The organism is Microbacterium sp. Soil_C_42 (genome assembly GCF_057656735.1).
On record NZ_JBDGJU010000027.1, the window covers coordinates 1 to 55584 of the forward strand.

General features: G+C 69.4%; 56 protein-coding genes, 1 tRNA gene, 1 other RNA gene and 2 pseudogenes (1 of these 60 only partly in view). 33 read left to right on the forward strand and 27 right to left on the reverse strand.

What is annotated here, in order from left to right; translation table 11 throughout:
• The first annotated feature begins 55 nt into the window (after positions 1 to 55).
• The 4 genes and pseudogenes from AC3A46_RS14420 (at position 56) to AC3A46_RS14435 (ending at position 2002) form a co-directional block, all read left to right on the forward strand.
• Positions 56 to 631: a hypothetical protein gene (locus AC3A46_RS14420; RefSeq protein ID WP_487665811.1), complete on the forward strand. Its 576-nt coding sequence runs from the start codon at positions 56 to 58 to the stop codon at positions 629 to 631.
• Between the two features lie 73 nt (positions 632 to 704).
• A pseudogene (locus AC3A46_RS14425) lies at positions 705 to 860 on the forward strand (nucleotidyltransferase domain-containing protein); the annotation flags it as partial.
• Positions 861 to 881: 21 nt separating this feature from the next.
• Positions 882 to 1454: a hypothetical protein gene (locus tag AC3A46_RS14430; RefSeq protein WP_487665862.1), complete on the forward strand. Its 573-nt coding sequence runs from the start codon at positions 882 to 884 to the stop codon at positions 1452 to 1454.
• A 62-nt stretch (positions 1455 to 1516) separates the two neighbouring features.
• On the forward strand, positions 1517 to 2002 hold the full coding sequence (locus AC3A46_RS14435; RefSeq protein ID WP_487665812.1) for an NUDIX domain-containing protein: 486 nt from the start codon (positions 1517 to 1519) through the stop codon (positions 2000 to 2002).
• A 72-nt stretch (positions 2003 to 2074) separates the two neighbouring features.
• On the opposite strand, the gene AC3A46_RS14440 is transcribed toward AC3A46_RS14435, so the two are convergent.
• A complete protein-coding gene (locus tag AC3A46_RS14440) occupies positions 2075 to 2737 on the reverse strand; it encodes a hypothetical protein (protein WP_487665813.1) in 663 nt (220 codons plus the stop codon).
• A gap of 258 nt (positions 2738 to 2995) precedes the next feature.
• On the opposite strand from AC3A46_RS14440, the gene AC3A46_RS14445 reads away from it, so the two are divergent.
• The 3 genes and pseudogenes from AC3A46_RS14445 (at position 2996) to AC3A46_RS14455 (ending at position 6126) form a co-directional block, all read left to right on the forward strand.
• Positions 2996 to 3919: a restriction endonuclease gene (locus AC3A46_RS14445; protein ID WP_487665814.1), complete on the forward strand. Its 924-nt coding sequence runs from the start codon at positions 2996 to 2998 to the stop codon at positions 3917 to 3919.
• Positions 3920 to 4112: 193 nt separating this feature from the next.
• A pseudogene (locus AC3A46_RS14450) lies at positions 4113 to 4778 on the forward strand (recombinase family protein); the annotation flags it as partial.
• A 394-nt stretch (positions 4779 to 5172) separates the two neighbouring features.
• Positions 5173 to 6126, forward strand: coding sequence for a tyrosine-type recombinase/integrase (locus AC3A46_RS14455; RefSeq protein WP_487665815.1), 954 nt, complete (start codon positions 5173 to 5175; stop codon positions 6124 to 6126).
• Positions 6127 to 6269: 143 nt separating this feature from the next.
• Here AC3A46_RS14455 and ssrA read toward each other — a convergent pair.
• Positions 6270 to 6639, reverse strand: a transfer-messenger RNA (tmRNA) gene (gene ssrA, locus AC3A46_RS14460).
• A gap of 168 nt (positions 6640 to 6807) precedes the next feature.
• Between ssrA and AC3A46_RS14465 the strand changes: the two genes are divergently transcribed.
• The 4 genes from AC3A46_RS14465 to AC3A46_RS14480 all read left to right on the forward strand — a co-directional run bounded on the left by AC3A46_RS14465 (position 6808) and on the right by AC3A46_RS14480 (position 11211).
• Complete coding sequence (locus tag AC3A46_RS14465) at positions 6808 to 7620, forward strand: siderophore-interacting protein (RefSeq protein WP_487665816.1); 813 nt, start codon at positions 6808 to 6810, stop codon at positions 7618 to 7620.
• Between the two features lie 28 nt (positions 7621 to 7648).
• On the forward strand, positions 7649 to 8326 hold the full coding sequence (locus AC3A46_RS14470; RefSeq protein WP_487665817.1) for an SIMPL domain-containing protein: 678 nt from the start codon (positions 7649 to 7651) through the stop codon (positions 8324 to 8326).
• Positions 8323 to 9663 (forward strand): M20/M25/M40 family metallo-hydrolase, encoded by a 1341-nt coding sequence (locus AC3A46_RS14475; protein WP_487665818.1) that lies wholly within the window; start codon positions 8323 to 8325, stop codon positions 9661 to 9663. Before AC3A46_RS14470 ends, AC3A46_RS14475 begins: the two co-directional genes overlap by 4 nt.
• Before the next feature lie 75 nt (positions 9664 to 9738).
• Positions 9739 to 11211 carry an MFS transporter gene (locus AC3A46_RS14480; protein WP_487665819.1) on the forward strand — a complete coding sequence of 491 codons (1473 nt, stop codon included), beginning with the start codon at positions 9739 to 9741 and terminating at the stop codon, positions 11209 to 11211.
• Positions 11212 to 11215: 4 nt separating this feature from the next.
• Here AC3A46_RS14480 and smpB read toward each other — a convergent pair whose 3' ends face one another.
• From smpB to prfB, 4 genes are all read right to left on the reverse strand, one after another.
• Entirely contained in the window at positions 11216 to 11692 is a 477-nt protein-coding gene (smpB, locus tag AC3A46_RS14485) for an SsrA-binding protein SmpB (RefSeq protein WP_045296901.1), read from the reverse strand.
• Between the two features lie 70 nt (positions 11693 to 11762).
• Complete coding sequence (gene ftsX / locus AC3A46_RS14490) at positions 11763 to 12677, reverse strand: permease-like cell division protein FtsX (RefSeq protein WP_487665820.1); 915 nt, start codon at positions 12675 to 12677, stop codon at positions 11763 to 11765.
• Positions 12674 to 13810: a cell division ATP-binding protein FtsE gene (ftsE, locus tag AC3A46_RS14495; protein WP_487665821.1), complete on the reverse strand. Its 1137-nt coding sequence runs from the start codon at positions 13808 to 13810 to the stop codon at positions 12674 to 12676. The genes ftsX and ftsE overlap by 4 nt, the downstream gene beginning before the upstream one ends.
• A gap of 85 nt (positions 13811 to 13895) precedes the next feature.
• Positions 13896 to 15008 (reverse strand): peptide chain release factor 2, encoded by a 1113-nt coding sequence (gene prfB, locus AC3A46_RS14500; RefSeq protein WP_487665822.1) that lies wholly within the window; start codon positions 15006 to 15008, stop codon positions 13896 to 13898.
• 25 nt (positions 15009 to 15033) lie between these two features.
• Between prfB and AC3A46_RS14505 the strand changes: the two genes are divergently transcribed.
• Positions 15034 to 16347 carry an MFS transporter gene (locus AC3A46_RS14505; protein WP_487665823.1) on the forward strand — a complete coding sequence of 438 codons (1314 nt, stop codon included), beginning with the start codon at positions 15034 to 15036 and terminating at the stop codon, positions 16345 to 16347.
• On the forward strand, positions 16344 to 16676 hold the full coding sequence (locus AC3A46_RS14510; protein WP_487665824.1) for a hypothetical protein: 333 nt from the start codon (positions 16344 to 16346) through the stop codon (positions 16674 to 16676). The genes AC3A46_RS14505 and AC3A46_RS14510 overlap by 4 nt, the downstream gene beginning before the upstream one ends.
• Before the next feature lie 234 nt (positions 16677 to 16910).
• Here AC3A46_RS14510 and AC3A46_RS14515 read toward each other — a convergent pair whose 3' ends face one another.
• Positions 16911 to 18851 (reverse strand): hemagglutinin, encoded by a 1941-nt coding sequence (locus AC3A46_RS14515; RefSeq protein ID WP_487665825.1) that lies wholly within the window; start codon positions 18849 to 18851, stop codon positions 16911 to 16913.
• A gap of 145 nt (positions 18852 to 18996) precedes the next feature.
• Here AC3A46_RS14515 and AC3A46_RS14520 point away from each other — a divergent pair, with 145 nt between their 5' ends.
• Positions 18997 to 19602 carry a response regulator transcription factor gene (locus tag AC3A46_RS14520; protein ID WP_487665826.1) on the forward strand — a complete coding sequence of 202 codons (606 nt, stop codon included), beginning with the start codon at positions 18997 to 18999 and terminating at the stop codon, positions 19600 to 19602.
• An 18-nt stretch (positions 19603 to 19620) separates the two neighbouring features.
• Here the strand turns inward: AC3A46_RS14520 and AC3A46_RS14525 are convergent, their stop codons facing one another.
• The 4 genes from AC3A46_RS14525 to AC3A46_RS14540 form a co-directional block, all read right to left on the reverse strand.
• Positions 19621 to 20073 carry a pilus assembly protein TadG-related protein gene (locus AC3A46_RS14525; protein WP_487665827.1) on the reverse strand — a complete coding sequence of 151 codons (453 nt, stop codon included), beginning with the start codon at positions 20071 to 20073 and terminating at the stop codon, positions 19621 to 19623.
• A complete protein-coding gene (locus tag AC3A46_RS14530; RefSeq protein WP_487665828.1) occupies positions 20070 to 20543 on the reverse strand; it encodes a TadE family protein in 474 nt (157 codons plus the stop codon). Before AC3A46_RS14530 ends, AC3A46_RS14525 begins: the two co-directional genes overlap by 4 nt.
• A complete protein-coding gene (locus AC3A46_RS14535; protein ID WP_487665861.1) occupies positions 20518 to 20895 on the reverse strand; it encodes a TadE/TadG family type IV pilus assembly protein in 378 nt (125 codons plus the stop codon). Before AC3A46_RS14535 ends, AC3A46_RS14530 begins: the two co-directional genes overlap by 26 nt.
• A 61-nt stretch (positions 20896 to 20956) precedes the next feature.
• Positions 20957 to 21157, reverse strand: a complete 201-nt coding sequence (locus AC3A46_RS14540) for a hypothetical protein (RefSeq protein ID WP_056368355.1) — start codon at positions 21155 to 21157, stop codon at positions 20957 to 20959.
• A 129-nt stretch (positions 21158 to 21286) separates the two neighbouring features.
• Here AC3A46_RS14540 and AC3A46_RS14545 point away from each other — a divergent pair, with 129 nt between their 5' ends.
• The 6 genes from AC3A46_RS14545 (at position 21287) to AC3A46_RS14570 (ending at position 27586) form a co-directional block, all read left to right on the forward strand.
• A complete protein-coding gene (locus tag AC3A46_RS14545; RefSeq protein ID WP_487665829.1) occupies positions 21287 to 22702 on the forward strand; it encodes a recombinase family protein in 1416 nt (471 codons plus the stop codon).
• Between the two features lie 81 nt (positions 22703 to 22783).
• Entirely contained in the window at positions 22784 to 23062 is a 279-nt protein-coding gene (locus AC3A46_RS14550; RefSeq protein ID WP_487665830.1) for a hypothetical protein, read from the forward strand.
• A gap of 781 nt (positions 23063 to 23843) precedes the next feature.
• Positions 23844 to 24086 carry a hypothetical protein gene (locus AC3A46_RS14555; protein ID WP_487665831.1) on the forward strand — a complete coding sequence of 81 codons (243 nt, stop codon included), beginning with the start codon at positions 23844 to 23846 and terminating at the stop codon, positions 24084 to 24086.
• A 1395-nt stretch (positions 24087 to 25481) separates the two neighbouring features.
• Positions 25482 to 25928 carry a hypothetical protein gene (locus AC3A46_RS14560; protein WP_487665832.1) on the forward strand — a complete coding sequence of 149 codons (447 nt, stop codon included), beginning with the start codon at positions 25482 to 25484 and terminating at the stop codon, positions 25926 to 25928.
• Between the two features lie 14 nt (positions 25929 to 25942).
• Positions 25943 to 26233 (forward strand): hypothetical protein, encoded by a 291-nt coding sequence (locus AC3A46_RS14565; RefSeq protein ID WP_487665833.1) that lies wholly within the window; start codon positions 25943 to 25945, stop codon positions 26231 to 26233.
• 198 nt (positions 26234 to 26431) lie between these two features.
• Positions 26432 to 27586, forward strand: coding sequence for a hypothetical protein (locus AC3A46_RS14570; RefSeq protein WP_487665834.1), 1155 nt, complete (start codon positions 26432 to 26434; stop codon positions 27584 to 27586).
• 197 nt (positions 27587 to 27783) lie between these two features.
• Here the strand turns inward: AC3A46_RS14570 and AC3A46_RS14575 are convergent, their stop codons facing one another.
• Positions 27784 to 28737 carry a hypothetical protein gene (locus AC3A46_RS14575; protein ID WP_487665835.1) on the reverse strand — a complete coding sequence of 318 codons (954 nt, stop codon included), beginning with the start codon at positions 28735 to 28737 and terminating at the stop codon, positions 27784 to 27786.
• Positions 28738 to 28921: 184 nt separating this feature from the next.
• Here AC3A46_RS14575 and AC3A46_RS14580 point away from each other — a divergent pair, with 184 nt between their 5' ends.
• The 3 genes from AC3A46_RS14580 to AC3A46_RS14590 all read left to right on the forward strand — a co-directional run bounded on the left by AC3A46_RS14580 (position 28922) and on the right by AC3A46_RS14590 (position 30074).
• Positions 28922 to 29146, forward strand: coding sequence for a hypothetical protein (locus AC3A46_RS14580; protein WP_487665836.1), 225 nt, complete (start codon positions 28922 to 28924; stop codon positions 29144 to 29146).
• Positions 29147 to 29340: 194 nt separating this feature from the next.
• On the forward strand, positions 29341 to 29874 hold the full coding sequence (locus AC3A46_RS14585) for a hypothetical protein (RefSeq protein WP_487665837.1): 534 nt from the start codon (positions 29341 to 29343) through the stop codon (positions 29872 to 29874).
• On the forward strand, positions 29871 to 30074 hold the full coding sequence (locus AC3A46_RS14590) for a helix-turn-helix transcriptional regulator (RefSeq protein ID WP_487665838.1): 204 nt from the start codon (positions 29871 to 29873) through the stop codon (positions 30072 to 30074). The genes AC3A46_RS14585 and AC3A46_RS14590 overlap by 4 nt, the downstream gene beginning before the upstream one ends.
• 10 nt (positions 30075 to 30084) lie before the next feature.
• Here the strand turns inward: AC3A46_RS14590 and AC3A46_RS14595 are convergent, their stop codons facing one another.
• Genes AC3A46_RS14595 through AC3A46_RS14605 form a run of 3 tightly spaced genes read right to left on the reverse strand, consistent with a single transcriptional unit; the run spans position 30085 to position 32947 of the window.
• Positions 30085 to 30948: a type II secretion system F family protein gene (locus tag AC3A46_RS14595; RefSeq protein ID WP_487665839.1), complete on the reverse strand. Its 864-nt coding sequence runs from the start codon at positions 30946 to 30948 to the stop codon at positions 30085 to 30087.
• The gene (locus AC3A46_RS14600) at positions 30945 to 31802 is read right to left on the reverse strand and encodes a type II secretion system F family protein (RefSeq protein ID WP_487665840.1); all 858 of its coding nucleotides are present in this window, start codon (positions 31800 to 31802) and stop codon (positions 30945 to 30947) included. Before AC3A46_RS14600 ends, AC3A46_RS14595 begins: the two co-directional genes overlap by 4 nt.
• Positions 31799 to 32947 carry a TadA family conjugal transfer-associated ATPase gene (locus tag AC3A46_RS14605; protein WP_487665841.1) on the reverse strand — a complete coding sequence of 383 codons (1149 nt, stop codon included), beginning with the start codon at positions 32945 to 32947 and terminating at the stop codon, positions 31799 to 31801. Before AC3A46_RS14605 ends, AC3A46_RS14600 begins: the two co-directional genes overlap by 4 nt.
• Positions 32948 to 33049: 102 nt before the next feature.
• Here AC3A46_RS14605 and AC3A46_RS14610 point away from each other — a divergent pair, with 102 nt between their 5' ends.
• The 3 genes from AC3A46_RS14610 to AC3A46_RS14620 all read left to right on the forward strand — a co-directional run bounded on the left by AC3A46_RS14610 (position 33050) and on the right by AC3A46_RS14620 (position 34239).
• Positions 33050 to 33256 (forward strand): PLDc N-terminal domain-containing protein, encoded by a 207-nt coding sequence (locus tag AC3A46_RS14610; protein WP_487665842.1) that lies wholly within the window; start codon positions 33050 to 33052, stop codon positions 33254 to 33256.
• A gap of 70 nt (positions 33257 to 33326) precedes the next feature.
• Positions 33327 to 33408: transfer RNA gene (locus AC3A46_RS14615), tRNA-Leu, on the forward strand.
• A 45-nt stretch (positions 33409 to 33453) separates the two neighbouring features.
• Positions 33454 to 34239, forward strand: a complete 786-nt coding sequence (locus AC3A46_RS14620) for a DedA family protein (protein WP_311293796.1) — start codon at positions 33454 to 33456, stop codon at positions 34237 to 34239.
• Positions 34240 to 34266: 27 nt separating this feature from the next.
• Here AC3A46_RS14620 and ku read toward each other — a convergent pair whose 3' ends face one another.
• On the reverse strand, positions 34267 to 35193 hold the full coding sequence (ku, locus tag AC3A46_RS14625) for a non-homologous end joining protein Ku (protein WP_487665843.1): 927 nt from the start codon (positions 35191 to 35193) through the stop codon (positions 34267 to 34269).
• A gap of 71 nt (positions 35194 to 35264) precedes the next feature.
• Here ku and AC3A46_RS14630 point away from each other — a divergent pair, with 71 nt between their 5' ends.
• Complete coding sequence (locus tag AC3A46_RS14630) at positions 35265 to 37865, forward strand: ATP-dependent DNA ligase (protein ID WP_487665844.1); 2601 nt, start codon at positions 35265 to 35267, stop codon at positions 37863 to 37865.
• A 9-nt stretch (positions 37866 to 37874) separates the two neighbouring features.
• Here AC3A46_RS14630 and AC3A46_RS14635 read toward each other — a convergent pair whose 3' ends face one another.
• The 5 genes from AC3A46_RS14635 to murI all read right to left on the reverse strand — a co-directional run bounded on the left by AC3A46_RS14635 (position 37875) and on the right by murI (position 42033).
• The gene (locus AC3A46_RS14635) at positions 37875 to 38786 is read right to left on the reverse strand and encodes a cation diffusion facilitator family transporter (protein ID WP_487665845.1); all 912 of its coding nucleotides are present in this window, start codon (positions 38784 to 38786) and stop codon (positions 37875 to 37877) included.
• A gap of 89 nt (positions 38787 to 38875) precedes the next feature.
• A complete protein-coding gene (locus AC3A46_RS14640) occupies positions 38876 to 39469 on the reverse strand; it encodes a hypothetical protein (protein ID WP_487665846.1) in 594 nt (197 codons plus the stop codon).
• A gap of 328 nt (positions 39470 to 39797) precedes the next feature.
• Positions 39798 to 40409, reverse strand: coding sequence for an RdgB/HAM1 family non-canonical purine NTP pyrophosphatase (gene rdgB, locus AC3A46_RS14645; protein ID WP_487665847.1), 612 nt, complete (start codon positions 40407 to 40409; stop codon positions 39798 to 39800).
• A gap of 3 nt (positions 40410 to 40412) precedes the next feature.
• On the reverse strand, positions 40413 to 41159 hold the full coding sequence (rph, locus tag AC3A46_RS14650) for a ribonuclease PH (protein ID WP_487665848.1): 747 nt from the start codon (positions 41157 to 41159) through the stop codon (positions 40413 to 40415).
• Between the two features lie 28 nt (positions 41160 to 41187).
• Positions 41188 to 42033: a glutamate racemase gene (gene murI / locus AC3A46_RS14655; protein WP_487665849.1), complete on the reverse strand. Its 846-nt coding sequence runs from the start codon at positions 42031 to 42033 to the stop codon at positions 41188 to 41190.
• 109 nt (positions 42034 to 42142) lie between these two features.
• On the opposite strand from murI, the gene AC3A46_RS14660 reads away from it, so the two are divergent.
• Entirely contained in the window at positions 42143 to 43468 is a 1326-nt protein-coding gene (locus AC3A46_RS14660) for a nicotinate phosphoribosyltransferase (protein ID WP_487665850.1), read from the forward strand.
• Here the strand turns inward: AC3A46_RS14660 and AC3A46_RS14665 are convergent, their stop codons facing one another.
• The 3 genes from AC3A46_RS14665 to AC3A46_RS14675 are packed head-to-tail and all read right to left on the reverse strand — an operon-like array spanning position 43469 to position 46856.
• The gene (locus AC3A46_RS14665; RefSeq protein ID WP_056367819.1) at positions 43469 to 43735 is read right to left on the reverse strand and encodes a DUF3039 domain-containing protein; all 267 of its coding nucleotides are present in this window, start codon (positions 43733 to 43735) and stop codon (positions 43469 to 43471) included.
• A gap of 50 nt (positions 43736 to 43785) precedes the next feature.
• Positions 43786 to 45351 (reverse strand): hypothetical protein, encoded by a 1566-nt coding sequence (locus AC3A46_RS14670; protein WP_487665851.1) that lies wholly within the window; start codon positions 45349 to 45351, stop codon positions 43786 to 43788.
• On the reverse strand, positions 45327 to 46856 hold the full coding sequence (locus AC3A46_RS14675) for an ABC transporter ATP-binding protein (protein ID WP_487665852.1): 1530 nt from the start codon (positions 46854 to 46856) through the stop codon (positions 45327 to 45329). Before AC3A46_RS14675 ends, AC3A46_RS14670 begins: the two co-directional genes overlap by 25 nt.
• Positions 46857 to 47051: 195 nt before the next feature.
• Here AC3A46_RS14675 and AC3A46_RS14680 point away from each other — a divergent pair, with 195 nt between their 5' ends.
• The 4 genes from AC3A46_RS14680 (at position 47052) to AC3A46_RS14695 (ending at position 50473) form a co-directional block, all read left to right on the forward strand.
• Positions 47052 to 47744: a phosphocholine cytidylyltransferase family protein gene (locus AC3A46_RS14680; protein WP_056367826.1), complete on the forward strand. Its 693-nt coding sequence runs from the start codon at positions 47052 to 47054 to the stop codon at positions 47742 to 47744.
• Between the two features lie 64 nt (positions 47745 to 47808).
• Positions 47809 to 48759 carry a hypothetical protein gene (locus tag AC3A46_RS14685; protein WP_487665853.1) on the forward strand — a complete coding sequence of 317 codons (951 nt, stop codon included), beginning with the start codon at positions 47809 to 47811 and terminating at the stop codon, positions 48757 to 48759.
• 10 nt (positions 48760 to 48769) lie between these two features.
• Positions 48770 to 49006 (forward strand): hypothetical protein, encoded by a 237-nt coding sequence (locus AC3A46_RS14690; RefSeq protein ID WP_487665854.1) that lies wholly within the window; start codon positions 48770 to 48772, stop codon positions 49004 to 49006.
• 78 nt (positions 49007 to 49084) lie between these two features.
• Complete coding sequence (locus tag AC3A46_RS14695; RefSeq protein ID WP_487665855.1) at positions 49085 to 50473, forward strand: maltokinase N-terminal cap-like domain-containing protein; 1389 nt, start codon at positions 49085 to 49087, stop codon at positions 50471 to 50473.
• 24 nt (positions 50474 to 50497) lie between these two features.
• Here AC3A46_RS14695 and AC3A46_RS14700 read toward each other — a convergent pair whose 3' ends face one another.
• Positions 50498 to 51778, reverse strand: a complete 1281-nt coding sequence (locus AC3A46_RS14700; protein WP_487665856.1) for a CDP-glycerol glycerophosphotransferase family protein — start codon at positions 51776 to 51778, stop codon at positions 50498 to 50500.
• Positions 51779 to 51875: 97 nt separating this feature from the next.
• On the opposite strand from AC3A46_RS14700, the gene AC3A46_RS14705 reads away from it, so the two are divergent.
• Positions 51876 to 52913, forward strand: a complete 1038-nt coding sequence (locus AC3A46_RS14705; RefSeq protein ID WP_487665857.1) for a glycosyltransferase family 2 protein — start codon at positions 51876 to 51878, stop codon at positions 52911 to 52913.
• Between the two features lie 21 nt (positions 52914 to 52934).
• Here AC3A46_RS14705 and AC3A46_RS14710 read toward each other — a convergent pair whose 3' ends face one another.
• Together AC3A46_RS14710 and AC3A46_RS14715 are read right to left on the reverse strand one after the other, a co-directional pair.
• Positions 52935 to 54386 carry a CDP-glycerol glycerophosphotransferase family protein gene (locus tag AC3A46_RS14710; protein WP_487665858.1) on the reverse strand — a complete coding sequence of 484 codons (1452 nt, stop codon included), beginning with the start codon at positions 54384 to 54386 and terminating at the stop codon, positions 52935 to 52937.
• On the reverse strand, positions 54383 to 55584 hold the 3' portion of the coding sequence (locus AC3A46_RS14715) for a CDP-glycerol glycerophosphotransferase family protein (protein ID WP_487665859.1). Its footprint extends 73 nt past the window's final position; the window shows 1202 of its 1275 coding nt (coding positions 74–1275); its start codon lies beyond the right edge, outside the window; the stop codon is at positions 54383 to 54385. Before AC3A46_RS14715 ends, AC3A46_RS14710 begins: the two co-directional genes overlap by 4 nt.

Here is a 55584-nt window from a genome sequence, read left to right on the forward strand (position 1 = left end):
GTGCGTTGTGTCCTTCTGTGAGTAGCTTTAGCCGGTTCTCACTGACCATCGCACGATGGCTCACCAACGTCTACGACACTGGCGACCCCGCCGGAAACCCCACCACCACAGGGGACGTCACCGCATCGACCAACTCGAGATTGTCATCGGGGGCCTGTCGCGAGCCGCGCTGAGAAGCACCCTCACCGCCCGAGACGTCCTTCTCAACTCTCATGCCGAGACTCTGCTCGACTCTGACGTCTTCGATGGCGAGAACACGCGCGCCATCGTGGTCACGGAGCGAACAGTCGCCGGCCTCGGGCGGCCGCGCGGCGCGGCGTTCTCCGAGATTCTTGAGCTCGGAGACCAGCAGGGGCTGATGCTGTGTCCTCCCGACACCGCCCCGTACCTGCGGTTGGCTCTGCTCGACCAAGCGACATCGACCGACTCCGTCATGTCCGCGGGCAGGGCTCCCAGCGGCTCGCTCACAGTGGCGTCCAAACCGCTGAGCGACGACGACACATATCCCAAAGGCTTCTATCTTCGCGTCGTTGACGGACAGGCGTGGTTGCGCGGCTATCGATGCGACGACGAGCACATCTGGTCACCGGACGACAGATTCGTGTTCCGAACGAGCCCACCGTCATCCTGACCCCATACCCCGGACGCTCAGCGACCGATGAGCGCGCGCACACCCAGCCTCGTGGTTGTGCGAAGTTGGTCTCATGTTCTCCGCCACAGAACGAACGACGATCCGGGCAGAGTTGATCGCGATCGCAGAACGCGACCCCCGGATCATTGGCGCGGCTCTCGCGGGCTCAGCCGCTCGCGGCACCGAGGACGCATGGTCCGACGTCGACCTCCTCCTCCAGCTGGATCCCGCGGCGAATGAGCCGGAAGTCGTGGACGACTGGACAGACGCGATCGGCATCCGCTTCGGGATCGCCGACACGCTGGACGTTTTCGCCGTCGGTGTTCGGTATCGCGTGTTCCTCCTTCGCAGCTCACTGCAGATCGATCTGTCGTTCTGGCCGCACGATCAGTTCCGCGCCACCGAGCCGGCATTCCACCTGCTCTTCGGCGCTCCGAACCCACCGACGACTCCCTCCCCGCTGAACACCGACACCGCGATCGGGATGGCGTGGCTGTATGCCCTACACGCCCGGTCAGCGACCGCCCGCGACAAGCTTTGGCAGGCCAGCATGATGCTCGACGAGCTGAGGAACCGAGTCATCGACCTGAAGTGCTCCCGCGACGGCCTGAACTCCTGGCACGGTCGCGAAGTGGACCAACTCGCTGCGACCGAACTCGAGCAGCTCGCCGCGACCCGCGCCGTGAACCTCACGCCGGAGGACCTCGAAGCCTCACGACTGCTGATGGTCGAACTGCTGCTGAACGAAGTCGCGATCATCGATCCCAGCCGCGCCACTCGTCTCGAACCCGCACTCGCAGAACTCCGCCGACCCGCACGCTGACTGACCGGCCCACGTACGGTAGTGAAGTCGACTTCGTGTCGTCCTGATGGCACGGTGGGGCGATGGACGCACCGCTCGCGATCGACGCACATGGTCAGCGCCTCACTGATCTACGCAGCGCTGTAGAGCCGATGGCTGATCACGTAGAGGGTGTGCCATGTCCCCTTTCGCTGGTCGTGGCCTCCTACTCCTCGAATGTCCTCTTCGACCTCAACCGTTGGCGCGATGAGTGGGAGCTCCCCGGCGGGATGATCGACCCCGGCGAGACACCTCGGGCAGCCGCTGCCCGAGAACTTCACGAGGAAACAGGTGTGGTGATTCACCCGGATGAGCTGGAATGGGTAGGGCTGGCCACATTCGAACTGCTCAACCCCATGCGCCGAGAGTTGGCGGCCGTGTACCGCGTGAGCTTCGTCGACGACCCGTCCGCTCACGCATCTGATGAGCTCGTTGAGGTGGCATGGTGGGATCTGAGCGACCCACCTTCGAAGCGCTCGGTGCTGGATCTAGCGATCGCGGTGCACACACAGGGCGGCGTCGCTCGCTGAACCACCCTCTGCTGCGCATCGAACCTAAGTGTCCTGCCTCGGCGGGTGAACACCCTTCTGGTCAAGGTCGATCTACGTCGCACGTGCGGCGGCACGTGCCGAAGAGGCTTGCCACAGCGCCGTGATCCCGAGGACGAGTGGGCCGATGAACCAGCCACCGAACGTCGCGATGAGCAGCACCCCCGCGGTGAAGACCCAGCTCGGGGTCGCGCCCCACCCGTCCACCTCGTTCTGCACGAGCAGGTAGAGGATCTGTACCGCCGCCTCGAGCAGGAACAGCAGCATGGGGAGCCATCGACCGACGCCGTGGACAGCGCCGACGCGTGCAATCTCGACCACGCCCACGAAACCGGCGAGCAGGGCCGGCCACCAGATATCGCCTTGCCAACCCGGCAGCCCGGCATCCTCGATCCATTCCAGGATGAACGGCGCGATGCGCGCAACGGCGTACGCGACGAGGGCTACCATCCCGACCCACTGACCCGCCACCACGCTGCCGCGACCGCCCCATCCGACCGCGAACAGAATGACTGCGGCCGAGAACGTCACCTGCGACAGGAAGAGACCGGCGAAGGCCAACGTCGATTGGCCGCCCTGAAGGAGAAGCGCGTAGGCGAGCGGCGCCAATAGTCCGGCGGTGACCATCAGGATCCCGCCGACGGTGTGCACCCGCCGTCCCGCCATCGTGCTGACCGCAGGGATCTGGGGGCCGCCAGCCGCGTGCCGGAGCTTCATGGCCCCGAAGATAGCGCCGACACGGCCGGCGTGCGAGACACTCGGGAAGTCGGACCTGTGGGCGTGCCACTGGCCGCTCGAGCAGTCACGCACCCGAGCGCAGGTAGACGGGACTTGGAGCCCCGGACTCCGCCCGCTCAAGTACCCGTTCACGCGCGTCCTCGGCACGCACGGCGAAGTTTCAAGACCGGAGTCGCGCTGTCGGGTGCGCCAGAATTGATTCAGCTAGGTGAGCAAGCCAAGAAGGGGCGAGAAGCGATGCCGGTTCCAGACTTCCAGACGCTTATGAGGCCCGTCCTAGCGGAGGTGGAAGACGGAGATTCTTACTCCAACCGCAGAGTCATCGATCTCCTCGCTGACCGGTTCGAGCTTGACTCCGCCGATCGAGCAGAGATGATTGCGAGCGGCCAGAAGCGACGCTTCGATAGCAATGCGACGTGGGCGATCACATACCTTTTCCAGGCGGGATTGCTGGAGCGTCCTGCGCGCGCCCACATTCGCATCACCCCGGAGGGGCGAGCGGCACTGCGCGAGCACCCGGATCGCATCGACATGAAAGTCTTGAACGCGTATCCGAAGTATCGCGAGTTCATCACCCGGACCGGAACCCGCAAGAAGATCAGCACCGAGCTGCCTATCACGGCAGCGGCCTCGAGCGAACAAGAATCCACACCTCAGGAGCTCCTTGATGCGGCCGAGGCGGAGAACCGGGGGGCGCTAGTGGGTGAGCTGCTAGAGCGTGCGCGCGCGATCCAGCCGCGGGAGTTTGAGCTTCTCGTGATCCGACTCCTGGACAGAATGGGGTACGGAAGGCGCGGGCAGATCGAGCACTCCGGGCAGCCAGGTGACCACGGCATTGACGGCATCATCAGCCAGGACCCGTTAGGGCTTGACCGCATCTATATACAAGCGAAGCGGTACACCGAAGTAGCGGTACAACGGCCCGAGATTCAAAAGTTCGTGGGCGCCCTCATGGGCGCTCAGGGAGATCGCGGCGTCTTCATCACGACAAGTTCCTTCTCATCCGGCGCAAAGGTCGAGGCAGAACGAGTCAACGCGCGTATCGAGCTGATTGACGGCAAACGTCTCGCCGAGCTGATGCTGGAGCACGGCGTGGGCACGCAGCCGGACGTTTCGGTCACCCTGTACCGCATCGACGAGGATTTCTTCGAGACGCTCTGATCAGGGTCGCCGCTTCGCAAGACTTGATCGATGCTCAAGCCCACCCCGCCGCATGCAGTCTGGCCGGCACGCTTCCCGCCTCAAGCGCGCACCGCCCTCGCGCCGACCGGTCATCGCACACGCTCCGATCCGTGCACGACAGGCCCCAACCGCGCATCGCTACCAAGCGGACCGGCAAGAACGAGATACAGATGGCTACGCCAGAGTCTCCACCGCGGATCAAGACCTCACCTCGCAACCGGATGCGCTGCTGCGACTCGGAGTCCTCGATTCGAACATCTACGTCGATCACGGCCTGACCGGCACCAACCGGGCCAGACCCGGATTGCGCGAAGCGCTCGCCGCCGTGCGAGAAGGCGACACCCTCGTCGTGACCAAGCTTGACCGGCTTGCCCGGTCGGTGCGGGACGCGCGTGACATCGCCGACGAACTGACAATGAAGGGCGTCGCGCTCAGTCTCGGCGGCAACAGGTATGACCCAACCGACCCGGTACGCCGGCTCCTGTTCAACGTGCTCGCCATGGTCGCCGAATTCGAGCGAGACCTGATCAGCATGCGCACAAAGGAAGGGATGGCCGTCGCACGCGCGAAGGGCCATTTGAAGGGCAAACAACCGAAGCTTTCTCTCACCCAGCGGAAGCGTCTGTTCGACGTGCAGGATCGTGGCGAGTACACCCAGACGGAGATCGCCGAGTTGTTCAACGTCTCCCGCGCCACCGTCTACCGCGAACTCCGGCGACGCCGCGTCGCATTCCTCGCCACCTGCGAGTCACACATCTTCCGAAAGCACGTTTCCGCGGCCGCCTTCGCCGCGCTAAGCGTCGGCCTGCGGCCGCGGACCAATACAAGCTGCCGATGAAGGCGCGACCACAGATGATCGGGCTCCTGCCCTGAAATCCCGGCGACTGCAACGTCCCACCGGTCGCCGGTGGGACGCCACAATCCCTCCATCGGCAGTGCCCGCTGAGGGATCGTCATGAGCGACAAAGCCACGCCCCGTGTGTCCGCGCCCTGAGCTAGCCTGACAGCGAGGTCAGCATGGGAAGCATCGCGAGCTATCAGGCAGCGGCCGGACGACACTATCAAGTTCGTTGGCGCGACGACAGCACTCATCGTCAGGTCGAAAAGCGCGGGTTCCGCACGAAGCGCGACGCCGAGATCTTCCTCGCCCGTACGGAAGTTGCCCGCACCGTCGGTTCTTACACCGATCCGGCCGCGGCACGAGCGACGGTCGGCGATCTCGGCACGAGTGGATGCGCAACAAGCGGCACTCGCTCAAGGCGTCGTCGTACAGCTCGCTTGAGACGTCCTGGCGCGTGTATGTGCGACCGCGGTGGGAAGACACGCGCATCGGCGACATCCGCGCATCCCAGGTCGAGCAGTGGATCCGCGAGCTCTCCGAAGGTAGTGCGGCGACCAATCGGACGGAGAACAGCGGAGTTACAGGACGGCCTTGCTCGGCGACTGTCGTCTACCGCGCGCTCGGCGTGCTCGCCGGCATCCTCGACACCGCGGTCCGCGACGGACGCATCGCGCGCAACGTCGCCCGCGGCGCGCAGAACCTGCCAGCGAAGCGATCCGAGAAGCCGCGGCGGTATCTGACGCACGCCGAGGTGGTCCAGCTCGCCGAGACTGCGAGCACGTCGACCTACCGAACGCTCATCCTCGTTCTCTCGTATTGCGGGCTCCGCTGGAGCGAGGCGATCGGCATGCACGTGCGCGACATCAACTTCGACCGCCATCGTATCCAGGTCAATCGTGCCGCCGTCGAGGTCGAAGGCCGCATCGTCGTCGGGGCGCCGAAGAACTGGGAGCGACGGATCGTCCCGTTCCCCGAGTTCCTCGAGGCACCGCTCCGGGAGATGTGCGCCGGCAAGGGCCCGGACGACCTCGTGTTCACCGATGCCGACGGCAACCACCTGCGGCGGGCGAAGACGAGTGTCGGCACGACCTCCTGGTTCGCCGCGGCGCTCGAGCGGTCCGGCGTCGAGCGACTCACACCTCACGACCTGCGACACACGGCGGCGAGCCTCGCGATCTCGTCGGGCGCGAACGTCAAGGCGGTGCAGCGGATGCTTGGCCACAAGTCCGCCGCGATGACGCTCGACACCTACGCCGATCTCTTCGAGGACGATCTCGCCGACGTCGCCGCGCGACTCAATCAGGGTGCGCTCGCGGCTGATGTCAGCCGGATCATTCAGGTATGAGTTGTGGGCAGATCCGAGGTCGAGCCCCGAAAGTGTGGGCAAATTGTGGGCAAATCGCGACTCAGCGCCGGAGCCAACGAAACGAAAAAGGCCAGAAATCCGCGTGATTCCGCGGGTTTCTGACCCTCTTCTGTGACAGCGGTTCGTGGAGATGGGGGGAATCGAACCCCCGTCCATCGCTGGGTAACTGCGGTTTCTCCGGGCGCAGTCTGTGAAATCGTTCTACTCGGCTCCGACCTTTGTCACAGACACCTAAGTCGACGAGCCCATCCTGAAAGAGTCCCGCGTGACGCTCAGGCGACGTCACGCAGCAAGATCCCTAGATGACGCCAATACCCGTGACGGGATCAGTCACGGATTGACGGCGTCGGGCTCGCTGCTCAGGCAGCGAGGGCGAACGCGGACTGCTTCTTTTCGGCAGTTATTGGTTTGCAAGGAGCGTTTACGAGATAACCCTGCATCCTCGGCCCGCTTCACGCAGATTCACAGGCGATGTCGAAACCGATCATCCCCGTTTCCTCTTTCGAGGTGTCCTTCTCGCGAAGGGCCGCTGTCACACTGTGGAGTTGCCAACAATCGGGCGCCGAAGCATCCGAGCACATCAGAATACAACGGATGCTGCGTCCCCGCCATTCCCGGACGCGAAGCCGGCTCGCAGCATCCGTTCTCTAGCATGTAAGGGTGACCTCACCTCGTGCCGCGCGCCCGCAGACCACCCTCTTCGTGACCGGGAGCACCTGGCTCTCGCCCGACCTCGTGCGGGTGACGCTGGCGGGCGACGAGTTCGCCGACTTCGCCGACCGGCCCGAGACCGACAAGTACGCGAAGCTGTACTTCCCGCCCGTGGGCAGCGCCCTCGAGCCGCCGTACGATCTCGCCACGCTGCGCGAGAAGGTGCCGTTCGAGGAGCTTCCGACGATCCGCACCTACACGATCCGGCGTGTGGACGCGACGGCCCGCACCATCGAGATCGACTTCGTCGTGCACGGAGACACCGGCATCGCCGGGCCGTGGGCGGCGAAGGCGAAGCCCGGTGATCGGCTGACGATGTCGTCCCCCGGAGCGGGGTACTCCCCCGACCTCACCGCGGATCACCACGTGCTGATCGGCGACGAGTCGGCGATCCCTGCGATCTGGTCCGCGCTCGAGGCACTGCCCGCCGAAGCCGCGGTGACGACGATCATCGAGACGCGTTCGGCTGCGCACCGGATCGAGGTGCCGTCAGGCGCCGTCGCCCAGTGGATCGACGAGGAGCACGGCGCTCCCGGCGCCCGGCTCGTCGCGGCAGTGGATGCTGCGGCCTGGCCGGCCGGCCGCGTGCAGGTCTTCGCACATGGTGAGCGCGGTGCGATGAAGTCGCTGCGGCCGCTCCTGCTCGACCGCGGCGTCGCGCGGGCCGATCTGTCACTGTCGGCGTACTGGGCGCACGGACGCACCGAGGATGCGTTCCAGGCCGAGAAGCGCCTCCCGGTCGGGCAGATCTTCCCCGATTGACCCACCGGTCGCGGGTTAGGGTCTGAGGATGAGCGACGTCGTCATCACGGTTCGCGGGGAGCACGAGACCCGCATCGCCCCCGAGCGCGCGATCGCGCACCTGACCATCCGCGCCGAAGGACCCGAGCGCGGCGCCGTCGTGGAGCGCATGGCCGCGCTCACCGAGCCGGTGCGCGGCGACCTCACCTTGCGGAAGTCCGCGGGCACCGTCACCGAGTGGACGAGCCAACGCGTGTCGGTGTGGTCCGAGCGCCCCTGGAACAACGAGGGCAAGCGCCTGGCACCGGTGCACTATGCGACCGTGGACTTCTCCGTCACGTTCAGCGACTTCGCGGTGCTGTCGTGGTGGGCCGGCGAGGTCGCCGAGCGCGAGGGCGTGCAGCTGGGCTGGATCGAGTGGAAGCTCACCCCCGAGACGAAGGCATCCGTGGAACGGGAAGTCGCCACGCAGGCCGTGGGAGTGGCCGTCGGGCGAGCGAGCGCGTACGCCGGGGCGCTCGGCCTCGCCGACGTCACCGCCGTCGAGCTCGCTGACGTGGGACTGCTGACGCAGCAGAGCCGCCCCGAGACGGCACCGGCGCCCCGCATGCTCATGGCGAAGGCGTCGTTCGCCTCGGACGCTGCGGGCGGGGGGCCTGCTGTGCAGCTCCAGCCCGAGGACATCGTGATCTCGGCAGCCGTCGAGGCCCGGTTCGCCGCCCGATGAGCTCTGCCGACGTCGTGCCCCGCGCGGGCATCGCCGAACGCCTGTCGCGCATGATCCAGCTGCCCACCGTCTCGGCGGAGCGCGCTGAACGCGGGCAGGGGCCGTTCGATGCGTTCGCCGACGTGCTCGTCGAGCTCTACCCGCTCATCCACGAGCACCTGGAGCGCGAGCGCATCGGCGAGCTGGGGATCCTGTACCGGTGGCGCGGGCGCGCCGAAGAGCAGCCGACGGTGTTGATGGCGCACTTCGACGTCGTCCCGGTCGACGAGAGCGACGCCTGGACCCACCCGCCGTTCGAGGGGCGCATCGATCGTGGCTGGGTGTACGGCCGCGGCGCGCTCGACGACAAGGGACCGCTCGTCGTCGTGATGGATGCCGTCGAGAACCTCCTCTCGTCGGGGTTCACGCCGGCGCGCGACGTGTACCTGTCGTTCGGGGGCGACGAGGAGACTTTCGGTGGCGCGGCTCGCATCATCGCCGAGACGCTCCGGGATCGCGGCGTCGAGCCATGGCTCGTGCTCGACGAAGGAGGCGCCGTCGTGGACGCGCCGCTGCCCTTCGTCCGCGGCACGGCCGCCATGGTGGGCGTGGGCGAGAAGGGCGTGCTGACGCTCCGTCTGAGCGCCCGCGGCGAGGGCGGGCACGCGTCCGCTCCTCCCGCCCGCACCGCCGTCCGGCGCATCGCGCGCGCCGTCGAGCGACTGTCCCCCGAGACGTTCCCTGCACGCACGCCGGCGGCGGTCACGCGCATGCTCGAGCTCTTCGCGACCCGGACGGGCGGCATCCCTCGCGCACTGTATCGGCTGCTGTCGAGGGCACCGTGGCTCACCGCGCGCGCCTTCACCGCGATGGGCGGCGAGCCCGCGGCGCTCGTGCGCACGACCGTCGCCGCCACCATGCAGTCCGGCGGAACGGCCGCGAACGTCCTCCCCTCGCAGGCGACGGCGACGCTCAACCTGCGCATCGCACTGGGCGAGTCGGTCGCGAGCACCGTGAAGCGGGTCCGCAAGCGGATCGCCGACCGGCATGTGAAGGTCGAGGTGCTCGAGGGCGACGGACCGTCCCCGGAGTCGTCGACGGAGAACGCGCAGTTCGCGCTCATCACGGACGCGGTGAAGGTGTCGCACCCGGGCGCAGCGACCGTGCCGTACGTGATGATGGCGGCCACAGACTCGCGGCATTTCCACCGCTTCTCGCCGGCGGTCTACCGCTTCGCCCCACTCGAGATGAGCAAGGCGCAGCGCGCGTCGATCCACGGCGTCGACGAGCGTGTCGCGATCGCGGCGCTCGAACGGGGCGAGCTGTTCCATCGCACCCTCCTCCAACGCCTAGAGTGATTCGCGCCCGCCTTCGGCATGCCTGCGGCGGTGCGCAACAGTGACCGGGTCTGGGGCCCGAGCGAAGGAGCACCGATGACGCGCAGCGCCGTGTCCTCACGCGTCACCATCGGCGCGCTCGCGGGAGTCGTCGGCTTCCTCGCGTTCGTCGAGTTCACGAGCGGTGTGATCCAGGGCTTCTACACGCCCATGCTCACCGACATCGCCCGTCACCTCGGAGTGCACGACGCCGACGTCAATTGGCTCGAGGGCACGCAGCTCATGCTCTCGGCGCTCGTCGTCCCCGCATTCGCGAAGCTCGGCGACATGATCGGGCACAAGCGGATGCTGGTGATCTCGACGGCGATCACGGCCGCAGCATCCCTCGTCCTGCCGTTCACCGACTCGTTCGGCGTCTTCCTCGCGGCGTGGGCCATCCAGGGGTTCTACGTCGTGTGGCTGCCTCTGGAGATCGCGCTGATCTGGTCGCGCTCTCGGCGCATGGAGGGCCGGGCGACCATCACGGCGCGAGCCGCCGGATTCCTCGTGGCGGCGCTCGAGACCGGCGCCATCACCGGCGCCCTCGTGGGCGGCATGCTCATCGACAGCCTGCCGCTGTGGATCGTGCTGCTCGTGCCCGCTCTGCTCGTCGTCGTGTGCTTCTTCGTGATCCTGTTCGGAGTCAAGGAGTCGCCCGAGCCCACCGGCGGCCGCCTCGACAACGTCGGCCTGGTGCTCATCTCGCTCGCACTCGTCGCCTTCACCGGAGGCCTCAGCCTGCTCCGCCTCAACGGCCCGGCTGATCCGATCGCCTGGCTCGTCACGGTTCTCGGCGTGCTCCTCGTGGTGCCCTTCGTGCTGTGGGAGCTGCGGCACGACGATCCGCTCATCGATGTGCGGATGTTCCGCTCCCCCGCCCTCGGGCCCGTCTTCCTCACGGCCGGACTGTTCGGGGTGAGCGTGCTCGGCGCGCAGGCTCCGCTGTCGACCTTCGCCCGCACCGACCCGGCCGTGTACGGATACGGCCTGGGCACGACCGGCTTCCAGACCTCGCTCATCATCGGCGTCTACCTCATCGCGATGATCACGGGAGCGCTGCTGTTCCCGCTCATCGCCCGGCTCACCGCGCCCCGTCTGGCTCTCATCGGGGCGGCGACGCTCGTCGGCATCGGGTTCCTCATGTTCCTGCCGTTCCACGACACCTACTCGCAGGTCATCGTGAACATGGTGATCGTGGGCCTCGGATCGGGAGCCCTCGTCGCGGCGCTGCCGGCGGCGGCGGCATCCGCCGCGCCGCCCACTCAGACCGGTGTCGCGACGGGTCTCACGAACTCGGTGAAGACCGTCGGCGGTGCGATCGCCTCGTGCGTGTTCGGCATCGCGCTGCTGCACGGCGCGACCGGTGCGACGACCGAGGGCACTGCGGGATCGTTCTCGGGCTACGTCACGGTGTGGGTGGTGTGCGGCATGACCGCGCTCGCCGCCGCGGTGCTGCTGTGCTTCGTCCCGAAGACGGCGTTCAGCGACAGCGCCGCGCACGGCGCGGATGCTGCGGAAGCCGTGAGCTGAGGCGCTACTCGCCGAGGCGGTTGCGGGAGCGCATCGCGCGCTCCGCCTCGCGCTTGTCTTCGCGCTCGCGGATCGTCTGACGCTTCTCGAACTCACGCTTGCCCTTGGCCACCGCGATCTCGACCTTGGCACGGCCGTCCGAGAAGTACAGCTTCAAAGGGATGAGCGTGTAGCCGCCTGCCGAGATCGCGTGCGAGAGCTTGACGATCTCCTCCTTGTGCAGGAGCAGCTTGCGCGTGCGCTTCGACGAGTGATTCGTCCAGTGACCCTGCGAGTACTCGGGGATGTGCACCGCGTCCAGGTACGCCTCGCCGTTGTCGATGTACGCGTAGCCGTCCGAGAGGTTCGCACGGCCTTCGCGCAGCGACTTCACCTCGGTGCCGGTCAGCACGAGGCCCGCCTCGTACGTCTTCTCGATCGCGTACTCGTGGCGCGCGCGACGATTGGTCGCCACGACCTTCTCCCCGCGTTCCCTGGGCATGATGTCTCCTCGCTGATGCCGAAACGTCGGACGGCAGCCTGTCAGTCTACCCCCGCGACGGGGTGGACGATCACGCGCGCAGCCACCTGCGGATCGCGAAGCTCGCCGACAGCGCAGCGAGCACCACACCGACCAGGATCAGCACGGGCACCACGAGCCACGCGTCCGCCATTCCGACCCAGGTCGTGACGAAGTCGACGCGGTTGCGCAGGTAGTTGTTGACGCCGAAATGCACGCCGGCGATCACGGCGGCGCTGGCCAGGACGGATCCGAGCAGCGCCGCGATCACGCCCTCGAGGATGAACGGCGTCTGGATGAAGCGATTGGATGCCCCGACCAGGCGCATGATCCCCAGCTCCCGCCTTCGCGCGAAGGCGGAGAGGCGGATGGTCGTCGCGATCAGCAGCACTGCGGCGATCAGCATGAGCACGGCGATGCCGACCGCGATGTAGGTGGCTATGGTCAGGGCGGAGAACAACGGATCGAGGTACTGCATCTGGTCTTTGACCAGTTCGACCCCCTGCATGCCGCTGAAGGCCTCGATGATGACGTCCGACTGCTCGGGGTCGACCAGCGTGATGCGGAACGTCTCGTTGACCTGATCGGGCGTGATCACGCTCGCGTTCTCTTCGCCGGCGATCTGCAGCAGCTCGTCGTACGCCTGCTGGTGGTCGAGGAACGTCAGGTCGCGAATGAGAGGCGCCAGCGCGCTGCCCTCGAGCTTCGCGCGCACCTCTTCGACCTGCTCGGGCGACGCCTCGCCGTTCGAGCAGGTCGCGGGCGTCGAGATGCTGGTGCACATGTAGACCGCGACCTGCGCGCGCTCGACCCAGAAGTCGCGCATCGTGCCGATCTGCATCTGCATGAGGATCGCCGCGCCGACGAACGTGAGCGACACGAAGGTGACCAGCACCACCGAGACGACCATCGAGACGTTGCGCCGGAGGCCCGTGAAAGCCTCCGACATGATGAGTCCGAACCTCATGAGGTGGGCCCCACTTCGTCGTCGGGATCGGTGGCGCCGAGGCCGAGCCGGTCGGCAAGCCCGAGCTCCTCGACCTGCAGCTCGACGGCGTCGACGAGCGGGATCGGCTGGGTGTGCGTGGGCTTCGCGGGGGCGGATGCCTCGGCCGCGGGCGCGTGTTCGACGACCGGCTCCTCGAGGGCCTGTGCAAGACCCTCCGCCTGCTGGGCCTCTGCGGCCGTGACGGCGACCGCCGCGGCTGCGGCGGCCGCAGCGGCCGCGACGCCGGCGGCCGGCGACACGGCATCCGGTTCCACGCCGACGAGCTCCTCGTCATCCTGCACAGCCGTCGGATCGAGGCCTGCAGCGGCCGCGATCGCGGCCTCGCGCTGCACCTCGAGCACCGCGGTGAGGGCGGCGACCGCGGCGGCGCCGCGCTCCGGCTCCGGGGCGAGGCTCGGCAGGCTCGACCGGTCGCCGTAGCCACCGTGGCGCTCGTCGCGGATGATCTCGCCGTGGCGCAACTCGATGACACGGCGCTGCATCTGGTCGACGAAGCCCGCCTCATGCGTGGCCATCACGACAGTGGTGCCGCCCGCGTTGATGCGCGCGAGCAGCTGCATGATGTCGATGGATGTCGCCGGGTCGAGGTTTCCGGTCGGCTCGTCGGCGAGCAGGATCTGGGGCCGATTCACCAGCGCACGGGCGATCGCGACGCGCTGCTGCTCACCGCCCGACAGCTCGTGCGGGAACCTCTTCTCCTTGCCGGCGAGTCCGACGAGCGCGAGCACCTCGGGGACCGCCTGCTGGATGAAGCCCCGCGATGATCCGATGACCTGCAGCGTGAACGCGACGTTCTGGAACACGGTCTTGGTCGGCAGCAGCCGGAAGTCCTGGAAGACCGCCCCCACATGGCGCCGGAAGTACGGAACCTTGCGGTTCGACAGCGTACGCAGGTCACGACCGAGGACGACCACACGCCCTTCGGACGGCGTCTCCTCTCGGAGGATCAGACGGAGGCAGGACGACTTGCCGGAGCCCGACGCGCCGACGAGGAAGACGAACTCCCCGCGCAGCACCTCGAAATCGACATCGCTCAGAGCGGGCTTGGAAGTGCCGCGAAAGCGCTTCGTGACGTTTTCGAACCGGATCATGGCCTAACGAGCCTATGCGGACGCCACCGGCCCCGCTCCAGCGACACTCATCGTTTGCGCATCGGTTCGCCGAGTGCGGGCTGGATCAGTCGTCGTCGTCCTTGCGCTTGCGCCAGCGGATGCCGGCGGAGATGAAGCCGTCCAGGTCGCCGTCGAAGACGATGGCCGGGTTGCCCACCTCGTGGCCGGTGCGGAGATCCTTGACGAGCTGCTGGCCGTACAGGAAGTACGAGCGCATCTGGTCGCCCCAGCTCGCCGTGATCGTGCCCGCGAGCTCCTTCTTCTTCGCCGCCTCTTCCTCGCGCTTGAGCAGGAGCAGTCGGGTCTGGAGCACGCGCATCGCCGCGGCGCGGTTCTGGATCTGCGACTTCTCGTTCTGCATCGACACGACGATGCCGGTCGGGATGTGCGTGAGGCGCACCGCCGAGTCCGTCGTGTTGACGGACTGTCCGCCGGGGCCCGAGGAGCGGAAGACGTCGACGCGCAGATCGTTCTCGGGGATGTCGACCTCGACCGCTTCCTCCATCACCGGGATGACCTCGACCGCGGCGAACGAGGTCTGCCGTTTGTCGGCGGAGCCGAAGGGGCTGATGCGTGCGAGGCGGTGCGTGCCGGCCTCGACCGACAGCGTGCCGTAGGCGTACGGGGCGTCGATCTCGAACGTCGCCGACTTGATGCCGGCTCCCTCCGCGTAGGAGGTGTCCATGACCTTGACGGAGTATTTGTGACGCTCGGCCCAGCGCAGGTACATGCGCAGCAGCATCTCGGCGAAGTCGGTCGCGTCGTCGCCGCCCGCGCCCGAGCGGATCGTCACGACCGCGGAGCGCTCGTCGTACTCGCCGTCGAGGAGCGTCTGCACCTCGAGCTGGCTGACGATGTCCTCGAGTTCCGCGATCTCGTGGCGCGCCTCTTCGGCGGAGTCCTCGTCGTCCATCTCGTTGGCGAGCTCGACGAGCACATCGAGATCGTCGAGGCGCTGCTCGACGTCTGTGATGCGCTTGAGCTCTGCCTGGCGGTGGCTGAGGGCGCTGGTGACCTTCTGCGCCTTCTCGACGTCATCCCACAGGTTGGGGGCGCCGGCCTCCTCGCTGAGTCGGGCGATGTCGGCGTTGAGCGCCTCGACGTCGACCACGGCCTTGATGTCGGCGAACGTGGAACGCAGGGCCTGGATGTCGGCGGAGGGATCGAAGTCGAGCATGACACTCCAGACTAACGTGGAAGCGATGACCGATCACACAGGCTCCCCCACCGCCCGTGACGTGCTGTGGCGGTTCGGGCCGATGGTCTACGGCCCCACTGTGCTGTTCGCACTCGGCGAGGGGGCCGTCATCCCGCTGATCCCCGTCATCGCGGCACAGCTCGGAGCGGATGTCGCCACCGCCGCCCTCGTCGCCTCCGCGCTGGTCGTGGGGCAGCTCTGCGGCAACATCCCCGCCGGCTGGGCGGTCGCCCGCGTCGGCGAGCGACTGACGATGGTGATCGCCGGAGTCGTGTCCCTCGGCGGTGTGGTGGGCATGGCGCTTGCGCCGTCGCTCGGCATCTTCGCCCTCGCGGTCTTCCTCATCGGCTTCTGCGCCGCGGCCTTCGGCTTGGCCCGCCATTCGTTCATGACCACACGTGTGCCGCTGTCGTTCCGCGCTCGCGCGCTGTCGCTGCTGGGCGGCACGTTCCGCCTCGGCATGTTCGTCGGACCGTTCGTCGCGGCCGGCCTTCTCGCGCTGTTCGGCGACGAGCACGCCACGATCTGGTTCTTCGGCGGATGCCTCGTGGCCACGGTGCTCCTCGTGCTCCTCGGCCCCGACCCCGAGAAGCAATTCCTCACGCCGCAGGAGCAGGCGGCGCGCGACGCTTCCGTCGACACCGAAGACACGGGTGAGCCGGTCACCGGTTCCATCCGCCTTCCGCGGAGGGAGTCCTCCGGCATCGGTCCCGGAACCGGCGTGATCCGCACGATGTGGCGGCACCGCCGTGTGCTGTCGACGCTCGGCCTGGCCGCGGCATCCCTGTCCGCCATTCGTTCGGCTCGCCAGGTCGTGCTTCCGCTGTGGGGTGTGTCGATCGGCCTCGACGCGCAGACGATCGCCCTCGTGGTCGGCATCTCGGGTGCGATCGACTTCGCGCTCTTCTACGCGAGCGGCCAGGTCATGGACCGCTTCGGCCGGCTGTGGGCCGCCCTGCCGGCCATGATCCTGATGGGGGCGGGCTTCGTCGCACTCGCGTTCACGCACGACCTCCCCCAGGCCGCCATGTGGTTCGCCATGTTCGCGGCGGTGCTGGGCGTCGGCAACGGCCTGTCGAGCGGCATCCTGCTGACCCTCGGCGCCGACGTCGCGCCGAAGGCCGACCCTGCGTCCTTCCTCGGCTCGTGGCGAACCCTCACCGACGCGGGCGGCGCGGTCGCACCGCTGCTCGTATCGGGCATCGCCGCGGTCGCCTCCCTTTCCGTCGCGACGGGGATCATGGGCGCGATCGGCCTCGTCGGCGCGCTCGCCTTCGTGCGGTGGGTGCCACGCTACGTACCCCGGACCCGCGCGTGAGCGAGGTCGTGACGTTCTGCCGCAGCCGCAACGACGGGCGGCGCTGCACGCGCCCCCTCAGGCACGCGGGACTGCACCGCCACCGCACGATCATGTGGTCCGATGCCGGGGCGGATCCCACGCATTGCTCCGGCTCCGGCGAGCCGGGCGTCCCCGCCGCACCCCTCGCCGACGGCTTCCCCGGCGGCCGCGCGGTGTGCTCGGTGTGTCTCCGGTTCATCGCGCTCGACGACGCGAGCAGGCTCGTGACACACGACACCGCCGACGCCGCAGAGACGGATGCCGAGACCCGGCGCCGCGCAGAGTGGTTCAACACGCACGGCTGGTAGCGCTCCTGCCGACGTTGACGAAGGCGGCGATCATTCTCCTCCTTTCCGGTCGAGGCGCCTGGGCACCGATCCGGCGCGACCGCAACGGACGCCGGGATGCGGGATACACCCGTCCGTCTCGGCGGGCGCGGCGAAGCGGCGACGGGCACCGGTGCCGTCGCCGCTTCGTCCACCGCCGGTCGGTCCCGCCTCCGGCGGACGGACCAGTCCTTATGAGCGGGCTTCACCTCCCAGTCATGGCAGCGGTGGGACCGTTCCTCCGTTCGTGATGACCAGCGACGACGTCTCGTGGCAGCTCGGGAGGATGTCATCCTGCGCCGGGTTGGTGCTGTCGTAACTCACCTTCCAGGAGAACGGCCCGCCGGTGGTGACGGCGACGGTGGTGTTGTTGGTCCCCACCGTCTGCGGCGACGCGCCCGAGACCCCCTGGTTCACTGCCGGGAACACCGGCGTGCCCGAGCAGTCGGTCGAGGGATACAGCGTGAACGTCACCGTCCCGGCAAGAGGCCCACCGGCCGAGGCCGAGATCGTCGCCGAATCGTTCGGATACCACCGCTGCGCGGTCGACATCCTCGCCTGCACCGTGCTGACCACGACATCTTCGTTGCCGTCGGTGCACGTGGCGTTGTGGGTCTTGCCGAGGGTGTTCGGTGAGCTCCCGCTGTATACGGCAACCCAGTGGTACGTGCCCGCGGCGGTCGGTGTCACCGTCGGCGACTCGTAGTCGCCGTTGCCGCTCACATTCACCGCGGTCGTCGTCTGCACGAGCGGGCCGCAGCCGGTGGTGCTCGGTCCGTACAGCGAGAAGGTGATCGTTCCCCCCGCGGGTGCACCCGGGGCCGGCTGGACTCCTGTGCGGATGACGGGGTCGAGCGGCTGGGCGGTGGTCCCGCCGAGTGTCGCCGTGTCCTTGACTGTGCCGCCGAGCACGACGCCCGCGCTCGCCTGGGTGGTGAGCGTCGATGCCACCGGATTCACGGTGAAGCACTCCGTCGCCCGCGCATCACTCGAACCCGTGACCCCACTGCCTGGGACCGGCGTGTACTCCGCCCTCCAGCAGTAGCGACCGGCGGCCGTCACCCACGCGGTGGGCGACTCGACCGTCACCGGATAGGTCGCGCCGGTGAGGTTGGCCGACCCGACGTCGGTTCCACCCTCCACGCACAGTCCTGGTGCGTCCACCTTGCAGAGATGGAACTGCACCGAACCGCCCACGGCGGTCGTCCCTCCGGTGATGTTCACGACGGCGGAGTCCTTGACGCCGACGACCCCAGTGCCGATCGAGATCCCCGAGCCGGGGATGGTTGCGCCGGCGGCGGTCTGAGGTGTGGTCTCCGTCGTCGATTCGCAGCTGCCGAACTCGGGCGCGGGTGCCAGGATCGTGTCCTTGTAGTCGGCCGTGTCGGAGTTGCCCGTCACTGTGCTCGGGATGACGTTCGCGATCGTGAGGCATTGCTGCACCCCGCCGAACACGGTGTCCGTCAGGTTGATGGCCGCCTCGCCCTTGAATCTGTCCGGACTGTACGCGGCCTGCGATACCGTCGCGTTGAGTGGGATCGCAGCTCCGAGCGTCAGATTCGGCGCTGTTCCGCTCCAGATGCGCAGCGACAGGGCGGTGCTCCCGCCTTGCTGGTCCCAGAGGATCATGAAGTCGCCGGGCACGACCGGCGGTCCCGCGGATCCGCCTTGACGATTCGCCCACGGATTGCAGTTCGCGATCAGCTGATCGTCGGTCGCCGTCTCGTAGGCGCATCCGGCCGGCACGTCGTTCTGCATGAACTCGAAGGCGATGAAGCCGCTGCCGTTGGCCGAGTCGCGCTCCCACGCGAAGTAGAGCCAGTCGTCGCCCACCGCATCCTTCTCCGCGTCGACCCACGCACGCCGCAGGTCGACCTGGGCGTTCGGGTTGGTGAGGTCGAGCGTCGGCAAGCCGTCGTTGTGGATGACCGCGATCTTCGTCGTGTTGGAGTTGACGGGTCCAAGCTCCTTCACGTTGCCGAATTCGTCCTCGATAGATTCCATCGCGGGATCCGTGACATCGGGCACGACGACCCCGTCGATCACCCACGGGCCGTCCGCCGCGGTGGCTGCGGAGGCTCCCCCCAGAACGAAGGCCGCCACCAGACAGCCCGTGACTGCCGCGGCGATCGAGCGCCGCCGCTTCTGCTGAGACATGGTCCTCCCCTTTCCCCAGGCCATTGCTGGCCCTAGGCTATGAACCGCGTGGGGACGCGACCATCGGGAGAAGTGCGGATGGGGTTCCGGGGAACTCCCTAGGTCGTCAGTCTCAGGCGGGAGGCGCGCGATTCGGGGAGGAATCGTGAGCACGGAAGAGTCATTCGCACTCGTGGTCGCTGGTGACCACGTCAGGGCCGAATACGTCACGCTGCTGGGCCGGCTGGGGCTGTCCGCGGTGGCATTCGCGACGGTGACGCAGGCCGCCGCACAGCTGAACGGCGTGGCGCCCGAGGTGGCGATCCTCGAGGTCGAGGACGGCGGCTGCGGGTTCTTGCGGGAGCTTCGAGATCGCTACGGACCGGAGCTGCCTGCGGTGCTCGTGTCGGCGGACCGGACGACGCCGGCCGACGTCGTCGCCGGGCTCCTCGTGGGCGCCGACGACTACGCTGCCGAGTCCATGGACGCCGAGGAGTTCCTCGCACGGGTGAGACGGCTGATCGAGCGAACCAGGCCGGCGCGCGGCGCGACCGCGGACCTCCGGCGGCTCTCGTCGCTGACCCCGCGTGAGAGACAGGTGCTCGCGCTCACCACCGACGGGATGTCGCAGAAGCAGGTCGCCACCGAGATGGGCATCAGCATCAAGACGGTCGGCGCGCACATGCAGAACCTGCTCGGCAAGCTCGGCGTGCACTCGCGCATGGAGGCGGTGGCGCTCGCCGCCCGCGCGACGGCGACCTCCGAGGGGTAGCACCCGCGCTACCCCTCGTCAGCGCAGCGCCGTGCGGCTCGTGGCGGTGGACTCGAGGGCGACGCCGTCGGGCACGAACACGGTGACGATGGGCGGATGCCACTGCCCAGCGACCGTCACCCGTGCGGAGACTCCGTCCGGGGTCGAAGCCGAGATGAGTCGCGCATCGGGGTCGAGGGCTCCCATCATCGCCTCGGCTCCCCGACGCACGCCGGCGTCGGTGAGCGTGGCGACGGGCTCGCCGTCGACCACCGAGAGGTCGAAGCCGTCCGCCGCAGCCAGAGCCGCCGCATCCGCCACGGCGTCGAGCTGCTTCTGCGCGAGATACAGGCTCGTCGCGGCCGTGCAGACGAGGATCACCGCGATCGCGAGCACGGCGTAGCCGAGGGTGAGGATGAGAACGCTGCCCTCGTCGTCGGGGTCGGACGCCGTGGTTCTCCGCGCGAACGCGCGCGTCACCTGAGCGATCACCGCTCGCTCCAGAAGCGCGAGACCTTGTGCGCGGACGACGCCTCGATCGGGACGGCGGCGATACGGTCGAGGTCGAGCACCGGAGGTACGAGCGGCAGCGTGACTGTCGTGTGGACGCGCACGTGCAGAGTCGCACCCGCCCGCGGACAGGCGGCGCCCGATGGCGTGCAGTCGATGGAGAGGCCGACGTCATCGAGGCCGTACTCCTCCGACACCGCAGCGAGCACCGCGTCAGCCCGGGCGCGCGCGTCGTCCACGTCGCTCGCGGTCGAGACAGCACGCGCGATGTGACGTGCGGCGGCCTCGGCACCGAGGCTCTGCCCCTGGATGAGGCCGAGCGCCACGACCACGTAGACGAGGGGCACCAGGAGGAGGAGCCCGACGAGGATGAACTCGAGCGCCGCGGAGCCGCGGTCGTCTGCGAGCGGATCCGCCGCGACGCTGTCAGTCGAACGTTTCGACCGGCGCATGCGCCGTCACCTCCAATCCGCGCGGCGCACCGAGCAGGCCCACGAGGGGCAGGGTCGCCTGGACTCGCACCTCGACGGTCCGCTGGCCGAGCGCCGCCGTCTCCTGGACTCTGACGTCCGTCGCATATTCGGCACCGATCGTGCGACCCACGATGTCGCGCGTGCGCTGCGCGCCGTCGGCGAGCGTCATGTCGGCGAGGGACGCGTGATAGGCCCCCTCGACGGCCGCGTCGTGCACGACGTTGCGGACATACACGGCGAGGCCGAACTGCAGCACACCGAGGGTGAGCACCGTGAGCAACGTGCCGACGAGGACGAACTCGACGGGGCTCGCTCCGGCGTCGTCGCGCAGGTCAGCGCCGAGTCGGGCGCGCAGGCCCGCCAGCGCGCGGACCAGGCCGGCACGCAAGGCGTCAGAGCCCGGAGACGCGGCTGATCGCCTGCTCGAACAGGTCGGCCAAGGCGGGCCCGGCCATCGCCCAGATCACGACGACGAGCCCCGCGGTCATCAGCGTGATGAGGACCCACCCGGGGACGTCGCCCCTCTCGTCGTCTGCGAGGTCGCGCGCGGTGGTGCGAAGACGAGCCGTGAGGCGCAGCATCCGTGCTTTCATCATTTCCCCTTCCGGCCGTCAGCCGAGTCCGAGTCGAAGCATGAAGATCCCCGGGAACACCGCGAACAGCACGCTGAGCGGGAGGATCAGGAAGACGAGCGGCCAGAGCATCGGATATACACTCTCCACATGGCAGCCGTGATCTACTCCCGAATCAGCGACGACCCGACCGGGCGCGCCGCCGGCGTGCAACGGCAGACCGACGAATGCCAGGAGCTCGCCGACGCGCGTGCCGTCGACGTCGTCGAGGTCGTCGTCGACAACGACCTGAGCGCAACGAATGGCAAGCGCCGACCCGGCTTCGAGCGCGTGCTCGAGCTGGTGCGCACTGGAACCATCGACACCGTCGTTATCTGGCACACCGACCGGCTGTATAGGCTGCCGCGCGACCTTGAGCCTCTGATCGAACTCGCCGACGCGCGGCCGCTACGATTCCTGACCGTCACCGCTTCCGAGATCGACCTCAACACGTCGTCAGGTCGCATGGTCGCGCGCATCCTGGCCGCGGCATCTGCTGCCGAGGTTGAGCACAAGGTCGAGCGCCAACGATCGGCCTCAGACCAGCGCGCCGCACGCGGAGGGCTCACAGTGCGCCCCGGCTACGGTTACCGACGCGTCGGCGGGCGCGACGTCGTCGACGAGGAAGAGGCCGCCGTGATCAGCGAGGCCGCACGCCGGCTCCTCGACGCAGAGTCGCTCCGGTCGATCGCCGCGGACTTCAAGCGCCGAGAGATTCCAACCCCGGCCGGCGCTCCGTGGCAGGCAGTCACGTTGCGGCAGCTCATCCGCCGCCCGTCACTCGCCGGGCGGCGCACACACCGCGGCCGCGTCGTCGGCAACTTCGACCCCGAGCTGCACCCCGCCATCCTCAACGCAGATACCCACGACAGGATCGTGGCGCTGCTCGATGACCCGACCCGTTCGCACTCCGGAGTCGGTAAGCCTGCGCAGCATCTGCTGTCCGGGATAGCCCTGTGTGGCCGCTGTGGTGGCCGCATGAAACGCCTCCCGCCTTGGGCGCCGAAGCCGGGCGCGGCTGGCAAGCAGATGAAGGCCGCGTACGCGTGCGGCTACTGTCACAAAGTGCGGCGACTGCAGGCGCCCGTCGACGAGCTCGTGACCGAGATCTTGCTGCGCCGGCTCGAGCGCGAGGACGCCGCCGAGCTGTTCACGACCGGCGATCCCGACGCTGCACGAGCAGCACGAGATGCGATCGCGGGAGTCAGCGCTCGTCTCGCATCCGCAGCTGACCTCTTCGCAGCCGGATCCATCGACGCCGAGCAACTCGCGCGCATCACAGCCAAGGGCCGCGCCGACCGCGATGCCCTGGAAACGGCCCTGAGCGCCGCTCTGCCGCCCGTTCTGCCACAAGATGCCATCGGCGCCCACGCGCGCGACGCCTGGGCGCGCTACGACGTCGAGCGGCGGCGCGCAATCCTGTCGGCGCTCATGATCGTCACGATCCTGCCTGCAGGCCCGGGCACGGCGTTCAACCCCGAGCTGATCCAGATCAGATGGCGAACCCTCGCCGACACCGAGACTTGACGGCGAGCGCCGGCAAGAGGAAGCCCTCGCCGGGCTGGAACCCCGACGAGGGCGATGACCCCACCCACTGAAGGAGAGACCATGTCAACCGTCACCGTACACCCCAGCCTCCCCGACCGCATCGAACGCTGCGACGTCGAAGAGCCCAACCTCGATCCCGAACTCGGTTTCATGCTTGCGTCGCTCGTTCCGGACGTGGGCACACACTTCATCGATGACGAGAAGGGCACGTGGTCCGTCTTGCCGGGCCAGGTGCACACCCATCTGACGCCGGAGGACCTGCGCACCTACATGGACGAGCTCGCGATTGCCGCGACAGCCGCACATGCACTCAACGCAACTCCCGGAGCGACCTCGTGACGACGCGGCATGATGCTCTACGCGCCGCTGCCGAGATCTATGTCGAGGCGAAGCTCCGCATCGAGACCGAGAAGATGACCACGAACATCGAGGCCCAGGCCCGCGACGAGGCCTGAGTACACCTTGCGAAGGGGTGTGGCGAATCGCCACACCCCTTCGATGAGAGACACGCCGATGCGCAACCAAGGGTGTTAGCACCCCGGACGCCTAGAGTGACACCAGGCGCTCGAGATCCTGATCCGTACGACCGGGGTCCGCTGGCAGGCACTCCACCACCGGCAGGCGCAACACGGACAGTGGATTACGCGCATCGCGGGGCAGCAGAACGGCACCCCGCCTCAGAGGCTCCCAGAGTGAGAGCGCGAGAGCTTCCGTCAAGTGACTACTTGACGGGACCCTTCCATTGGACTCCAACGTTCAGGCCGCAGCCGGCCGTCTCGGCGCACTCAAGCGCCGTCGTCCGGACGACACTTCAGCAATCGAGGATGCGCAGCGAGACTTCGCCGCCGCTCGCCTCGAGGACTACATCACTCGCGTAGTCGAGCAAGCCCCACCACTCACTGCAGCCCAGCGCGACCGGCTCACGGCGCTGCTCAGAGGGTCCGCACCAGTGCGCACCCTTCGTCGCCCGAGACAGGTCGACGAGTTGATCGCGGCGGGCGGTGAAGCCGAGTGATCCCAAAGAGAAACCGCCCCACGAGTGGTGAGGCGGCCCCGGAAGTCTTGGCGGACTACGAGCAGTCTACGACCACCCTCCGACGCCTGCGGGAGGTGGCGGATCGTGTCTGAAACGCTCGACATCGCCCAGCAGATCGTGCAGGCGGCAAACTCGCCTGATCTCGGTGAGTTGCGCAGCCAGATCATCCGCAGCATCGCAGCCCGCAGCTTCGCACCGAGCCGCGACGTACCCGCGGTGTTCCAGCTGATCGCCGCCGTCGAGGTCGTGCACGACCTTGGGATCGCGCTCATCGAGATCCTCGACCATGTTCGTGACCGCACGGAAATGGTCGGAGGTGACAACTGATGGGCGCCGGGCTCGCGACATCGGCGTACGTCACCGCCGAGCGTCTCCGGCTCGACCACGCGCCGACCCGCATGTACGTGTTTATGGCGCTCACCGCCCTCGATAGCGACCCGCACCCCACGTTCTGGAAGGGTCGCGACGCTCTGGCGCAATCGCTCGGCAAGTCTGGGTCGACCGGGCACCGAGCTGCGAGCCGCGTGCTCGAGATCCTGGTCGACGCCCGTGTCGTCGGGTGCGTCGGTAGGCCGGCACCTGGTGGTCGCAGTGCTCGGTACGCGCTTCTGGACGGACAGGGCGCCGCGCTTCGCCCACTTCATATCGCAGGCGACCCACTCGCCCGCGATCCATCAACGCAGGCGACTCACTCGCCCGCGAACGCAGGCGACTCAGCGCCGAACGCAGGCGACTCAGTCGCACGAACGCAGGCGACTCAGTCGCCTGCAGAGGAGAAGGATGAGAACAGAGGAGGAGGGGGGGTCGCGTTCCGCGATACCCCTCCCCCTCGAACCTGCCCGAAGCACCCCCACGGCACATCGAGCCCGTGCAGAGCGTGCGGCGATGCGCGTCGTGCGGCCGAGGGATGGAAGCCTCCAGCGCGACGTGCGCACGACTGCGGCCTAGACGGGCATCGACGCGTCGCGGACGGCACATGCATGTTCTGCGACGCGCTCCGACCCGAGGAGGCGGCAGCGTGACCAGCGAGGCATACGCGGACCTCGGAGGCGGCTCGAGTTCCATCCGCGTGGCGGAGCAAATCCCTCGTCACCGGTGCCGCCCCGACCTCGTTTCGGGGTGGTGTGGCTGCGGCCGTCGAGATGACGGACAGGTCGCGGTCGGCTCGCCTGCGTGGCGCGCGCAGAACGAGCGGAGGCCCCTTTGATGTGGGATGTCCCCCAAGGTCGTCCGTTCGACGCCCGCGCCGACCGGTACGCCGAGAACGTGCGACAGGGCGCCGCGACCCGCGCAATGCGTGCGCGACTCGCTACGCCATCAGGCGGCATGGAACCCGGCGTTGCAATCTTCGTGGGCACACAGCTGAGGCTCGTACTCCCGGAGGCGGACGCATGGCGACTAGCCGACCAGATCGCCGACGCGCTCGAGCAGGACCGCCGCCTTGGTTAGCGCGGATGATCCGGCGGGTCGGGCTGTCGAGTTGCTGCGCTGGCTTTCCGGGAAGCTGGCGCAGCCCAATCCGGATCTCGCGCAAACCTGCCACCGCGTCGCGCGCGAGCTCGCCGAGTTCGAGGCGCTGCGCACGTCATTCGCGCCTGGCGCGTGCGCCCGATGCGGCGGGGAGATCGTGAACGCCCCCCGCGGCCGCCGGCGGACCTACTGCCGTGAGTGTCACCCCGTGCGAAATGCACGACAAATTCGAGCGGCCGGTGGAATGGACCTATGAGACAGAACGACACCATCACCGTCCTCGAGCTCGCCGAGATCTTCGGTGAGCCGTTCGCCCACGTCAAAGTGCAGCAGGATCTCGTCGCCGAGGGGTACACGATCGTCGAGGACTGGGCAGGGCGCCCGTCTCTGACGTTCAAGGACGCCGAACGCAAGGTCACCGCCTGGCGCCGAGCCAAAGAGGCCGCCGAGGCCGCATATACCGCTCAGGTCGAGCTCAAGCACGAGATCTACAACGCGCAGCAGGAACGCGATCGGCTGCTGCAGGCGGAGTACATCCTCCGAACCAAACGCATCATGCCGCTCCGGCCCGATGACATGGTGCGGGCGCGGGCCGAAGCCTCAAAGGTGGTACTCGAGATCGAGAAGGCGCGCGGGTTGCGGAAAGAGGTTCAGCAGGGCCTGGGCTGGCTCCCCCTCAACCAGCTGTCCGTATTCTGAGAAAGGACGCAATCATGGGAATCGAATACTCCGAGCGAGCCCGCGGCCGCGGCACATTCCCCCGGCACTGGACAGGCTTCGAGCCCGGCCAGACGGCCGAGGAGCGCGCCGCCGCAATCATCGTGAACATGGCCCGCGACCTTGAGCAGCGCGGCGATCGTCGCGGCGCCGAGGAGCTCCGTCAGGGCTTCATCAAGGGCGACAACCCGAATGCACAGATGCCGATTCGTGAGCTGCAGGCGCGTTGGGCGGCGAATCCGACCGCCGAGAACGCGCTCGCCCTCGCAAGGCGCCTCGCGCGATAGCTCACAGATCGTGTGCGTCAACCTCACCCCGGGTCCCGGATCTCGCGGCGTCCAGCCGAACGGGCCACAGGGGAATGGATGCGCGGCCGGAGCGAGAGTCTCCTCTCAGCGTTCAACGGCACGCAGCGCACACCCCCTTTGGGGCCGGGTGCTCCCTTTCCCGCCCGGCCCCAATACCCACTGACCCCGGAGGCACCGATGACCGGCGCTGTCAGCATCAATTTCTCATCAAACGAGCCCGACGACGTCGACCAGGTCGAAGAGGCCGTAGAGGCCATCGCCGAGGCGGTGCGTGACGTCGCGGAGGATAGCGACCGCGCCACCGATCGCATGGAGGATGACCTCCGATCGGGTTCGCGCTCTGCCGACGCCGCAGCCGACGACGTCGCCGCGAGCGCCCGCGACGCTTACCAGTCCGCCCGTCGCGTCGCTGACTCCACCGCCGACGACGTCGAGCGCAACCAGGCCCGACTCGGCGATCGCTCCGCGGAGGTCGGCCGTGAGATCCGGCAGAACCTCAGCGAGGGCGTCGCGAACGCCGCACGCGGCGACTTCACTGGCCTCGCCGACACCATCGGCGACACGCTGGGCGGAGCCGTGGCTGGCATCGGCGGCCTCGGCACAGCTGCGCTGGGCATTGCCGGCGCGCTGGGGCTCGGCGCGATCGTCGCCGGCGTCCAGGGCATCGCTGAGGAGTCGGAGCGCAGCAGGCAGATCGCGTCCGAGAACTTCCGCGAGATGGCAGAGGGCGGCATCGAGGCATGGCGGTCGACGGAGGCGCAGAATCGGCGCCTCGCGGACGCGTACGAGAAGCACGAGGGCGAGATCACCCGTATCGCGGATCTGCTGGGCCTGAGCTTCGAGGACGTGGCAGCGGCGTGGGCAGGTGTCCCGAGCAAGGTCGCGCTCGTCGACGCCGCGTACGGCGAGATGGTGCAGGAGCTGCAGAACACGTTCGGCGTCATCCGCGAAGGCGCCGACGCGACCGTGAAGGGATGGGAAGGCGTCATGAGCCCGCTGACGGGCGTCCTCGAGGGATACGACCAGGCTGCCCGGAAGGCCGAGATGCTCCGCAGGCAGATGACCGCGATGTGGGAGAAGTCAATCAACGACGCCAGCGGGGCCACAGAGGAAGTCGACAAGTTCGGCAACCACCTGTACACGCTCCCCACGGGCGAGCAGGTAGTCGTCACAGCAGCGACCGGCCAGGCGACCACCGACCTCGCCAAGTTCAAGGGCGACCTGGACGGGATCCCGAAGACCATCACAGTCCCGGTCCGGTTCAACCTCAACCTCGACCCATCCCGCTTCGAATCAGAGCTCGCTCGCCTGCAGGGCCGCCGTGTCTTTTAGACGATCAGAGGCCGATATCACCCGCGAGTCCCTCGCGTTTTGCACACGCGGTCTGACGGTCTGACATCTGGGCTGGTCTGACATTCGGGGAGGTGCTGCGATACGTCCTCCCCTTTCCCCGTATGGAATCGCGGCCGCAACATCGGCACTTTTGCCCCTGTGGAGACCGGGTCTGACATCCGCCCATTCGGGATGCTCTAGTCATCCGATCTGGGCGCGAGGCTCTCGTCGATCATCGAGCGGAGATCGTCGCGGTCACTCGCAGAGATCGACGCGAGGTCGCCGGCCCAGTAGAGCAGCTTCCCGCCGGCGGTGAGGAGCATGTCGTTGAAGTAGGACGACGCGTCGGGCATCCCGTGCTTCGCGGTGCGCATCTCGCGTCTCGCGAGCATGTCAGAGTGCTGCAGCTCGGTGAAGATGTGGTGCACCGACCAGGGCGACCAATCGGACACGCTGCCAATCTTCGCGTCGGGCAGCGCGTTGTCGTCGTTGTCGGCGATCAGCGACAATGCGACGAGCTTTGGCCAGCTCAACCTCTCGATGGTCGTGAGTAGCCAATGGGCGGTGGTCTCGTCGAGCCAATCGGACACAGCCACCTGCGCGAGGACCGCGCCGACGTGGGGCAGCTTGCGCTCTTCGTACGACCGCTGCGCGACTTGGAGCACGTGCTCGATCACTTCGTCCGCGGGTGAGCGGCCGTCGATCCGGGCGCGGATCAGATCGTCCCCGCGGAGCGCGGCGCCATCGGCGATCCTGTCCAGGAGCTTCTGACGCGCCAGGATTGCCACCGCGCCGATGCGGGTCTTCTCGCGTCGGGACAGGAGCCTCGCACCCGCCTCGCCCAGGGCCGAGGCAAGCCCTGACCCTAGGACCGCACCAAGCACAGCTCCGGAGGCGGCACCCGGCGCCCCAGCGGTCGCAGCTCCGATGGCGCTCCCGGTGAGTGCGCCGACGAGGTCGGAGCCGTAGTCGATCAACCGACTCGCGACTTCCGAGTTCTCCTTGGTGTCGCGATCGGCAGACATGAGCGCGAGCTTATCGGGCAGCCGGCGCTGAAAGCCGGGTGTCGGAGGTCGGATGCAGTATCGAGGGATGGATTCAGGCACTGCCGCATTGATAGGTGCTGCTATCGGTGCGGCGACGACGCTCATCGCTGGCACGGTCACGCCTTGGCTGATGGAGCGCAGCCGTTCGAAAGCGAATCTCCGAAGCGAACAGCGGACCTCGCTCGTCGCAGTGTTCGACAGCCTCGCTGCACTCCTTCGGGCTCGCCTCGACACTCGGGAGAACCGACTCGCAGCGCGCACGTCAGCTGCGGTCGCGATCCATTCACTCATGCTGCTCGTGAACGACCGCGACCGCCACGAGGTGGAGAGCATCCTGAACTTCGCCCTGACTCGCATCGACGACGCGGAGATTCTCCCCGCGGCGACGACGGGACTCGACGCTGCCACATACATTCTGTCGCGATGGCACCGGGGCGAACTTCGCGGGAAGAGAATCGGCGACGCATACACCGAGGAGCTGGATCGGCGACTCGCGACGGCCGAGCGCGCCTGAGTTTTTCAGTTCTCGGGGTGCTCAGAACACGCGAGTCATACGTATCTCTCTCCCGTGCTTTTCCACCTGAGCAGGTGCCACCGCCGGCGTGGCTTCTGATGCCCGGATCCGTTGAGCCCATTGGGCTCGAGGGGCGTCCGCGACCGTGGACATCCCTGGTCAATTCATTGCGCATCTGCGCAATACTGTGCGACGTGGAACTAACGGACGCGACGGCTGCCTGGCTCATCCCCTCGGTTGCGACCGTCGCGGCTGTATTCATCGGCGGGGCGCTCACACTCCTCCTTGGCGAGATATCCGCCCGCGGCCAACGACGCCGGGAGTTGGCGGAGCGGGCGCTGGCCGCCGTCACCGACGCACGACTGGTAGTCGCGAGCGCGCGGACGGAGCGACAGGGGGGACAGGTCTATTCGCCCCCGCTCAACGATGTGCGGAGTGCGACCGCAATCCTCGCCAGCTTCGACATGCTGGCGAACACCGCACGAGGGCGTGATCAGCGCGCGATCGCCGCGGCCGGCTACCACGCCCATGAATGGCTCTTGGGCGGTGCCATCGGCGAATCCGAATTGCTCGACCTTCAGGCCGAGCTAATGCGATTGTCGTGGCTCCTGCTTGCGTGGGAGCGCAGAGCAGCGCGTGGCAGAGACTTCCGCCTCACCCACGCCGAGGCTCGCGATCGATTCGCCGTCCGCTTCTCCGACCGCGACATGCCGAAGCACACGCCGTGACCGATCCCTACCTCTCGCCCGACGACGTGTGCAAGCTCATCCCCGGCATGACGAAGGTGCGGCTGCAGGATCTCCGGGATCGCGGGCGCGGGCCCAGGTACTACAAGCCCACAGCGCGGACCGTGGTCTACCGGCAGTCAGACGTGGTCGCATGGATCGAAGCATCCGCCATCGCCACGCGCGACCAGCCGGAGCGGTGAAGGATCCTTTTTAGGTGTTGTGGGGGAAGAGCATGTAGATCTCCTTCCGGCCCGCGCGCTCGATGAGTGTGCGCTTCGCGTCCTCGCGGGCGTCGATCGCCTGCGCCTGGAGAACGTGAGCGAGCGGCGCGCCGCGCTCGATCGCCGCCACGAGCTGGTCGATCGAGCGGGTGAGCGCGGGGATCTCGAGGCCTGCGGCCAGGCGAGTGAGCGATTCCGACAGCGATGAGCCGGTGCCCACCGCGACGACGACGCCCCGAAGCTCCGCAGTGAGCTCCCCCGCTCCCACGTCGCTGACACGACGCAGCGAGTCGAGGATCCCCTCGCCGGCTGACAGGCACAGCGCGAGGAACTCGAGCACCGTCGGCAGCTCCTCCTCGATGCGTGCGGCCCGTGCCCGCGCCGCGCGCGTGAGCCACGCGTCGTAAGCGACCGCCGCAGCAACGGCGGCGACCGGCGGAAGCAGTCCGAGGACCGGGGATCCGCGGCCGACGAGCACGAGCACGACGACTACGGCGCCCCCGACCGCGAGCCCCGCGATCGCCCAGGCCAGCTGCCGTCCGCGGAAGCGGGCGGCGTCGAGCGTCCACGCGGCCTGATGCAGGCGCCGGGTGAGCACCGCATCACCTCCTGCCAGCCGGCCGAGGCGCCGCTGCGCGAACGCCGACCACGCGAACGGTGCCCCTCCGACCGCAGGACCCGTCACGTCGAGGCCCCGCGGATCGGTCACGTCGCGGATGTAAGGCGCGATCCGCCGCGCCAGGCTGGGCGCGCCCCATCTCGGTGCGAGCGAGATCAGCAGGCACACCCCGACACCGAGGGCGGTGCCGAGCACGACGGCGTAGGCGACGTCGCCCATCGCGAATGGGATCACCCGAACCACCGCCGCGGTTCGGGAAGGCGGCCGAGACGGATCATGAGCCGGTACGCCACGAGCGACACCGCCGCGCCGACGAGGATGAGCGCGATGCCGCCCGGGCTCCCATATGCGCGGGCGCCCTCCGGACGCATCGCGAGCATCGCGAGGATCACCCACGGGGCGATCACGCCGAGCACGGCCGCACCGCGGATCCACGACTGCCGCGATTCGACCTCGGCCCGCAGCGCCGCGTCCGCTCGCACGGAAGAGGCGAGCGCGCGCAGCACCGCGGTGAGCTCCGTGCCGCCCACCTGGCGGGCCATGCGCAGGGTCTCGACGATGCGGTCGGCGACCGGGTCTGCCAGATTCGTCTTGAGGTGCTGGATGCTCGAGTCGAAGTGCCCCGACGCCGCGATGTCGCGCGCGAACGCCGCGAACGCCGGCCGCAGTTCGGCGGGAGCAGAGTCTGCGAGGCTCGCGACGGCATCGGGCAGCGACATCCCCGCGCGCACCGACGCGATGAGCAGATCGCACACGTCCGGCCAGAGTCCGCGTCGCGTGCGCAGCAGCTTCGAGCGACGCGAGCGCAACCAGGCGAAGGGAGCGAGCGCCCCCGCCGCTGCAGCGACCAGAGCGAGCGCGGCCACCGGAGCGATGAGCCACGCCACCGCTGCCGCCACCGCAGCGGACACCACCGCGACAACGATGATCGACGGCACGGAGACTCGGGGCATCCCCGCGTCTTCGAGCAGACGCGAGATCCGCCCGCGCCGGGGCGCACTCTGACGACGCGAGCCCGCCGGCCAGACCCACGGCGACAGCATCAGCAGCAGCCCGGCAGCGAGCACCGCCGCCCATACGAAGGTCACGCGGCGACCGCCCGGTAGAGGGTGTGCGCGGTGAGTACGCCGTCCGCGACTCCCGTCGGCGCGACGATCTCGACCACCCGTCGTGCGCCGCTCGCGTCGCGCTGGCAATGCGCGACGAGATGGACGGATGCTGCCACCGCCGGCTGCACGAAGCTCGCGTCGATGTTGCGCCCGGCCAGCAACGGCAGCGCGGCGAGCTTGCCGAGCGCTTCGCGAGCGGAGTTGGCGTGGATCGTGGCGGCACCGGGAACGCCGGTGTTGAGAGCCAGCAGCAGATCGAGCGCTTCAGCGTCGCGCACCTCGCCGACGACCAGCCGGTCCGGGCGCATGCGCAGCGCCTCCTTCACAAGTCGGCGAAGCGTCACCTCGCCAGTTCCCTCGAGGCTCGGCTGCCGGCCCTGCAGCGCGACGAGGTCCGGCGCCGCGACCGCCAGCTCGAAGGTCTCCTCGACCGTCACGATGCGGTGCTCGGGTGGGCACGCGGCGATGAGTGCGCCGAGCAGTGTCGTCTTCCCCGCGTGCGTCGCCCCCGAGACCAGCACCGACTGCCCCGCGATCATCGCGTCGCGCAGCAGCGTCGCGGCCTCCGGAGCGATCGAGCCTGCCGCGACGAGGCGTCCGAGATCCCGGTACGCGGGCAGGAACTTGCGGATGTTGACCGCCCAATGCCGGCGGGTGATGTCCGGGATCACGACGTGAAGCCGGGAGCCGTCGGGCAGCGACGCGTCGACGAACGGCTGACTCAAGTCCACGCGTCGCCCGCTGGACTGCAGCATCCGCTCCACCAGATCGCGCACCGCCGTGTCGGTGAGCATGAGCGGCGTCCGCTCGGGAACGCCGCCGCGGGCCACGAAGATGCGATCAGGTGCGTTGATCCAGATCTCTTCGACCGACGGGTCGTCGAGGTATGCCTGCAGCGGGCCGAACCCGGAGACCGCGGCGAGCACTTCGCGTACACAGGCCGTCTCGTCGTCGACGGGCGCGAGGCCGCGCGCGAGGGCGAAGTCGTTGTGGCGGCGCACCTCTGCGCGGGCGACCTGGGCCGCGAACTCGGGGTCGCGGGTCGGATCCGACCGTTCCGCGCGCAGTCGTTCGCGCACGCGTTCCGCCACGACGGACGCGACGGGGGCGGCGGCGGAAGTCACGTCTGCATCCTCCCAATTCGCCGCGGAGCCAGCCGAAAGTTATCCACAGATGCGAGCGGGCCGCCGGCGCGGCAGGATGGAGGAACAGACGAAGGGACGAAGATGACGAAGACGGAGATGACCCCGGCGGCGAAGGCGGGACTCGGCGTGCTCGGCATCGTGCAGGTCGCGTTCGCCTTCCTCGCATTCTGGGATCTCGCCCACCGCGACGCCGACGAGGTCCGCGGGCCCAAGGTCGCGTGGATTCCCGCGATCCTTGTCAACTGGATCGGTCCCGCGAGCTACTTCCTGTTCGGCATCCGCCGCTGATCCGCCTGCCGGGACCGGGGGCCAGCCCCACAGCCGAACCCCCGTCCGCTCAGTAGACTGAGAGCCACTTGCGGGAGTGGTGAAATCGGCAGACACGCAGGATTTAGGTTCCTGTGCCTTCGGGCGTGTGGGTTCAAGTCCCACCTTCCGCACGCGAGCTCTCGCACCCTCCGCCGACTGACGACGGGAAACCCATCGTGCACGCTGTTCCCACCGCCTTGATCCCCTGGCTGGATCCGGCCGCCATCATCGAATGGGCGGGCCCCTGGGCGCTCGTCGCCGTGTGCTTCATCGTCTTCGCCGAGACGGGCCTGCTCATCGGGTTCCTCCTCCCCGGCGACACGCTCCTGGTGATCTCGGGCCTGCTGTCGCACCCGCAGTCATATGCGCCGCACGGCGTGTTCGGCATCAGCGTGTGGTGGGTGGCGCTGCTGATCGGTCTCGCCGCATTCATCGGCGGAGAGGTGGGCTACTACATCGGCCACAAGGGCGGCCCGGCGGTCTTCGAGAAGAAGGAGTCCGGGCTGTTCAGCGTCAAGAACGTCGAGCGCACGAACGCGTTCTTCGAGCGGTTCGGCGGACTGACCATCATCCTGGCCCGCTTCGTCCCGATCGTGCGCACCTTCGCCCCCGTCGCGGCGGGCGTCGGGCACATGAACAAGTGGAAGTACACGCTCTACAACTTCATCGGCGCGGTGCTCTGGGGCTTCGGTCTGACCATGTTCGGCTACGCCATCGGGTTCATCCCGCCGGTCGCCACGTTCGTCGAGAACTACATCGACCTGATCCTGCTCGCGGCGGTCGGCGGCACGGCGCTCGTGACGCTGTGGCACTACTTCCGCGAGCGCAGCAAGGCGAAGAAGGCCGCGGCAGCGGGCGAGGATGTCGTCACCGACCACAGCGAGGCCGAGGCGCTCGTCCTCGACGCCGAGGTGTTCGACCGCGGTCCCGACCACCACGAGGGCGGCGCCCCCAAGGCCTGACCGGACGGCGAGCCGCGGCTCGATCCGTCAGGAGGCCTTCTTCTTGGCGGACGGCTTCTTCGCCGACGACTTCGCGGCGGGCTTCTTGGCGGATGCCTTCGCTGCAGACTTCCCGTCACCCCCGGCATCCTCGTCGCCTGAGGCCTTCGATCCGCCGCCCTCGCGAGCTGCCCGGGACTTCTCGACGCTGGCGCGGAGCGCAGCCATCAGGTCGATGACCTCGCCGCCGGCCTCCTCTTCCTCCTGCTCGCCGAATGTCTCGGAGGTGTCGAGCGCGTCGCCCTTCTCGAGCTTCGCCTCGATGAGCGTGCGCAGCTCCTCCTGGTACTCGTCCTTGAACTCCTCGGGATCGAAGTCGCTCGAGAAGCTCTCGACCAGCGACGCCGACAGCTCGAGCTCCTTCGCCGAGATGCGCACCGACTCGTCGAGCGACGGGAAGGCGGCTTCTCGCACCTCGTCGGACCACAGGAGGGTCTGCAGCACCAGCACGTCGTCACGCACGCGCAGCGCCGCCAGCCGGGTCTTCTGCCGAAGGGAGAAGCGGACGATGGCCGTACGATCGGTCTGCTCGAGCGTCTTGCGCAGCAGCACGTAGGCCTTGGGAGAGGCAGAATCCGGCTCGAGGTAGTACGCGCGGTCCAGCGTCAGCAGGTCGATCTGCTCGCTCGGCACGAACTCGACGACGTCGATCTCGCGGCTGCGCTCCGCCGGCAGCGACTCGAGGTCCTCCTTCGTCAGGACGACGGTCTTCTCGCCGTCGTCGTACGCCTTGTCGATGTCGGAATACGGCACGACCTCTCCGTCGATCTCGCAGATCCGCTGGTAGCGGATGCGCCCGCCGTCCTTGTTGTGCACCTGGTGCAGCGAGACGTCGTGATCCTCGGTCGCCGAGTACACCTTCACCGGCACGTTGACGAGCCCGAACGTCAGTGCACCCTTCCAGATCGCTCTCACCCCACCAGTGAACACCAGGGCGCCGACACGCGGCCACCCCTTGCGTCACGCCGCGCCGATACTCTGAGCCCATGGCGGGCGACGAGCAGCTGGTGCGCATCGGCGGCCGTCGCCTGCGCATCACGAACCTCGACAAGGTGCTCTACCCCGAGACCGGCACCACCAAGGGTGAGGTCATCGACTACTACTCGCGCATCGCCGAGCTCCTCATCCCCCACGTCGTGGGACGACCCGTCACCCGCAAGCGGTGGCCCGACGGTGTCGGCACCGACGACGACCCCGGCATGGTCTTCTTCGCGAAGGACCTCGAGCGCGGCGCGCCGTCATGGGTGCGACGGATGCCGATCGCCCACTCCACGGGCACCAAGGAGTATCCGCTGGTGGGCGACGTGCCGACGCTGGTCTACCTGGCCCAGTCGGCGAGCCTCGAGCTGCACGTGCCCCAGTGGCGCTTCGACGCAGGCGGGGGGCGCGGTCCGGCCGACCGGCTCGTGCTCGACCTCGATCCCGGGCCCGGCGCCGGCCTGACGGAATGCGCCGCGGTGGCGGGGTGGGCCCGCGAGATCCTGCTCGACATGGGGCTCGAGCCCTACCCCGTAACGAGCGGCAGCAAGGGGATCCACCTGTACACGGCGCTGCCCCCGGGGCAGTCGACCGAGCAGGCCTCCGCGCTCGCGAACGAGCTCGCCCGCGCGATCGAGGCCGACCACAAGGACCTCGTGGTCAGCAGCATGAAGAAGACCGAGCGGCACGGCAAGGTGCTCATCGACTGGAGCCAGAACAACGGGTCCAAGACGACGATCGCGCCCTACTCGCTGCGCGGCCGGCCGCATCCGACGGTCGCCGCTCCGCGCACATGGGAGGAGCTCGACGATCCCGGGCTGCGCCACCTCGAGTTCACCGAAGTGCTCGAACGGGCCGAGACCATCGGCGACCCGATGGCTGCGCTCGGCTTCCATGCCGGCGGCCGTGACGCCGAGTCCGGACCGCTGTCGGCGTACATCTCCAAGCGGAGCGCTGACCGCACTCCTGAGCCGGTGCCGGCGAACCCCCTCGGTGCGTCGCCCCACGGCGAACTTCCGAGATTCGTCATCCAGGAGCACCACGCGAGCGCGCTCCACTGGGACTTCCGCCTCGAGCACGACGGCGTCCTGGTGAGCTGGGCCGTGCCCCGCGGCGTCCCCCACTCGTACAAGCGCAACAACCTCGCGATCATGACCGAGGACCACCCCATGGAGTACGCCGCGTTCGAGGGCACGATCCCCGCGGGCGAATACGGGGGCGGCACCGTGACCATCTGGGACGACGGGCGGTACGAGCTCGAGAAGTGGCGCGACGACGAGGTCATCGCGACACTGGAGGGCCGCCCCGGCGGCCCGCTCGGGCGCGTCCGGCTGGCGCTGATCCGCACCGCCGGCGACGGCGAGAAGTCCAGCTGGCTGCTGCACCGCATGAAGACGGATGCTGCGGGCCGAACACAGCCGGACGGGGCGGTCGTCGAACCCAGTCCCCAGGCCGACGTGGTGCGCGACCCACAGGGCGGGCGGGGTGCTGCGACCGGTCGAAGACCCCATGTGGACTCCGGTTCGCACAGCGGCCCGGGCGCTGGAGTCGGCGCGGCCGACGCGGGGCCGCGTGCCGACCGGAAGTTCAACGGGGTGTCAGGAAGACCACCACCGGCCGCCGCCGAGCTGCGGCCCATGCTCGCGACGAGCGCGACTCCCGCCCAGGCGCGTCTGGCCGCGCGAACGTGGACCGACCGCGAGCACGGCACCGAGGCCTGGGTCGAGATGAAGTGGGACGGCATCCGCGCCGTCGGCGCGTGGGACGGGCAGCGCCTGCGCCTGTTCGCTCGCAGCGGCAACGAGGTCACGCACCGCTACCCCGAGCTGACGGCGGTCGATGCCGGCCTCGGCGCGGAGCCGTGCGTGGTGGACGGCGAGCTCGTCGCCCTCGAACCCGACGGCCGCCCCAGCTTTCCGCTCCTGCAGACCCGCATGAACCTCGAGCACGCCGGCGACATCGCTCGCGTGGCGCGGCGCACCCCCGTGCGGTACTACCTGTTCGACGCGCTCTCGCACGACGGAGACGACCTCGCCGGACTGACGCTGCGCGAACGCCGGGATGTGCTCGAGGCGGTGGCCGGGGCATCCGTCGAATCGATCACCGTGCCACCCGTGTTCGACGATGTCGACGCGGCGCTCGAGACCAGCGAGCAGCTGCGTCTCGAGGGCATCGTCGTGAAGGACCCGGCGTCGCGATATCTCCGCGGCGGCCGCTCGGAGTCGTGGCTGAAGGTCAAGCACACCAGAACCCAGGAGGTGGTGATTGCGGGCATCCGGCCTGGCAAAGGCGGGCGCAGCAGCACCTTCGGGTCGCTGCTGCTCGGCATCCCCGGCGCCGACGGCCTCCAGTACGCCGGCCGCGTCGGCAGCGGATTCAGCGACTCGACGCTGTCGATGCTGCTCAAGAAGCTGACGCCGCTGCGCACCGACCAGAACCCGCTCGTCGGGGTGCCGCCGCTCGACGCGCGGGACGCGCTCTGGGTGCGGCCCGACCTCGTCGGCGAAGTGGAGTACGGCGAATTCACCCCGGGAGGCATCCTCCGTCACCCCAGGTGGCGCGGACTGCGTCCCGACAAGTCGCCCGCCGAGGTACGGCGCGAAGACTGACGCGCCTCGTCACGCGTGGGCTTCGTGCTCGACGTGTCCGGCGGGCTCGAGCTGGAAGGTCGAGTGCTCGACGTCGAAGTGGTCGGACAGGCACGCCTGCAGGGTGCTGAGGATGCCGGCGGCCCGACCGTCGGCGAGTGCCGCGCCCTCGACGACCACATGCGCCGTGAACACCGGTGCCCCACGCGTGAGCTGCCACACATGGACGTCGTGCACGTCGACGACCCCTGGTGTGGCGAGGATGTGCTCGCGGATCTCGTGCACGTGCGTGCCCTTGGGCGCCGACTCGGCGAGCACCGACACGACCTCGCGCAGCAGGCCGACAGCCCGCGGGATGATCATGGCGGCGATGAACAGCGAGGCGATCGCGTCGGCCTGGTACCAGCCGGTCGTCACGATCACGATCGCCGCGACGATCACGGCCGCCGACCCGATGAGATCGCCGAGGACCTCGAGATACGCGCCGCGCACGTTGATGCTGTGTCGCTGCGCGGAGCTCAGCAGCCACATCGCCACACCGTTCGCCACGAACCCGACGACCGCGACGACGAGCATGAGGCCGCCGGCGACCTCGCTCTCGCCCGGGTCGAGCAGGCGCGAGATGCCTTCGAACGCGACCCATCCCGACAGTACGATCAGGATGACCCCGTTGATCAGCGCGCCGAACACCTCGGCGCGCTGATACCCGAAGGTGCGACGGGCATTCGCCGGCCGGGCCGCGACGGTGCTCGCAATGAGCGCGATCACCAGTGCGGCGGCATCCGTGAACATATGCGCGGCATCGGCGAGGAGCGCGAGCGAGCCCGAGAGCACCGCACCCACGATCTGCACCACCAGGACGGTGGAGGTGATCGCGAGCGAGATCGCGAGCAGGCGGCGGTCGCCCGCCCCTCGGATCCCGTTCGGCGCGTGGTCGTGCATGAGCCCAGGCTAAGCCCGGGACCGCCCCGGAACGGGCTGTCGCGCCCAGTCGGGAATGAGTGTGATTCTCACTCGCAGCGCGCTGACCGCTACCGGTGCCCGCGTGTGCCCCCCGGCCTCGCCGCGATGATGCTCGCGGCGAGGTCCATGGTCCGGCTCGACTCCGCAGGAGGCGCCGGCCGGCGGACCAGGCGGGGCCGCAGGACGAACCACAGCACGACGCCCAAGACGACCGTCGCCCCCAGAGCGCCGTTCGAGCCGAGGACGGTACGGGCTCCGCCCACGGTCCCCACCAGCCCGGCAACGCCCCAGGACAGGCTCACCGTCGCCGCCCACGCGAGCGCGATACGCCACCGGCGTCGCAGCAACGACCCCTGGGCGACCCCGACCACGCCGCCCGTGACGAGTGCCGTCGCCGCGGCCGCGGCCGGCGTGACCGCGGGGCCGAACCAGACAAGGCTGAGCGCGCAACCCACACCCGTCGCGCCGAGCGTCCAGACCGCCCAGCGCCAGTCCACGAGGCGGCCCAGCGCGAGACACTGCGCGGCTCCGACGACGCCGCCGACGATCGAGCCCGCCGCCAGCGCCGTCAGCGGGCTGCGATGCGTCCCCAGGACCGCTGAGGCGATCGACTCCCCCAGCGGAAAGGCGAGGAAGGTGGGGATCCAGCGAAGGAAGAACATCGGCCGCTCCGGACAAGGCTGCGTGCACAACAGCATGCCTCCCCCGGGCGGCGATGGCGAGGCATGCAGGGGTTCTCCCCCTTCGATGCCCTCCACCTGACACCGCCGCGCCCGTGAAGGACGGTGTCGAAAGAGTGACCGATCGCCCCTGGCGACGCCCGGGGGCGTGGGGCTACGCCCGCGAGCGCGCGGTGCGGGCGGTGCGTCCTCCCGCCGTGGTCACGCCGATCGGCGCCGACGTGCGGATCCGGCGCGACGTCGAGGTGCCGATGCGCGACGGCACGGTGCTCCGGGCGAACGTGTATCTGCCCGGCGCTGACCCCTCGCGTCAGAGCTCGGCGAGAAGGGCCGCGAGCGCGACGAACGCGCGCGAGCGATGGGATGCCGCGTTCTTCTCGTCGGCCGTCCACTCTCCGACCGTCCGCTCGGCGCCGGTCGCCTGCCCGTCGGGCACGAAGATCGGGTCGTAGCCGAAGCCCCCGGCGCCTGACGGCGCTGTCGCAAGGCGTCCGGGCCAGATGCCCTCGACCACGTGCTCGACGGCGTTCCCCTCGGCCACCGGCACGACGAGCGCGATCGTGGAGACGAACTGCGCGGTGCGGTGCGGATCGCCGATGTCGGAGAGCTGGTCGAGCAGCAGGTTCAGGTTGGCCGAGGCATCCTTGGCATGCCCGGCCCAGTAGGCCGAGAAGACCCCGGGCGATCCGCCGAGCACGTCCACGCACACGCCCGAATCGTCGGCCAGTGCCGGCAGTCCGGTGTGGTCGGCAGCCGCGCGCGCCTTGATCAGGGCGTTCTCGGCGAATGTCACGCCGTCCTCGACGGGCTCGGGCCCGTCGTATCCCACGACCTCGAGGTCAGGGCGCGTCGCCGCGACGATCGCCTGGAACTCCTCGACCTTGTGCGGGTTGTGGGTCGCGAGGACGATCTGTCGCGGCATCCGTCACTCCCCGTCCGCGGGCTGCAGGGCCGCGAGCTGGTGCGTGCGCAGGTCGGCGCAGCCGTTCACGCCGAGCTCGAGGAGGGCGTCGAGCTCGCGCTTGTCGAACGGCGCACCCTCCGCGGTTCCCTGCACCTCGACGAACAGGCCGCGGCCGGTGACGACGACGTTCATGTCGGTCTCGGCGCGCACATCCTCGACATACGCGAGGTCGAGCATGGGCTCGCCGTCGATGATGCCGACCGACACCGCCGCCACCGAGTCGAACAGCACCTGCGCCTTCTGCCCGATGAACTTCTTGCCCCGGCCCCACTCGATCGCGTCGGCGAGCGCGACGTAGGCGCCGGTGATGGCGGCAGTGCGCGTGCCGCCGTCGGCCTGCAGCACGTCGCAGTCGATGACGATGGTGTTCTCGCCGAGCGCCTTGGTGTCGACGACGGCGCGCAGCGCCCGGCCGATGAGGCGGGAGATCTCGTGCGTGCGGCCGCCGACCTTGCCCTTGACGCTCTCGCGGTCGTTGCGCTCGTTGGTGGCGCGCGGCAGCATCGCATACTCGGCGGTGATCCAGCCCTTGCCCTTGCCCGTCAGCCAGCGCGGCACGCCGTTCGTGAACGACGCCGTGCACAGCACCTTGGTGTTCCCGAACGAGATCAGGGCAGACCCCTCGGCCTGGCTCGACCAGCCCCGCTCGATGGTGATCGGTCGCAGCTGGTCGACGGTGCGGCCATCGGCACGGGTGATGTCGGTCATGCAGTTCTCCTCAGGAAGGACGGATGCCTCAGCCGAGGCGGCGGGCAGGGGTGGAGGCACGCGGAAGGTCGATGGCGCCGGTCTGCACCAGGCGCACATCGGTGACTTCGCGACCCATCAGGCGGTGTGCGAGGCGCAGGAACTCGTCGGCCGACGCACCGGTGGCTTCGTAGACGTGGCGGGGCTCGGCATCCGGCCCGGCGAGCAGGTCGCGCGACACCAGCTGGCGGTAGACGTCCTTCGCGGTCTCGGAGTCGCTCGACACCAGGCTCACATCCGGGCCCATGACGTAGCTGATCGCTCCCTCGAGGAACGGATAGTGGGTGCAGCCCAGCACGAGCGTGTCGACCTCGGCTGCGCGCAGCGGCGCGAGGTACTCCTCGGCGACGGCGAGCACCTCCGCCGAACCGGTGATGCCGGCTTCGACGAACTCGACGAACCGCGGGCAGGCCTGGGCGAAGACGGTGAGACGCTCGTTGACCCCGAGCATGTCCTGGTACGCGCCGGAGCTGATGGTGCCGGCTGTGCCGATGACGCCGACGCGCCCGTTGCGCGTGGTCGACATCGCCGTGCGCACGGCGGGGTTGATAACCTCCACCACCGGCACGTCGTAGCGCTCGCGCGCGTCGCGCAGCATCGCCGCGGACGCCGTGTTGCACGCGATCACGAGCATCTTCACGCCCTGGGCGACGAGATCGTCGAGCACCTCGAGCGCGTAGCGCCGCACGTCGGCGATCGGCTTCGGGCCGTACGGCGAACGCGCCGTGTCGCCGATGTACAGGATCGACTCCTGCGGCAGCAGTGCCGAGACGGCCCGCGCAACGGTGAGGCCACCGACTCCGGAGTCGAAGATTCCGATCGGCGCGTCGTTCACGAGAATCCACCCTACGCCAGCGGGTCGCTGCGGGGCACGGCGAAGCCGCGGCGAGCAGAGCGAGCCCTCGGGGGGAACCCCCGCGTCATCAAAAGCTAGGCTGACCCGCATGGCCGCCTCGACCGCCCTGCTGACGGACCGCTACGAGCTCACGATGGTCGACGCGGCGCTGCGCGACGGCACCGCTCACCGACGATGCGTGTTCGAGCTGTTCGGCCGGCGTCTTCCCGGCGCCCGACGGTTCGGGGTCGTCGCGGGCACGGGCCGGCTGCTGTCGCTCATCCGCGATTTCCGCTTCGGCGATGACGAGCTGCGATTCCTCCGGGACGAGAAGGTGGTGGATGCCGCGACCCTCGATTTCCTGGAGGGCTACCGGTTCACCGGCTCGGTGACGGGCTATCGCGAGGGCGAGCTGTACTTCCCGGGCTCCCCCATCCTCACGATCGAGGGAACGTTCGCCGAGGCCGTCGTGCTCGAGACCCTCGCGCTCAGCGTGCTCAACCACGACTCGGCGATCGCGACAGCCGCCGCCCGCATGAGCATCGCCGCCGGAGACCGTCCACTGGCCGAGATGGGTTCGCGGCGGGCGGGCGAGTCGTCCGCGGTCGCGGCGGCGCGTGCGGCCTACATCACCGGGTTCAGCGCCACGTCCAATCTCGAGGCCGGTCGCCGATGGGGCATCCCGACGATGGGCACGGCCGCCCACGCCTGGACGCTGCTGCACGACACCGAAGAGGACGCCTTCCGCGCGCAGATCGAGGCCCTCGGGGTCGGCACCACGCTGCTCATCGACACCTACGACATCCGCCAGGGCGTCGAGACGGCCATCCGGGTCGCGGGGACGGGGCTCGGCGGGGTGCGGATCGACTCCGGCGACCTGCCCACCGTGGCCGCCGAGGTGCGCGCCCAGCTCGACGAACTCGGCGCCACCGGCACGCGCATCACCGTGACGAGCGACCTGGACGAGTACGCGATCGCGGCGCTCGCGGCATCCCCTGTCGACGCCTACGGCGTCGGCACGTCGGTGGTCACCGGGTCGGGCACGCCGACCGCCGGAATGGTCTACAAGCTCGTCGCACGGCAGGACGCGGGCGGCGGGTGGGTCGGCGTGGCGAAGGCGTCGACCGACAAGGCGTCGAAGGGAGGCCGCAAGGCGGCGTTCCGTACGCTCGACGCGGGTACGGCGACGAGCGAGCTCATCGTCGTGTCCGACGGCTTCGAAGCACTCGACACCGCCTCCGCCCACCCGGGGTCCCGTGCGCTGCACGTGCCGCTCGTCGTCGACGGCGAGCCGGATGCCGCCTACGAGGGATCCGACGGCGTCGAGGCCGCTCGAGCGCATCACGCACGCGTGCGCGAAGAGCTTCCGGTGCGCGGGCTCGCGCTCAGCCGTTCCGACCCGGCGATCCCGACGGTGTACGCCGACGCCGAGTGATCAGCTCTGCAGCGACTCGTAGATCTCTTTGCAGGTGGGGCACACGGGGAACTTCTCGGGGTCGCGGCCCGGCGTCCACTTCTTGCCGCACAGCGCGCGTACCGGCTTGCCCGTGATGGCGGACTCGAGGATCTTGTCCTTCTTCACGTAGTGCGAGAAGCGCTCGTGGTCACCCGGCTCGATGTTCTCTTCTTTGAGGAGCTCTTCGAGCTCGCGATCGAGGGTCGCGATTCCGCCCTGGTCGGGGCTGTCCAGCGGGGTGCTCATGGTCTGCCAGTGTAGTCGGGGCGGACCCGGCTGGGGCGCGTCGGCACGAGTCAGGTGGACTCCGCGAACTCCATGAGCCGCCCGCCGCGACGCTCGAAGACCATGGCTCCGATCCCGATGCCGACGACGAGCACGCCGAAGCCGATCGCCAGGCCTCCCCATAGCGCCGTGTTCGCGGCCTCCGTGTCCCCTCGCAGGGCCAGCCAGCCGCACCACAGGACCGGTGCCGACAGGACGAGCGCGCCGGCCATGACACTCCCCTGCGCGATCGCGCCGTTCGCGCCGGTGCGCTGCGGCTGCTGGAACGGACTCTCGCCCGGCCGCGACACCGCGTAGGGCGCGATCACCGACGAGATGCTCGAGAGCCCCAGGCCCGAAAGGAACAGCGCGGCACACACGCCGGTGAGAGCCGGGAGCACCGCCCATCGTCCGTGCAGCAGCGTCGCCACCGGGATCGCGACGGCGAGCAGAGGGACCCCCACGAGCAGCACCGGCACGAGCCGGCCGAGGCGGTCGGAGACGCCCCGCACACCGCTGGCGATGTGCATCCACACCGCGGTGGAGTCGTAGGCGATGTCGTCGTGCGGCAGCCAGCCGAGGAAGAGCGCCGCGAACGGTACGGGCACGAGGGCGACCAGCTCGGGCGGGACGCCGGCGATGAGCAGCGGCACCACCGTGATCGCGGCTGCGAACGGGATCACGAGGCCGTTCACGACGTAGCGTCGATCGCCGAACCAGTAGACGAGACTGCGCGCCGCGATCGCACCGCCGGGGGTGCCCGGGGCGACGCCGAACCATCCGAGCCCACCTCGCTCGCGCCCGGTCCCGGGGCGCTCGGTCGTGGTCAGCAGTCGATCGACCGCCCACAGCCATACCATCGCCAGCAGGACGATGGTGCCGACCGCGATGAGCGCGGACAGCCACGCGTCGCCGCCGGTGATGACCATGCCGGGCAGGGCCCATGCGGCGCCGAGCGGGGTGAGGGCCAGCCAGTCCACGGCCTCGAGCAGCTGCGGCGGCACACTCCCCTGCCACTCGAGCGAGGCGAGGAAGACGCCCACCGGAACCACGACGACGAGCACGACGAGCACGAAGACGCCCGAGAGCTCGCGCGAGCGCCGGTCGCGGAGGAAGAGTGAGGCCAGCGCCATGCACACGCGCGCCAGAAGGACGCACGTGAGCACGCCGAGCAGCACGCTCACGATTCCGACGATCACCGGAACACCGTGATCGGCCCACATGATGGCGGAGCACACGGCGACCGCGAGCAGGACCAGGATCGGCACGCTGAGGAAGCCCGCGACCGCCAGGACGAGGGCGAGGCTTGCCCGCGGAAGGCCGAACAGGGCGAATCGCCGGGGATCCAGCGGGTCCTCCACGGCACCGAACAACGGAGCGAGTGCGAAGCCGAGGGTCACTGCGGAGCCCCCGAGCACGGTGACCGCGAGCACCTCCTCGGTGGAGGCATCCCCCAGCGTCAGCAGCGCCCAGCAGGCGGAGGCCGTGGCGGCGAGGAGGATCACCAGCCCGGCGACCACCCGCGCCAGATGCCCGCCGTCACCGCGGAACGTGCCGAACAGCAGCGCGAGCCTCAGTCGGAGAATGTGTGCAGCCACTCGAGGCCCTCCACATCGCTGAGCCCTCCGGCCAGTTCGACGAAGCGCTGCTCGAGCGTCAGCTCGCCGCGCACCTCGTCGACGGTGCCCTCCGCGAGCACCTGGCCCGCCACGATGACCGCGACGCGCGTGCAGACGCGCTCGACGAGGTCCATGCCGTGGCTCGAGAGGATCACCGTGCCGCCGTGCGCGACGTAGGTGGAGAGGATGTCGAGGATGATCGCGCTCGACACCGGATCGACCGCCTCGAACGGCTCGTCCAGCACGAGCAGACGCGGCGAATGGATCAGCGCGCCCGCGAGCATGACCTTCTTGAGCATGCCCGCCGAGTAGTCCGAGACGCTTCGGCCCAGCGCGTCCTCGAGGTCGAAAGCGCGTGCGAGGTCAGCGGTCCGGCTCTCGACGACGGCAGGCGGGAGCTTGCGCAGCACCCCGTAGTAGTAGAGGAGCTGGCGGCCGGTCAGGCGGTCGAAGGTGCGCAGCCGATCAGGGAGCACCCCCATCATCCGCTTGGCCGCGAGCGGCTTGGCCGCCGCATCCACTCCTCCGACATGGATCGTGCCGCGATCGGGTTCGAGCAGGCCCGCGATCATCGAGAGCGTGGTCGTCTTGCCGGCGCCGTTGGGGCCGACCAGACCGTAGAACGTGCCCGCGGGGATCGTGAGGTCGATGCCGTCGACGGCGTGGGTGCTGCCGAATCGCTTGGTGACGCCGCGCAGCACGAGGGCATTGGCGGATGCCGCGGCCGCCGTCGCGGCCGCGTCGAGCGAGACGGCCGCGGCCAGGGCCTCGGGATCGAGGGTCGTGGCCGGCTCCGGGCCGGGAGCGGGCAGGGGCACCGGCTGGAGGTCAGCGGGTGCGGGGATGTGGTCGAGCGCGGCGGCCTCCGTCGCGGCGGGCGCAGCAGAGGGCTCGACCGCGGGCGTGGGCTCCACGACCCCCGCGGGCTCGGCCACGGGCGCGGACTCGACCACGGGCTCAGCATCGACCACCGCCGCGGTTTCGGCAAGAGTCGTGTGCTCGACGCCGGCCTCCGGCTCGGCGGCCGGTTCGGGAGCGACCGGGGTCACGGATTCGACCGCGGCCTCCGGCTCCGGCTGGATCGCGGGCTCCCGCTCGGCCTGCAGCCCCGCCTCGAGCGCGTCGTCGTCCGCTGCCGCGCTGTCGTCGACGGGCGTGGTCTCATCGACGGATGCCTCCTGCGGGGCGTCCTCGGGCGAACCCGCGCCGAAGGCGGGAAGCGGCGGACGCGGCGGCACGACGATGCTCGCGGCGGCGCTGGCCGCGAGCTGGAGATCGCTCGGAAGCGGCGGCGGCGGCCCCGGATCCGGAGCGGGGGCCGGCTTCGGCGCGGACGCGGCCGGCGTGCGCTTCTTGCGCGGCGGGCGGCGGGGCTTGTCGGGAGCCGGTGAGACCGTGTCTGCGAGGCGTACGACGCGCGCGCTGGAGTGACGGTCCGGCTCTTCCGGATCGATGTCATTCGGCACCGGGAGGGAGGCTGTCACTGAACCAACGTATCAAGCGGGCCTGATCGCGACGGAGTGCGTCTCGCCGCGTCGCGGCATTCGCGTTATGTCACAAATCGGCAACGGGAGCCGCCCATTATGGGCCTTCCCAGGCCTCATCGCTACCATGGTCGAGGCACGAAGGGGTGTCGCGCCGGTGAACCGGCAGTGAATCACGCACTTCAGGAGCAGATTTTGACCCTTCAGACCGTCATCCTCGCAGCCGGAATGGGCTCGCGGCTCGGCCGCAGCCTGCCCAAGCCCCTCACGGAGCTCGGCGACGGCCGCAGCATCATGCAGCAGCAGCACGACAACATCCGTGCCGCTTTCGGCCGCGAAGCCAAGATCACCACCGTCGTGGGCTACCGCGCCGAGACCATCGTCGAGGCGTTCCCGGACGTCGACTACGTCTACAACGACCGCTACGACCAGACCAACACCTCCAAGAGCCTGCTGCGCGCCCTCGCCAAGACGGGCAAGGGCGGCGTGCTCTGGATGAACGGCGATGTGGTCTTCGACCCGCGCGTGCTCGGCCGCGCCATCGAGCTGATCGAGCGCGACCAGTCGTTCGTCACGGTCAACACCTCCAAGGTCAGCGACGAAGAGGTCAAGTACACGGTGACGCCGGAGGGCTTCATCAACGAGCTGTCGAAGACCGTCAAGGGCGGCATCGGCGAGGCCGTCGGCATCAACTACATCTCGAGCCGTGACAAGAAGGCGTTCATGCGCCACCTCACGCGCGTCGATGACCAGGACTACTTCGAGCGTGGCCTGGAGCTCGCGATCGCCGAGGACGGCGTGCTGCTCGAGCCGCTCGACATCTCGGACCTGTACGCCGTCGAGGTGGACTTCGCCGAGGATCTCGAGCGCGCCAACCTCTTCGTCTGACGGATCACTGCGAGGCTGTCAACCCCTCGCCTGCGCTCGGAGTCGGGCGCATAGACTCGGCGCGATGACCGACAAGGTTCACCAGATCCACTCCCTCCCCGGCGACGCGCCGTGGCAGGGAGGGCTGCCGCCCGCAGGGTCCGACGAGCATCCCTTCACGATCCGTGCGCTCGACCGCGTGCTCGCCATCCAGCGACCGGTCGTCCTCGCGCACCTGCGCAGCATCCGGCTCCGGCATCCGGACTCCTCTCCCGCGGACATCGTCCGCATCCTCGAGCGGCGCTATCTCGCTGCGGTGACCACCGGGGGCGCCGCGGTCGGCGCGACGGCGGTCGTTCCCGGGATCGGCACGGGGGTGACACTGGCGCTCAGCGGCGTGGAGACCGTCGCGTTCCTCGAGGCGACCACACTGTTCGCACAGTCGGTCGCCGAGGTGCACGGCATCCCGGTGTCGGATCCCGATCGGGCGCGCGCTCTGGTGCTGACGCTCATGCTCGGCAAGGAGGGGGTCGACCTCGTCGCGCAGCTCGCCGGCCAGGCCGCCGGGCGCGGTCCCTCCCGCTCGGGCTACTGGGGCGAGCTGATCACCAAGTCCCTCCCGCGCGCTGCCGTCGGGCCGCTCGTCGATCGGCTCAAGACGACGTTCATCCGTCAGTTCGCCGCGCGGGGCGGCGCCTCGTGGATCGGCAAAGCGCTGCCGTTCGGCATCGGCGCGGCCATCGGCGGTGCCGGCAACAACATCCTCGGGCGGCGGGTTCTCACCGGCTCCCGGCGGGCGTTCGGGGTGCCCCCGCACGCGCTGCCCCCCGAACTCGAACCGCGCCCCGGCGCAGACCGGATCGAGCGGCTCGCCGGACGCCGCATCCGTCGCGCCGGCGAAGTCGTCGTGGACGGCGTCACGCGCGGCGCTTCCGGGGCCCGCCGCATCACTGCCCGCGTGATCCGGCGCGCGCCGGAAGCGATCGAGACGCCCGTTCCGACCGAGGACGGCGCCTCCACTCCGCCGGCCGGGTGACAATGGCGGTATGGGTCTGTTCAGTACGCTTCCCGAAGAGCCCGTCGAGTGGACGGGTCTGCCGTCAGAGCCCGCCCGCATCGAGACGCAGGCCGAGCGATTGACCGACGCCGCATCCGTCGATCTCGGCGGCCTCGGTCCCGGCGACCTCGCCGTCGGCGGCGGAGGAGCCGTGGAATCCATCGTCATCCCGGTGCCGCCTGTCATCGAGATCGTCGAATACCAGGAATCGGGCGAGGACGGGTAGCGGCCGGCTCCTGCCGCTCTGCAAGCGCTTGCAGCAGGTTCTCGACACACGCACGATCACGGGCATACGCTCACAGGTATGGACAGCACGTTGGCGTGCCTTGCGGCGTGGATGCCACGGCAGCGGTGGTACGCCGCCAAGGGGCGCCCGCCCAGCCTGCGCCTGCTCTCGTGGTGGGATCTGAGCGCGGAGTCCGGCGACTCCAAAGGCGCGGACACCGGCACACGCATCCGCACATTCCTCGTCGCGGATGAGGGCGCTCTCCCGGCCGTGCTGTACCAGATCCCGGTCGTCGAGCGCGCGACGGAGGACGTCGATGCCGACCCCGACCACGTCATCGGCAGTCCGGTGCCGGGAACGACATTCATCGACGGCCCGTTCGACCCGGCCTACGCCCAGGCACTCCTGCGCCTCATGACGGTGGGGGGCACCGCACACGGACCGCAGACCACCGCGATCGGGCGGGTCGCAGGCTCGGGCGCAGCTCCGTCCCGGGCGACCTCACGGGTGATCAGCGGCGAGCAGTCGAACACGTCGCTCATCTTCGAAGGCGATGGCGCCCCGGTGATCTGCAAGGTCTACCGGCAGCTGCACGCGGGCCTCAACCCCGACATCGAGCTGCAGGAAGCGCTGGCCGGGGCCGGATCGCCCCATGTGCCGCGTCCGGTCGGCTCGATCGAGGGGACGTGGCCCGACCTGACCACCGCGCACGGCACCGTGCACGGGTCCCTCGCCTCCGCGCAGGAGTTTCTGCCGGGCGTCGAAGACGCATGGCGGGTGGCGCTGCAGGCAGCAGCCAAGGGTGACGACTTCCGCGACGCTGCGCGCGCGCTCGGCACCTCGACGGCCGAGGTGCACGTAGCCCTCGCGGAGTGCTTCCCGACCCGCGCGGCGACGGACGCCGACCGGGCGGCGACGGCGGCCACGTGGGAGCGGAGGTTCGCGATCGCCATCGCAGAGGTCCCCGAGATCGCCGGACAGCGGGATGCCGCCGCGACGGTGTACCGTCGCGCGCTCGAGGTGCCGTGGCCGCCGCTGCAGCGCATCCACGGCGACTTCCACCTCGGGCAGGTGCTGCATTCCCCCGAGCGCGGCTGGATCATGGTGGATTTCGAGGGCGAGCCGCTGCGTCCGATGGCCGAGCGCACGCAACCGGATCTCGCACTGCGCGACGTCGCGGGGATGCTCCGCTCATTCGACTACGTCGCGGGATCGCTGCGCCTGGACGACCCGGATCGGTCCGTCGACGCGGTGCGCGCGTGGGCTCGTGACGCGCGCAGGGCGTTCGTGGACGGATACGCCGCGTCGGCGGGCGGGCTCGACCCCCGGCATCCGCTGCTCGCCGCGCTCGAACTCGACAAGGCGGTGTACGAGGCGATCTACGAGGCCCGCAACCGACCGACGTGGGTCGCGATCCCGCTGCGCGCGATCGCGCGGCTGGTCGAGCGTCCTGCCCCGGTGGCCTGACGCCGTCGGCAGAGCGTCGCGGGCTCAGCCCTCGTCGTCGAGTTCTGCCTCGTCCTCGGGCTCGTCGTCCTCGGCGTCGGCGACCGACCGGGCGTACCAGGATTCCCAGTCCTCCATGAGGCGCTGCACGGCCCCGTGGAATCTCGCCGTCGCCGAGCCCGGTGCGGTGTCGCCGAAGTAGTGGGTCACCCACTCTTCCAGGCGCGCGACGGCGCCGGGGTCGGAGAGCACGCGCTCGGTCTGGGCGACGATGTCGGCAGCGGCGGTGGCGTCGAGCCACTCGCAGGCCGACAGGTACCCATGCGTGTCGATCGCGGCGGCGGGGTCGGCCGGCCGCGTGATCATGAGCGGCTTGTCGGCCGCGAGCCGGTCGTAGACCATCGCCGAGATGTCGACGATCGCGACGTCCGCGGCGGCCAGCTGCCAGCCGAGCTCCGGCCCGTCGTCGAAGACGTGCTGGGCCGAGGGATCCGAGGCGTTCGCTGCGTTCAGGGCCGCGATGATGCGCTTGTTCGCCGCCCCGTACTCGTGGTCCACGACTCCCGACCGCGGGTGGGGCCGGTAGATCACGCGATGGCCGCCCGTGGCGAGGAGCGCGGTCACGAGCGCCTCGCCGTGCGTGACGATCGAGCCGTAGTGGGCCGAGGGGCGGTCCCCCTCCCACGTGGGCGCGTAGAGCACCACCGTGCGCGCGTCGGGGGTGTAGGGAAGGGTGCCCGAGTAATGGTCGGCCTGCGGGCGCCCGATCTCGATCGTGCGGCGGTCGATGTCGTAGTCCCACAGCACCCGCGAGAGTCGCTCCCGCGCGGCGGCGCCCGCGATCATCGCGTAGTCGTACGCCTTGTACTGGTTCGTGGTCATGTACATCTTGTCGGACTCGCCGTGGTTGATGAACACGTGCCAGCGACGGCCGTAGCGGAACATCTGGAAGTTGCGCGTGTTCTGGTTGACGTACAGCACGACGCGGATGTCCTGCTTCGAGATGAAGCGCTCGAGATCGCGCACCGTCGGAACGAAGGCGACCGGAAGCGCCCCGTCGGCCAGCAGCGCTTCGGCGCCGGTGGCGGCGCGGCTCAGCACCACGACGGGCCAGGTCTTCGCGAGGTCTGCGAGCGGCTTGTACCACTGCCGCATCTGGTACATGTTGACGGCGCCGTCGGCGAAGTAGACGGCCACCCGGTACTGGAACGGCGGGTGCGGCGGCCGGGCCGCGAGGGTGCGCCGCACGTCGATCACCGCCGAACGATTGCGCACCGCCTTGCGGACGAGAGCGACCGCCTTCTTGCCATCCGAGACCAGGCCCACGCTTCCAGCCTACCCAGGGCTCTCATGACATGATCGACGCGTGCATGTCGAGCAACACGGGCGCAGGGACGCTCCAGTCCCTCCCCCCGGCTCCGGCGTGAGCTTCGTGATGCCCGTGCTCAACGAGCGCGACTACCTCGGCCGTGCGGTCGAGACGGTGCTCGCGCAGGACGTTCCCGGCCCGACCGAGCTGGTTCTGGCTCTCGGCCCCTCGACGGACGGCACCAACGCGCTGGCGGCGCAACTCGCCGCCGGCGACGATCGCATCGTGCTCGTCGAGAACCCGGGCGCAGACATCCCGATCGGCCTCAACCTCGCGATCCGCGCCGCACGGCACCCCACCGTGGTGCGCGTGGACGCGCACTCCGAGCTGGATCCGACGTACGCGCGGCGCGCGCTGGCGACCCTCGACCGCGTGCGCGCCGCGAACGTCGGCGGCGTGATGCGCGCCGACGGCCGCACACCGTTCCAGCGTGCCGTCGCGCGCGCCTACAACTCCCCCATCGGCCTCGGCGGCGGCGCGTACCACGGCGGGACGCAGGAGGGTGAAGCGGAGTCCGCCTACCTCGGCGTCATGCGCCGCGACGTGCTCGAAGAGGTCGGACTGTTCGACGAGAGCATCCGGCGCGGCGAGGACTGGGAGCTGAATCTGCGCATCCGTCGCGCGGGCTACCGCGTCTGGTTCGATCCCGCACTGGCCGTGACGTATTGGCCGCGCGAGAGCTGGGCACGCCTGGTGCGCCAGTTCTCGGCGACGGGCCGCTGGCGAGGGGAGCTCGTCCGCCGGTTCGGGCGCGGCAACTCGCTGAGGTTCTTCGCGCCGCCGGCGCTCGTGCTGACGATCCTGCTGGGGATCGTGGTCGGCGTGCTCCAGCTCACCGGTCTGCTGCAGGGTTGGTGGTCGGTGGCGGCATCCATCGTCTACCTCCCCGTGCTCGCGTACGCCGCGCTCGTCGTCGTCGTCGCTCTCGGCCGGGGTGGCGGGCACGGCTGGCGCGACAAGCTGTGGACAGCGGCGGTGCTGCCGTCGATGCATCTGGCGTGGGGCTGGGGGTTCCTCCTCGGAGTGATCGGCGGCGCGCACGACACGGTCGACACGTCCCGCCTCGGAAGCCGCAACACGCCGTTGCCCTGACACCCGTCGGGCGGCCGTCCGTCAGGCGTCGATGAAGCCCTGGTCGAGGATGCGTGCCACGACCCGCTCGGCGGCGTGGCCGTCGTCGCGGGCGTTGAACTTGTCGCGCCACTGCGCGTACCGCGACGCGTACTTCGCGGTCTCGTCCGCGGCGAGCGCGGCCACCAGCTCATCCTGCGTGCGCACCATCGGGCCCGGCGCGTGCGCGGCCAGGTCGAAGTAGAACCCGCGCAGTTCCCCTCGGTAGTGCTCCATGTCGGGCACGAGGAAGTACATCGGCTTCCCGGTCACCGAGTAGTCGAACATCACGGACGAGTAGTCGGTGATGAGCGCGTCGGCGACGAGCAGCAGCAGCGAGGTGTCGGGGAAGCCGGTGACGTCGATCACGCGCGGGCCTTCCGCGTCGCGGCCGGGCAGCAGGGTGCGCGAGTGCCCGCGCACGAGCACGACCGCATCGGTGGCCGCGGCGAGCGAGACCGGATCGATGAAGTCCACGATCTGGTCGCGGTCGTCACGCCACGTCGGCGCGTACAGCAGGACGCGCTCGCCGGGACGGATGCCGAGGGCCTCGCGCGTCGCCGTGTCGTCGCCCGTGGTCAGCACGTCGTTGCGCGGGTACCCCTCGACCCAGATCGGTCGCGAGAGGAACGCGTACGCCTTGCCGAGGATGCGAGCCGCATAGGGGTTCTGCGCCAGCAGGATGTTCCACCGCCGCGACTCGCGGACGACCGCCGCCATCCGGCGCGGGTCGAACCCGGGCCGGTGCAGCGCGAGGCGCTTGAGGGGCGTGCCGTGCCAGGTCTGCAGCACGACCTGCCCCTTGCGCCGCGAGAACCGGCGGCGCAGCCAGTCGTTGACCACGAGCAGTCGCGCGGCGCCGCGGGCCCGCCACCATTCGGGGCTGCCCTCGACCACGGGAATCGCGCCGGCCGGCACGGTGACCGACAGGTCGACGACGCTCCAGTAGCGGGTCACGCCCGGCGCGCGGCGCGCGACCTCTCGGTCGATCGCGAGGGGGTTGCAGCTGGCGTTGCGGCCGTAGAAGCTCTCGAAGAACACCGCGTTCTCGAACCCCGTGGCGGGCCGGGTCGCATAGCGGCGTTCCAGGGCGTCCTGCCCCTCACCAGAGTCGTACGCGGGGTCGATCGGCGGCCCGACACGCAGGGTCCACCCCTCGAGGCTCGCTCTGAGTGTTCCGAGCTGCGTGAGCGGGAGGACGTCGGGGGCACGCATGCCGCGGGCCGTCGGGTCCGTGATGCGCACCTCGTACGAGCCCGCGGGCAGTGGCAGTTCCGGACCGCCCCAGCGCGCGGCGCGCAGCGGGAGCGTCGCCGTCCAGGTCTTGCCGCGGCCGGTGAGGCGCGCGGTGACGCGGGCGCGGGCGCCGACGATCTCGACGGAATCGGGCCGCTCCCCCTCGCCCGAGAGCACGAGAGCCGGGCTCCCCTCCGTCGTGAAGCGCGCGTCGGTCATCCGGTTCCTTCCCTCGGGCCGTCGTGGGCCGTTCCGGCCAGAATCGCACGGTACACCCTCTCGGCGTTGCGCCCGTCGCGGAACGCGTGCACGCGCGCGTCCAGCGCGACTGCCCGTTCCACGCGGCGCACGCGCTCGTCGTCGTCGGCGAGCACCGCCTCCAGCTGGGTCGCCGCCTGGGTCCAGTCGATCGCCCAGTCGTCGCCCGCGACGTCGGCGTAGGTGCCGTAGAAGCCGCGCCTGCGCGCGTACTCATCGACGTCGGGTGCGAGGAACAGTGTGGGCAGTGGCACGAGCGAGGCGTCGAAGGCGAGCGACGAGTAGTCGGTGACGAGGGCGTCGAGGCCGGGCAGCAGCGGGGTCACGTCCGCGACCAGGTCGCTGGCGAGCGACTGCACGCGGTCCGTCGGGAAAGGTGGGGCGTAGTCGCCCGCACCGAGCGGGTGCGACCGGACCAGGAGCGTCGCGTCATGACGCCTCAGCACGTCGACGATCTGCGACCACTCCTCGGCGGTCGGCACCGCGGGGTCGATCGCGCCGTCGCGCCAGGTGGGCGCATAGAGCACGTAGCGGGTGGAGGGCTCCACGCGGGCGACCGCGCGCCCGATCGCGGCACGGGCCCGCACGCGGCGATCCTCGGCGGTGCCGCGCGAGAGCACGTCGACGCGAGGCTCGCCGGTCACCGGCACGCTGGCGTCGGGCAGGGCGAAGGCGGATTCGAGACGGCCGCGTACGAGGTGCGAGGCGGCCGGAATCACGCGGATGCGGCGCGCGGCGCCACGGTACATCGATCTCAGGAGCCGGCGCACCGCTCCGGCGGCGGGAGTGGCCGCGACGACGCCGGGCACCCTCAGCGTCTCGGGCGAATCGACCCCGATCCGCTTGAGGGGGATGCCGTGCCACAGCTGCACGACGAAAGCGCCCGACACGGCGTAGCGGTTGACGTCCCCGAATCCGTGGGTGACGACGACCACCCGGGCGCGCGCGGTGCGCCACAGCCCGCGCAGGGAGCGCTTCGGAACCGTGCGGATGCCGCGGGCCGCGGCATCCGCAGCCTCCGTGGCCGACCCGACCAGCCACACCGGGCGCCGACCGTCGGCGGCCGCCACCTCCCAGAGCGCCAGCGCACCGTCGCCGATGCCGACCGCGCAGCCGATGACCCACTCGTCGCGCGAGCGGGGCACGAGGAGGGTGAGGA

Bases quoted from the DNA above. Each gene is read 5' to 3' on its own strand.
- AC3A46_RS14610 (WP_487665842.1), top strand. From the start codon at position 33,050: ATGACGAAGACGGAGATGACCCCGGCGGCGAAGGCGGGACTCGGCGTG.
- AC3A46_RS14515 (WP_487665825.1), bottom strand. From the start codon at position 18,851: ATGTCTCAGCAGAAGCGGCGGCGCTCGATCGCCGCGGCAGTCACGGGC.
- AC3A46_RS14640 (WP_487665846.1), bottom strand. From the start codon at position 39,469: ATGTTCTTCCTTCGCTGGATCCCCACCTTCCTCGCCTTTCCGCTGGGG.
- AC3A46_RS14560 (WP_487665832.1), top strand. From the start codon at position 25,482: ATGAGACAGAACGACACCATCACCGTCCTCGAGCTCGCCGAGATCTTC.
- AC3A46_RS14665 (WP_056367819.1), bottom strand. From the start codon at position 43,735: ATGAGCACCCCGCTGGACAGCCCCGACCAGGGCGGAATCGCGACCCTC.
- AC3A46_RS14420 (WP_487665811.1), top strand. From the start codon at position 56: ATGGCTCACCAACGTCTACGACACTGGCGACCCCGCCGGAAACCCCAC.
- AC3A46_RS14575 (WP_487665835.1), bottom strand. From the start codon at position 28,737: ATGAGCGTCGTCGCCGCACCGATAGCAGCACCTATCAATGCGGCAGTG.
- ftsX (WP_487665820.1), bottom strand. From the start codon at position 12,677: ATGAGGTTCGGACTCATCATGTCGGAGGCTTTCACGGGCCTCCGGCGC.
- AC3A46_RS14685 (WP_487665853.1), top strand. From the start codon at position 47,809: ATGACCGACAAGGTTCACCAGATCCACTCCCTCCCCGGCGACGCGCCG.
- AC3A46_RS14505 (WP_487665823.1), top strand. From the start codon at position 15,034: ATGACCGATCACACAGGCTCCCCCACCGCCCGTGACGTGCTGTGGCGG.
- AC3A46_RS14470 (WP_487665817.1), top strand. From the start codon at position 7,649: ATGAGCGACGTCGTCATCACGGTTCGCGGGGAGCACGAGACCCGCATC.
- AC3A46_RS14435 (WP_487665812.1), top strand. From the start codon at position 1,517: ATGGACGCACCGCTCGCGATCGACGCACATGGTCAGCGCCTCACTGAT.
- rdgB (WP_487665847.1), bottom strand. From the start codon at position 40,409: ATGCCGCGACAGATCGTCCTCGCGACCCACAACCCGCACAAGGTCGAG.
- smpB (WP_045296901.1), bottom strand. From the start codon at position 11,692: ATGCCCAGGGAACGCGGGGAGAAGGTCGTGGCGACCAATCGTCGCGCG.
- AC3A46_RS14475 (WP_487665818.1), top strand. From the start codon at position 8,323: ATGAGCTCTGCCGACGTCGTGCCCCGCGCGGGCATCGCCGAACGCCTG.
- rph (WP_487665848.1), bottom strand. From the start codon at position 41,159: ATGACCGACATCACCCGTGCCGATGGCCGCACCGTCGACCAGCTGCGA.
- AC3A46_RS14565 (WP_487665833.1), top strand. From the start codon at position 25,943: ATGGGAATCGAATACTCCGAGCGAGCCCGCGGCCGCGGCACATTCCCC.
- AC3A46_RS14580 (WP_487665836.1), top strand. From the start codon at position 28,922: ATGCTGCTCGTGAACGACCGCGACCGCCACGAGGTGGAGAGCATCCTG.
- AC3A46_RS14690 (WP_487665854.1), top strand. From the start codon at position 48,770: ATGGGTCTGTTCAGTACGCTTCCCGAAGAGCCCGTCGAGTGGACGGGT.
- AC3A46_RS14695 (WP_487665855.1), top strand. From the start codon at position 49,085: ATGGACAGCACGTTGGCGTGCCTTGCGGCGTGGATGCCACGGCAGCGG.
- AC3A46_RS14480 (WP_487665819.1), top strand. From the start codon at position 9,739: ATGACGCGCAGCGCCGTGTCCTCACGCGTCACCATCGGCGCGCTCGCG.
- AC3A46_RS14445 (WP_487665814.1), top strand. From the start codon at position 2,996: ATGCCGGTTCCAGACTTCCAGACGCTTATGAGGCCCGTCCTAGCGGAG.
- ftsE (WP_487665821.1), bottom strand. From the start codon at position 13,810: ATGATCCGGTTCGAAAACGTCACGAAGCGCTTTCGCGGCACTTCCAAG.
- prfB (WP_487665822.1), bottom strand. From the start codon at position 15,008: ATGCTCGACTTCGATCCCTCCGCCGACATCCAGGCCCTGCGTTCCACG.
- AC3A46_RS14710 (WP_487665858.1), bottom strand. From the start codon at position 54,386: ATGACCGACGCGCGCTTCACGACGGAGGGGAGCCCGGCTCTCGTGCTC.
- AC3A46_RS14635 (WP_487665845.1), bottom strand. From the start codon at position 38,786: ATGCACGACCACGCGCCGAACGGGATCCGAGGGGCGGGCGACCGCCGC.
- AC3A46_RS14630 (WP_487665844.1), top strand. From the start codon at position 35,265: ATGGCGGGCGACGAGCAGCTGGTGCGCATCGGCGGCCGTCGCCTGCGC.
- AC3A46_RS14530 (WP_487665828.1), bottom strand. From the start codon at position 20,543: ATGCGCCGGTCGAAACGTTCGACTGACAGCGTCGCGGCGGATCCGCTC.
- AC3A46_RS14545 (WP_487665829.1), top strand. From the start codon at position 21,287: ATGGCAGCCGTGATCTACTCCCGAATCAGCGACGACCCGACCGGGCGC.
- AC3A46_RS14550 (WP_487665830.1), top strand. From the start codon at position 22,784: ATGTCAACCGTCACCGTACACCCCAGCCTCCCCGACCGCATCGAACGC.
- AC3A46_RS14660 (WP_487665850.1), top strand. From the start codon at position 42,143: ATGGCCGCCTCGACCGCCCTGCTGACGGACCGCTACGAGCTCACGATG.
- AC3A46_RS14440 (WP_487665813.1), bottom strand. From the start codon at position 2,737: ATGAAGCTCCGGCACGCGGCTGGCGGCCCCCAGATCCCTGCGGTCAGC.
- AC3A46_RS14455 (WP_487665815.1), top strand. From the start codon at position 5,173: ATGCGCAACAAGCGGCACTCGCTCAAGGCGTCGTCGTACAGCTCGCTT.
- AC3A46_RS14570 (WP_487665834.1), top strand. From the start codon at position 26,432: ATGACCGGCGCTGTCAGCATCAATTTCTCATCAAACGAGCCCGACGAC.
- AC3A46_RS14540 (WP_056368355.1), bottom strand. From the start codon at position 21,157: ATGAAAGCACGGATGCTGCGCCTCACGGCTCGTCTTCGCACCACCGCG.